Raw genomic sequence first — 55,761 nt, forward strand, 5'->3', positions numbered from 1 at the left:
CGTTGGCGTCATAGCCGGTGTGACGTGAAAGCACCGCCTCGGTAGAGTCGCAGATGTCGGCGCAGTCGAGGTCTGTGCGGATGCATTTGATGAGCTCGGCGACCATTTCTTCGCTAGGGCAAGCATCGGCGCAGCTGGTGCATGCTTGCTTGCATTCGCCGCACGCTTGGATGCAGCGACGAGTTTCTGCTGGTCGATACCGCCGAGGTCGGCTGGGTAGCTCTCGAGCGTCTGCTGGATGGTGGACATTGGGGTCTTCTCAGGGATCGGCAGTCCCCTTGCCAGAGCGACGGCACGCCGATCGCAACCCGAGCCAAAAGGAAAATGCGGAAGACCCGAGCTGGGGCTCGGGTCTTCCGCATTCCACTGGCCTTTTGGCCGCCGGGCCTATTTGCTGGCTGTGGCGACGACGGCGCTCGTTCTTCTTTGGGGCACGCGGGTGGTGGTGTGTCCTCTGAAGCTGCGCAGTCGGAGGCTGTTGCTGACAACGAAGACGCTGGATAGCGCCATCGCTCCGCCCGCTAGGAGCGGGTTCAGCAGGCCCAGCATGGCCACTGGGATCGCTGCGACGTTGTAGGCGAACGCCCAGAAGAGGTTTCCCTTGATGGTGCCGAGGGTGCGACGGGCGAGCCGGATGGCGTCGCCGACGGCGAGGAGGTCACCGCTCATCACGGTGATGTCGCTGGCGGCGATGGCCGCGTTCGTCCCGGCGCCCATGGCGATACCGAGGTCGGCGGCGGCGAGGGCGGCCGCATCGTTGACCCCATCGCCGACCATTGCCACCGCATGACCGTCACTTTGGAGCTGACGGATCGCGTCGAGTTTGCCCTGCGGTGTGACGCCAGCGCGGACGTCGCGGATGCCGACGCGTTCGGCGATCGCCTTCGCGGCACCCTCGTTATCGCCGGTCAAAAGCACCGGAGTCAATCCGAGGCGCCGGAACTCCGTGATCGCGGCCGCGCTGGACTCCTTGATGGTGTCGCTGACCACAAGGGCACCACGTACCGCACCGTCCCAACCGATCACGACAGCGGTCATCGCTTGGCTCTCCGCAAGCCGGATGTCCTCAGCGATATCTGCAGGCAGCTCGAGCGCCCACGCATCGGTCAGCCAGGATGCGCGTCCGACGACGACGTGACGGCCGTCGATGACGGCCTGGATGCCGAGGCCCTGCTCGGAATGGAACGACTCCGCCGGGGCAAGCGGGATCCCGCGGTCGCGCGCACCGTCGACGACGGCCCGGCCCACGGGGTGTTCGGACCCGTGTTCGGCGGCGGCGGCAATGGCGAGGAGAGTGCTCTCGTCTTCGCCGACGGCGGTGTGCACGGCGGTGAGGCTCATCCGGCCAGTGGTGACCGTGCCGGTCTTATCCAGCACGATCGTGTCGGTGCGGCGGGTTTGTTCCAGGACCTGCGGGCCACGGATCAGCAGGCCTAGCTGCGCTCCACGACCGGTTCCCACCAGCAACGCAGTCGGGGTGGCCAGGCCGAGCGCGCACGGGCAGGCGATGATCAGGGTGGCGACGGCCGCGGTGAACGCCGGCTCGATACCGGCACCGAGCGCCAGCCAGAGTACGAAGGCCGCCAACGCCAGACCGATCACAACGGGCACGAAGATGGCCGATACCCGGTCGGCCAGGCGTTGTGCTTCGGCCTTGCCGGTCTGGGCCTCTTCGACGAGCCGCCCCAGCCGGGCCAGTTCTGTGTCGGCGCCGACCGCGGTGACCTCGATCACCAGGCGTCCGCCGACGTTTACCGTGGCCCCGGCGACGTGGTCGGTGGGGCCGACCTCGACGGGAACGGATTCGCCGGTGAGCATGCTCATATCGATCGCGGACGAACCCTCAACCACCTGACCGTCGGTTGCGACCTTCTCCCCTGGCCGGACGACGAATCGATCGCCGAGGGCAAGAGAGGTCACCGGCACCCGCGTCTCGACACCGTCTGTGAGGAGGACGGCGCCTTTTGCGCCGAGCTCCAGCAGGGCCCGCAGCGCTGCACCGGACTCGCGCTTGGCCCGGGCTTCGAAGTAGCGGCCGGCGAGGATGAACACGGTCACCGCGGATGCGACCTCCAGGTAGATCTCATCCGCGCCGGCGCCTGGAGTGGTGATCAGCTGGAAGCTCATGTGCATGCCCGGTATGCCGGCCATGCCGAAGAACAACGCGTAGAGGGACCAGCCGAACGCGGCGATGACGCCGACGCTGATCAGGGTGTCCATCGTGGCTGCACCGTGCCGGGCGTTGACCCACGCGGCACGGTGGAACGGCCACGCGCCCCAGACCGCCACGGGTGCGGCAAGGGTTAGCGCGAGCCACTGCCAGTTGGTGAACTGGAGAGCCGGGACCATCGACAGCACGACCACCGGTAGAGCCAGGGCCGCCGACACGAACAGGCGTCGGCGCAACTCCAGAGTCTCCCGGTCGACAGGTGACCCGGCTGGCTCCTCGACGGTCTGGGGTGGGGCGGGCACGGTGGCGGTGTAGCCGGCGGACTTTACCGCAGCGATCAGCGTGGATGTGTCGACGCCGTGCGCGCTGACTTTGGCCTTCTCGGTGGCGTAGTTGACGGTCGCCTCAACGCCCTCGATCCGGTTGAGCTTGCGCTCGATCCGGGTGGCGCAGGAGGCGCAGGTCATCCCGCCGATCTCGAGTTCAATCGCGTCGGCGCTCATGCCGTGACCAGCGAGTATCCCGCCTCGTCGATCGCGGCGCGGACCGCGTCAGCGTCGAGAGGCGTCGCCGAGGAAACTGTGACCTTCGAGGTTCCGCCGGCGTTCAGCTCCACGCTGACCGCTTCGACACCGTCAAGGGCTTCCAGCTCTTCGGTGACGCTGGCCACGCAGTGCGAGCAGGTCATCCCGGCCACCAGGTAGTCGACCGTTGGCGCGGTCGAGGCCACGGAGGCGGTGTCGGTGTGACCGTGAGCGTCCGTGCTGCAGGTGCACGCGCTGTCCTTGTCGGTGAGGCCGAGGTCGCTGTTACCGGTGGTTGGACTGCACATGAGGGTTTCTCCTTGGATCGTGTGGTTAGGAACGGACGAGTCGGGCGATCGCGGCGGATGCTTCGCGGATCTTCTCTTCGGCGACGGTGCCGCCTTCGGCGGTGGCTTCGGCGACGCAATGGCTGAGGTGGTCATCCAGCAGGGCGAGCGCCACCGTCTCCAGCGCCTTCGTCGCGGCCGACACTTGGGTGAGCACGTCGATGCAGTAGGTGTCTTCTTCGACCATCCGCTGAATGCCGCGCACCTGCCCCTCGGCACGGCGCAGCCGTTTGAGGATGTCTTCTTTGTTGTCGATGTAGCCGATCATGATGCTCCCTACGCAAATACCCCACCAGGGTATGCATTGTAACTCTCCGAGATGCCGATTTGTCAATCAGTCGCAGAGCTTGACACACATACCCCCCGTAGGTATAGCTTATACCCCCGCCGGGTACACGGCAATCGTTGAGCGCAAAGGAACCTCATGTCTACTCCCCCGCCAGCCCCCCACCCGAGGCGGTGGCTCGGTCTCGTGCTGATCGCCGCCGCCCAGTTCGTGGTCATCATGGACACCTCGATCATCGGCGTCGCATTGCCCGATCTGCAACGAGCGTTGGGCTTCACACCGGAGTCGCTGTCGTGGGTGTTCAACGCGTACGTGATCGCGTTCGGCGGCCTGCTCCTTCTCGGTGGCCGCCTCGCCGACGCGTTCGGAGCACGGAAGATCTTCGTCACCGGTTGGCTGGTGCTGATCGCCGGCTCGATCCTCGCCGGCGCGGCCGGGAACGCTGGCGTGGAAATCGCCGGTCGAGCCATCCAAGGCGCGGGAGCTGCGCTGATCGCACCGGCCGCGCTGACCCTGCTGATGATGCTTTTCGGCGGCACCGCCGAACTGCCGAAAGCGTTCGCCGTCTACGGAGCTGCGGCGCCGATCGGCGGCACCGCAGGGGTCTTCCTCGGCGGTGTGCTGACGGAGTACGCCAGCTGGCCCTGGGTGTTCTACATCACCGTCCCGATCGCCCTCCTCGTGCTCGCCTTCACCGCCCGGGCGCTGCCTCAGACGGCGCGAGGCGCGGCCGGTTCGATCGACGTAGCCGGCGCCATCACCGCGACCGGCGGCCTGGCCGCGGTGGTCTATGCGATCGTCAGGGCGCCCGAACTCGGTTGGCTGACTACTCCTACCCTGGTGGTGCTCGGCGCCGGCGTCGTCTTGCTTGCCGCGTTCTTCCTCATCCAGGCTCGCTCGCGTCACCCGTTGCTCCGCCTGGGCCTGCTGCGCGCACCGCAGCTCGGCTCGGCCAACATCGCACAGCTGCTGCTCGGTGCCGCCTGGGTGTCGATGTGGTTCTTCCTGAACCTTTACCTGCAACAGGTCCTTGGTGCTGGAGCCTTCGCCGCTGGAGCGGCGCTGCTGCCCATGACGGGCCTGATCGTGTTGGGGATGGTTGCTCTCGCACCGCGGTTGCAGGCACGGTTCGGCGCCAAGTCGATGATCGTCACCGGGCTTCTGCTGCTGGCCGTCGGACTTGGCTGGCTGGCACTGGTCCGCCCCGACGGTAGCTATCTGCTGGATGTGTTGCCGGCTTCGCTCGTCGCGGCGCTCGGCATGTCGCTCGCCTTTGTCCCGTCCCTGGGAACAGCGGTCGGCGCCGCTCCGCCCGCTGAAACCGGGGTCGCCTCGGGGCTCGTGAGCACCAGTTACCAGATCGGCTCCGCTCTCGGCCTGGCCGTCCTGACCGCCGTCGCGGCCAGCATCACCGGCACCGGCACCAGCCGGATCGCCCTGACCGACGGCTACTCGGCGGCCTTCCTCGGCGCAGCTCTGGTCGCGGCCGCCGGCGCCATCATCGTCGTGGCGACGATGCGGCAGCCGCACACCCTTGCCCCCGAGCCGCAGACGGCAACCGTCGGACAGCCCCACTAATCAAGGAGGGGCGCCCTCGGGCGCCCCTCCCACAGGCCACCACCTCTTGACATATACCCCCTAGGGGTATAACTTTCCGGTATGGGCACGCCAGAACAGGACCACAGCATGCACACCCCCACCTCGCGGCCGCCTGCCGGTCAGCACGACGGCATGGACCACGGCGCGATGGGACACGACCACCACGGCCATGAACAGATGGATCACGCTGCGATGGAGCACAGCAGCATGGACCACAGCGGGCACGGCGGGCATGGCGACCACGTCGGCCAGTTCCGTCGGCTGTTTTGGATCATGCTCGTGGTGGCGATCCCGGTCGTCGTGTTCTCCCCGATGTTCGCAATGATCCTCGGCTACCCGCTTCCCGACGCGGCCTGGGTTGCGTGGATCTCACCGGTCCTCGGCACGGTGATGTACGTGTGGGGCGGCAAGCCGTTCCTCACCGGAGCGGTCAGTGAACTGCGTGCGTTGAAGCCGGGAATGATGCTCCTGATCGCCCTGGCGATCACCGTCGCGTTCCTTGCCTCCTGGGGTGCCAGCCTCGGGCTGCTGGATCACGAACTGGATTTCTGGTGGGAACTGGCCCTGCTGATCGTGATCATGCTGCTCGGGCACTGGATCGAGATGCGGTCCCTCGCCCAGACCACCTCCGCGCTGGACTCGCTGGCGGCCCTGTTGCCGGATGAGGCCGAACGGGTCGAAGGCGAGAGCACCGTGTCGGTGCCGCCGGCCGAACTGCAGCGTGGTGACCTGGTCGTGGTCCGGCCGGGCGGACGGGTACCGGCGGACGGCCGGATCGTCTCTGGTACGGCAAGCATGGACGAGTCGATGATCACCGGAGAGTCCCGCACCGTCCGCCGTGACGTCGGAGACCCCGTCGTTGCCGGCACTGTCGCAACCGACTCCGGACTGCGGATCGAAATCACCGCCGTCGGTGACGACACCGCCCTGGCCGGAATCCAACGCCTCGTCAGCGACGCCCAGAACTCGTCCTCGCGGGCGCAACGGATCGCCGACACCGCCGCTGGCTGGCTGTTCTGGTTCGCTCTGGGCTCCGCGGTGATCACGGCGCTTATCTGGACGATGATCGGACTGCCCGATGAGGCGGTCGTGCGAACCATCACGGTACTGGTGATCGCCTGCCCGCACGCCCTCGGCCTGGCAATCCCCCTCGTGGTCTCGATCGCTACCGAACGGGCCGCCCGCGGCGGAGTCCTGATCAAGGACCGGCTGGCGTTGGAGAGCATGCGCACCGTTGACACGGTCCTGTTCGACAAGACCGGCACCCTCACCAAGGGCGAACCGACCGTCATCGCAATTCAGACTGTCGGCAGCATCCAGCAGGACGAGCTCCTCGCTCTCGCGGCGGCAGCCGAGACCGATTCCGAGCACCCGCTGGCGCACGCGATCGTGAGCGCAGCAGGCAGCCGCACCCTTACCGTGCCGGCGGCGTCCGATTTCGAATCCTCCCCCGCGGTGGGAGTCTCCGCGACGGTCGGCGGACATCGTGTGCAGGTCGGCGGCCCGAACCTGCTCGAGCAGGAGAACGCGGACGAGCTGGACGGTGTTGAAGAATGGCGTGCCGACGGTGCGATCATCTTGCACGTCCTCGTCGACGGACAGGTGACCGGGGCGTTGAAACTGGCCGACGAGGTCAGGGAAGAGTCCCGGCAGGCCGTCCAGGCGCTCCAGGCGCAGAAGGTTCAGGTGGTGATGATCACCGGTGACGCCGAAGCGGTGGCGAAATCCGTTGCCACAGAGCTCGGCATCGACCGCTACTTCGCCGGTGTCCGCCCGGAGGACAAGTCCGCCAAGGTCAAGGAGCTGCAGGCTGAAGGCCGCAAGGTGGCGATGGTCGGCGACGGCGTCAATGATGCCCCCGCCCTCGCCCAGGCTGACGTCGGCATCGCGATCGGTGCCGGTACGGATGTGGCGATCGCCTCCGCTGGTGTGATCCTTGCCAGCGACGACCCCCGATCGGTGCTCTCGGTGATCGAGCTGTCCCGGGCCAGTTACCGCAAGATGAAGCAGAACCTCTGGTGGGCCGCCGGATACAACCTCATCTCCGTTCCCCTCGCCGCCGGCGTGCTCGCCCCGATCGGGTTCGTGCTGCCCATGTCGGTCGGCGCCCTGCTGATGTCCCTGTCGACCATCGTTGTCGCACTGAACGCGCAACTCCTTCGCCGGCTCGACCTGCGCCCCGAGACAAGTGTGCGCGCCGCAACCAACCAACCCGCACCCGCGGAATCGTCCCGGGAGCCAGCGACCAGACGTTGAACACAGCACCCAGCGGGGCGGGGCATGCGCCACACCCCCTGGGCGTGTCCAGAAACACGCGTTACCCTAGGCGCGTCCGTACGAATCGGTTGGAGGTGTCGTGGTCAGCAACAGTCTTCGCTTGCCACGACGAAACAGCTGGCACCGGGTCGCGTTCCTGGCCCTCGGTGTCGCGGCGATCGTGGTCGGGTTGCTGGCGATGCACGTCATCACGGCCACGAGTACCGACCACAGCGGCCATCACACCGCCGCGGCGACCCACGAACACACCGACACGGTGCTAACGACGGAGCCTTCTCCGGCCGGCGCCGCAACGACGGACTGTAGTGGCGCCTGCGAGTCCGGACACAACATGGCCAGCATGGCCTGTCTGCTGGCGCTGCTGATCACCACCCTCATCCTCATCGTCCGGGTCATAATCAGCCGGTGGGGTAGCGACCTCTATCGGCTCGTCGCGGCGCTTGCTGTGGCGCTGCCGCCGCTGTGGCTCCCCCATCGCCGCCGTCGCTTCTCACTCTCTCCATTAGCCGAACCTGATTGCTCCTGCGCCCGGTCATACCCGGGCACGGTCGACCCGTCCTTATGTCGGGCCGGGAACAATCCTTTTTCGAGCAAGAGAGAAGCAATTCGCTATGAAGTTGAAGATGATGGTGCTCGCCTCGGGCGCTCTCGCGACCGCATTGATCCTCGCCGGCTGCTCCGGCACCGCTGGCAGCGGTCACTCCGGCATGGACATGGGCGGCTCGTCCAGTTCCGCTACGGCAACCGGCGCGCACAACAAGGCCGACATTTCGTTTGCCCAGAACATGGTGATGCACCACCAGCAGGCCATCGAGATGGCCGATATGGTGCTGTCCAAGACCGGCGTGAACGCGAAGGTCACCGAGCTTGCGCAGAAGATCAAAGCAGCGCAGCAGCCGGAAATCGACACCATGAACGGCTGGCTGAACACCTGGAACGCCTCCGCCGGGATGTCTCACGACATGGGCGGGATGATGTCGGACTCCGACATGAAGGCGCTCAAAGACGCCTCCGGCGCCGACGCAGGAAAACTCTTCCTCACCCAGATGATTGAGCACCACCAAGGTGCCATCGACATGGCCAACGAGGAAGTAAAGACGGGAAAGAACACGGACGCCATGGCCCTGGCGAAGAAGATCGTCACCGATCAGACCGCCGAGATCGCCACCATGCAGAGCCTGCTCGCCAGCCTCTAGTCCATCCCACCCCCGCGGGTGTCGTCGCGACCCCACAGTCCCCCTGCAGCGGCGGCACCCGCCCCATCTTGCTCCACTAACGGACGACGAGGCTGCAAAGGGACCGTCCGCTCTCTCAGCTCGGCAACCAGTACTGGGTCGTCGAACTCGTTCTCGCTGATGGATTCGATGGGTGCGCTGACGATCTGGCTGGCCGGCCCGATGATGACTTCGGCCATCCCGGTGTCTCCCGTGGCGCTCCTGCCAGGGACGTTGATGGTGTCTGCGATGTCGTTGTAGGCCAACGCTTTGGAGTACTCCATGATGGCCTCTGCGACGCTGTCGCTGGTATCGAACCACGTGCCGGCATAGGTGATTCTGCGCATGACCTTAATATCCCGCGGCTCACGCGACGAGTCAGCCGGTAGCTCTTACCAGCTCTGCCGCGGAAGCTCCGACGTGACGGCGAGCTCCGCGGTGAAACCCCTTCATCGGCCACGGCCGGTACGGGTGTTCCGAGCCCGTGAGCGGCCAGATAGTGCTCGGCGTCCAGGGCGGCGGAGCAGCCGGTGCCGGCGGCCGTGATGGCTTGCCGGTAGCGGCGGTCCACGAGGTCGCCGCAGGCGAACACGCCGGGCAGATTGGTCTCGGTGGTGGGGTGCTTGACCTTCACGTAGCCGTCCGGGTCGAGATCAACTTGTCCCGCGACGAGAGCGCTGCGCGGGTCGTGGCCGATGGCGATGAACAGCCCGGTCGCGTCGAGGACGTCGTCCTGGCCGGTGATGGTGTCGCGGAGGCTGAGGCGGCTGAGCTTGTCGTCGCCGTGGGCTTCGACGATCTGGGTGTTCCACCGCATCGTGATCTTCGGGTTCGCGAGTGCGCGGTTTTGCATGATCTTGGAGGCGCGGAGCTGGTCGCGGCGGTGGATGAGGGTGACCGAGTCCGCGAACCGGGTGAGGAACATGGCTTCTTCCACGGCGGAGTCTCCGCCGCCGGCGACGGCGATGTTCTGGTTGCGGAAGAACGCCCCGTCACACACGGCGCACCACGAGACTCCGTAGCCGGAGAGGCGTTCTTCGCCGTCGACGCCGAGTTTGCGGTAGGCGGAGCCCATTGCGAGGACGACGGCGTGTGCCTGGTAGATGGTGCCGCTGCCGGTGGTGATGGTCTTGATGTCACCGGTGAGGTCGAGGGCGGTGGCGTCGTCGTAGACGAGGCGGGCGCCGAACTTCTCGGCCTGCTGGCGCAGCTTGTCCATCAGGTCAGGGCCCTGGATGCCGTCGACGAAACCGGGGAAGTTCTCGACCTCGGTGGTGTTGACCAGGGCGCCGCCGATCTCGACGGAGCTGGTCAGCACGATCGGTGCGAGACCCGCGCGGGCGAGGTAGTTGGCGGCGGTGTATCCGGCGGGGCCGGAGCCGATGACGACGACGTTCTCGATGCTCATGCGGGGGCGGCTTCCAGACTGGTCAGGAGCGCGCGGACGTGCTCGGTGATGGTGTCGCGGATCTGCCGTACCTGGTCGATGGGCAGGTCGGCGGGGTCGGTGAGTTCCCAGTCCTGGTAGCGCTTGCCCGGGTAGATCGGGCAGGCGTCGCCGCACCCCATCGTCACCACGACGTCGGCGGCTTGGACCACGTCGTCGGTGAGGGGCTTCGGGAACTCGCGGCTGAGGTCCAACCCGATCTCGCTCATGGCCTCAACCACGGCGGGGTTGAGCTGGTCCGCGGGGGCGGAGCCGGCGGAGCGGACGTGGACGCGGCCGCCGGAGAGATGCTCGGTGAGCACGGCGGCCATCTGGGACCGGCCGGCATTCTGCTCGCACACGAACAGCACCTCCGGCACGCCGACCCCGAGCGCGCCCTTGGCCTGGGCGAGCGCCGTGAGGCGTTCGGTGGCGAAGTGGATGGTGCGTGTGGCCAGGTGCGCTTTCACCGTGGCGGTACGCAGGAGTGCCGTGTAGGACTCGAGCACGTAGCGCTCCACCGTCTCGCGGTTGAAGATGCCGGTGAACTTCTCCGTGAGCTCATCCGCCAGACGCCGCAGATACTCCTCCGGGTAGCTGAGCCCGGGGAGGCCGCGCCGATCGTCCACGTCGAGGGTCATCGTTCAGACCTTGGCGGGAAGGATCTCAGCGAGCAGGTTCTGCACCCGCTGCTTGATCTCGTCGCGGATCGGGCGAACCTCGTCGACGGGACGGCCTGCCGGGTCGGTGAGCTCCCAGTCCTCGTAGCGCTTGCCGGGGAAGATCGGGCAGGTGTCGCCGCAGCCCATCGTGATCACCACATCCGATTCCTTCACGGCGTCGGTGGTGAGGATCTTGGGGACTTCGTTGGCGATGTCGATGCCCTCTTCGGCCATCACCTGGATGGCGATGGGGTTGATCTGGTCCTTGGGCTCGGAGCCGGCGGAGAGCACATCGACCGCTCCACCCGACAGCTCCTTCATGAAGCCGGCGGCCATCTGGGAGCGGCCGGCGTTGTGGATGCAGACGAACAGGACGGTGGGTTTCTCGGACATGGTGTTCCTCGCTTTCGTGGGTCTACGAAAAGCATAGACGCGCATCTATGGTTAAGTGAACGGGTGGGCGGAAAGTTCAGCCGGCGTTCACGTCAGAGCGTGTCGAGCAATTCGCGAACACGCGCTTCGATGTCGTCGCGGATCTCTCGCACGCGGGCGAGCGGGAGCCCGGCGGGGTCGTCCAGCTCCCAGTCGAGGTAGCGGCGGCCGGGATAGATGGGACAGGCATCACCGCAGCCCATCGTGATCACCACATCCGCAGCACGCACCACCTCATCGGTCAGCGGCTTCGGATACTCGCCAGCCAGCGATACCCCAATTTCGTCCAGCGCGGTGACAACCGTGGGCCGCACTGCGTCCGCCGGCTCTGACCCGGCGGTGCGCACTCGCACCCGGTCGCCGGCCAGGTGCTTGAGGATCGCCGCGGCGATTTGCGATCGGCCGGCGTTCTGCACGCAGACGAACAGCACTTCGGGCGTCTGGGCGGAGACGCCTTGCTCGCGCGCGAGCGCGTCAAGCCGGTCGGCCGCGAACCGGGACGTCAGCGAGGTTAGCTGCCTGGTGATGTGCGCATCGTCAGCGAGCAGCTGGTGGCTCTCCCGCACGTAGCGGTCGACTGTCTCGGGCGCGAAGACGCCGGCGAAGCGGGCGGTGAGGTCGCTGCTGATCCGGTCCAGCACATCGTCAGCCTGCGCGGGCGCGGGCTCTCCGATGAGTTCGGAGACGCGGTCGATTTGGTCGGGCTCGATTGAGTACCAGACCTGTCGACCCTCCGGCGACCGCCGCACCAGACCGTCCTCGTGCAGCACTTTCAAGTGATGCGACACCGCTGGCTGGCGCAGCCCCAGAGCGTCTGCCAGCCGGGTGACCGAGGCGCGGCCGTCGGCGCTGTCCAGGATGAGGGACAAGATGCGGGCGCGCGTGGGATCACTGATTCGCTTCAGGCTCCGCAGCGTCTCGCCGCCCGATGGCACAGCACCCATAGACGCGAGTCTATGCGGCGCCGTGTCCGGTTCGGCTAAGAGCAGCACGATCCGCCGGCAGCCGCCGGACCGCTCGAGCAGACGCCGGTAGCTGGCAGCACCAGTTCGACGTTGGTTGCAGCGGCGACGTCGCCCGCGATCCAGGCGGTGATCGAGCGCACCTGCTCATAGCCGGTGGCGAGCAAGAACGTCGGGGCACGCCCGTAGGACTTCATCCCGGCCAGGAAGAAGTTCGGCTCGGGCTGCTGCAGTTCGGCGAATCCGTGCGGGGCGACGGTTCCGCAGCTGTGCAGGTTCGGGTCGATCAGCGGCGCGAGACGCTTGGGCGCTTCCACGATCTCGTCGAGCTCCAGCCGGACCTCGCGCAGGATGTCGAGGTTCGGGCGGAAACCTGTCGCATTCACGACGACGTCGGTCTCGTGCTCGACCAGTTCCCCTGCGCGGTGGCCGATCAGGCGGACGCCGTCGCCGGCGGCCGCGAGTCGGACGATCTCGAAGCGGTCGAGTTGCTCGATGATGCCAGCGGCGACCAGCCGCTCGACGCGGGAGCCGATCGCGGCGCGGGCGGCCAGCTCGTCGTCCTCGGACGTCGTGACGCGCACGGCGCTGGCGTTGCGGATCAGCCACGTGATTCGCGTGCCCGGCTCTTCGCGGGCAAGTGCAGCGAGGTTCAAAAGCGTGTTCGCGGCGGAGTGCCCGGCGCCGACGACGGTGGTGTGCTTGCCGGCGAACCGGGCGCGCTCACGCCCCAGCACGTCCGGCAGCGCGTGCGTCACGTGGTCGGCGACCTCGGACAGGCCGAGCGGTTCGAGGCCGGTGGAGGCCAGGCTGTTTGGGCTCAGGTAGGTGCCGGAGGCATCGATCACCGCGCGGGCGGTAACTTCCTCGACCACACCGGATGCATCGCTCAGGCGGAGGAGGAACGGGGTGTCGGCACGGTTGGCCGTGCGGGTGCGGTCCATGCCCTCTCGGCTCACCGCCGCGACCGTCACACCGGTACGAATACGCGAGGCAATCGCAGGCAGCTGGGACAGCGGGCGCAGGTAGCTCTCGATCAGGTCAGCGCCGGTCGGTAGCACCTTCGGGTCGGGGGCGGTCCATCTGGTTGCGTCGAGCAGTCGGCGGGAGGCCGGGTCGATGGCGTGCCGCCACGGTGAGAAGAACCGGATGTGCGCCCATTGGTCGACGCTGCTGGCGACGTTCTCGCCGGCTTCGTAGATGACGAAGTCGATGCCGCGCTCCACGAGATTCGCGGCGGCGGCCAGGCCGATCGGGCCGGCGCCGATGATCGCCACCGGCAGGTTGTCGAGACGGCTGCTGCGCACCACGGGGGCGGTCAGGTCGATGAGAGTCATGCTTCCTCCGGTACATCGAAGTTTGTCGATACGCAGAGCCTGATACATCTATCGAAGTTTGTCAATATTCAGTTAGAGTGGCTTTCATGACGAACGTCGAACTGCTGCCCGTGACCGTGGCGGGCTCCTGCTGCACTCCCCTCACGAAGGAGACACTGAGCCTGACCGATGCAGAGTCGATGGCCGTCGCGTTCAAGGCATTGTCCGATCCGACCCGGCTGCGGCTCATCTCGATCGTCGCGGCGTCCGAGGGCGAGGAAGCCTGCGTGTGCGACCTCACCGACCCGATCGGCCTCAGCCAGCCCACCGTCTCGCATCACCTCAAGATCCTGATGGACGCCGGCTACCTCACCCGGTCCAAGCGGGGAACATGGGCGTACTACAAGCTGGTTCCCGGAGCGCTCGACCGCGTGTCGCAGCTGCTGACCACCGCGTGAGCGCCCTCCGTCGCGTCGCCGGCGAGTTCGTCGGCAGCGCCATGCTCACCGCACTGGTCGTCGGCTCCGGTATCGCTGCCCAGCAGCTCTCCCCCACGGACACTGGTCTGCAGTTGCTGGAGAACGCGATCGCCACAGCGTTTGGCCTCACGGTGCTGATCCTCGTTTTCGCTACGGTCAGCGGCGCACACTTCAACCCGATCGTCTCCGCAGTGGATGCCGCGCTGGGCTACCGGCGCTGGGATGACGTCGCCCGGTACGTCCCCGCACAAGTCGTCGGCTGCATCGCCGGGGCGATCCTCGCCAACCTGATGTTCGCGAAGACCGCCGTCCAATGGAGCACCACCGACCGCCTCACCCCGGCCCACTTCCTGGCCGAGATTGTCGCCACAGCGGGCCTCGTGCTGGTGATCTTCGCTCTGGCCCGGACGGGACGCGCGCAGCTGGCCGCGCCCGCGGTCGGCGCCTACATCGGTGCTGCCTACTTCTTCACCAGCTCGGCTAGCTTTGCAAATCCAGCGATCACGGTGGGACGCATGTTCACCGACACCTTCGCCGGCATCGCCCCGAGCTCATCGCTCGGCTATATCGGCGCCCAGGTCCTCGGCGGGGTTGTCGGGCTCGTCGCGGTCCGGGCGTTCTTCCCGGCCGTCCGGGTCGCCAGTGCGGAAGGTCGGCTCACCGTCTCCCAGGACGCGTGATGACAAGTTCCGGCCCTCAGACCGGTGCTGCAAGCAGGGTGCGATCGGGTTGGAGCCTCGCGGCGCTCTCGATCGGACAAGTCGTCAGCTGGGGCATCCTCTACTACGCCCCCATCGTGGCCGCACCTGTCATCGCGCACGACACCGGATGGACCCTGCAGGCGGTGACCGGCGCGATTTCCGCGGGGCTCGTCATCTCTGCAGTATCCGGAATCGTCGTCGGTCGACTGATCGATAGGTGGAATCCGCGACTGGTCATGTCGCTTGGCGCCGTCGTAGGAACCGGCGGCCTGGTCGCCGCAGCGTTCGCACCGGGTCTGCTGTGGTTCTTTACCGCGTGGCTGGTCGTCGGCGTTGCCCAGTCGGCAGTGCTTTACCAAGCTGCGTTCGCTGTCATCACTCGGCGTTACAGCGACAAGCGGCAACGCGCACTCACCGTCCTCACCCTTGCCGGCGGGCTGGCCTCGACCGTGTTCGCCCCGATCACCGCGGCACTGCTGGCAGTCTGGAGCTGGCAGGCGACGTTGCTGATCCTCGCGGGCGTGCTGCTGGTCGTCACACTGCCGTTGCACTGGTTCACCGTCGAACGCTCCTGGCCGCTGCAGCCCATCAAAGAGAAGGCAGCGGAGCACACCGTTTCCACTGTGATCCGCACCCGCCGATTCTGGTTTCTGGTAGTCGCGATGGGTCTGCTCACCGCCAGCCTCTACACCGTCACGCTCTCCCTGATCCCGCTCCTCACCGAAAAAGGAATCAGCTATGGGGCGGCCGCCATCACGCTCGGACTCGTCGGGGCCGGGCAAGTCATCGGCCGACTCCTGTTCTTCGTCACGCCACACGGTCACAACCCGTGGGTTCCGATCGCAGTCATCGCCGCCAGCGCGGCGCTCCTCCTGGCCGCACTCGCGCTCGTTCCCGGTCCGCTGTGGTTGCTGATTGTCGTGGCGATCGCCACCGGTGCAGTGCGTGGCGCTCACACCCTCGTTCAGGCATCCGCGGTGGCAGACCGGTGGGGCACCCGCAACTACGGCTCGATCAACGGCGTATTCGCCGCCCCCATCACCGTCCTGACGGCCCTCTCACCTGCACTGGGGCCCACCATCGCGGCCGGACTCGGCTCGTATTCAATGATGGTGTTGGCAATGGCCGGCGTCGCACTCATCCCGCTCCTCATCGCCCGCGCAACCTAGGACCTGGACACCATGACCGTGATCACGATTCGGCCCCTTGCTCCCGCTGATTGGCCAGCTGTCGAGACCATCTACCGCGAAGGCATCGCCACCGGCAACGCCACGTTCGAGGCCCAGCCTCCGAGCTGGGAGGACTTCGACGCCAGCAAGCTCGCCGTCGCTCGCCTCGTTGCCGTCGACAACAGCCACACCGTTCTCGGGTGGGCTGCCGTTTCTCCAACATCCGCCCGCACGGTTTACCGCGGAGTCGTTGAGCACTCTGTCTATGTCGCTGGTGCGGCGCAGGGAAAAGGTGTTGGCCGCGCACTCCTGGCCTCGCTCATCGACGCATGCGACGCGGCGGATATCTGGACAATCCAGTCGAGCATCTTTCCGGAGAACGCTGCAAGTCTCGCTCTCCATGATCGGGCTGGGTTTCGGCGCATCGGCACCCGAGAACGCATCGCCCTAATGGCCTATGGACCGTGTGTCGACCAGTGGAGAGACACCGTGCTGATCGAGCGCCGCCGACCTTAGTGGCGTTTGCCAGTCCTCAGGTCGATGTCCGCGACGACGTAGCCGTGGATGGTATCCGGGTCCTCGCCAAGCTCTACCTCGGGTGGCTTCATTTGTCATGTAACCCTTCTGCTGACCATCGCATGTCGGGGAACAAGCCTTCAGGAGGGGCCTCGTAGGGCAGCGGCTCACCGCGCTTGTTCTGATCGTCCGACGCCGCGAATGGGCCGTTCGGGCTGAGCAGTGCAGGCATGTGATGGTCGGCGTGATCACGCCACCACACGCTCATCCCGGTAGCCGGGTCAAGTCGTAGATGCTCCCAGGCGCGCCAGAGCGCGTCGAGTCGGCTGAGCGCTTCGGGGTACTCCCACCAGCGGGCGGCCCACTTCATGCCGCCTTGAGCGCCCACAGGACGGCGGTAGACCTTGATCAGGTACTCCCGCACGAACTCATCCACCGAGCCGTAGAACAGGTCCGGCTCAGGCGTCTCGCCGGCGTCGTCGTCGGCCGTGCCCTGCTCGTCGAACTCGTCGTCGCGCATGTCGTCCTCGTAGCTCACTGCCCGATCCTCTCGTGACGCGGCCGCGTCGAGCCAGGCGCGTGCGCCAGCTGAGCCGTCAGACGGGTTCAACCTGGCGTCGGGAGCAACTGCGAGTCCCGTTGGCGGGGTCGTGGGCGGCGATCGACGCGCGAACCGCGTCGGCCTGGTCGCCGCGCATCCACGGGACCGTCTCAACCAGCGTCGCCGGAGCACCCGAGGCGAACACCACGGCGCGGCTGCGCGGAAGCGCGGCCAGGTCGGCAACATCCATCGTCCGCTCACGACGAATCGAGTTCGACGTCGAGCGTCCGCCGCGGCCGACGCTCACGGAGGCGGTGCGCTTGTCGTGGTCACCGATCAGCTGCGACATTTCGGACAGGAACTCGGTCTCGGCCACGCCGCCGCCGTAGACCTTGACGTTCGAGGCGGACCAGAGCTTGCGCATTCCGTTGCGGCCCCAGACCTCGACGCCCTGCGACCAGGACTGCAGGATGGTCATCAGGACGATGCCGCGGGAGCCGTAGTGCGAGTACAGGTCGGGCAGGGCTTCCCATCGGCAGACGTTGGCCGCTTCGTCGAGCACCCCGAGCATCGGTGTCGCGAGGCGGCCGCCCGCTTGCGTGGTGGCCAGCTGCTCCGCGGCCTCGATCGTCGCCGCGGTGAGCGCCGTGACGAGAGGGCCCGCGGTGCCCTTGCCCTCCTTGGAGAGGCTGTAGAGCGTGTCCGAGCTGCGCACGAAACACGTGCGGGTCGAAGTGCGGCCGCGCGGTCGCCGGCGAAGTTGCCGCCAGTGGGTGTGACCCACGCGGCGATCTTCCGACTCTTCAGGCAGGAGGCCATCTGCTGCGCGGTGCCGAACACGCCGGAGCGCTGATCGGGCGCGGCGAACACGTAGCCGGCGACCGCATCGGCCACCTGGTCGTAGCCGTGGTCGCGGAGGATATCGATCGCCTTCTCGTCACTGGGCCGGGTGGTCCAGGTGAACACCTGAGTGATCGGCAGATTGTCGAGCGCGGCCGCCAGTAGAAGCCCGGCAAGGAGATCCTGCCCGGCAGGGTCGAAGTACGCATCCGCGCGGGCATCGCCCGCGCGCGGAGCCGGAAGCGAAGTGATTGGCGAGCTTCGCCGCCTGCTCCTCGTCGGTGACGTAGGAGAGCGGATTCCACCACCATGACGGCGCTTCCAAGGCGATCCCCTGCGGATCGAACGCCCACACCGTGCCCTTCTGCGCCCGCACTTCGCGGGTCGCGTCGAGCACGTCACGCTTGTTCGAGGTGACGATGACAGCGCCCGGGGCGCTGAGAATCGCCGGGATCGCCCGGGAGGTCGTCTTACCGGTCCGCGGGCCCCACACGTCGACGTGCATGTCCTCCGGGGAGCCGTAGAGCCAACGCCGGCCGGCGACGGTGATGCCGATCGGCACACCGAGCCATCCATCGACGCCGAGCCGCTGCGCCGTGCTCTTTGCGCCTTTGGCCGAGAGGGCGGCCAGGTCGCGGCCGCGGCCCATGTGACCGGCCGCGTGGTCGACGCGCGGACCGGCGCCGACGTCGCTTGGCTAGCGCGACCATGATCAGGATCGCGAGGGCGACGACGATCGCCGCGGCGACGATGAGGATCCAGGTGGCCGAGGACGGCCACACGTAGGTGCCCTTCAACGTGCCGAAGAACACCGCGAACGGGTTACGAGGCAGGCCAGGGTTCAAACCGTCGAGCTTGGAGCCGAGCGTGACGGCGACCCAGAGGCCGCCGACGAGCACGACGACGACGGCCGACGAACACCCAGACCAGGGCACCGTCACCTGCGGCGGAGGGCTCCTTGATGCGGTTCGTGGGGCTCATGCCGGAACCTCGGCGCGGCCGACCGTGCCGGTGCGGGAGACGGCATGCCACAGCTTGTTCGTGTCGTTGATGTGCAGCTCGGCGTCCGTGAGCTCCACGGTGAGCGGTATCCCCGGTCGACCGCCGACCTTGATCAGGAACTTGCCGCGGCCGGGAGGATCGGCCTCCTGGCCGGTGATCGGGTCCCACGCGGGCGGGTCCTGCCAGCCCTGGAGCATTTCTTGCTCGGCGCGGGACACGCTGATGGCGCTGTTCAACAGCGGCATCTCCTTGGACGGGAGGCCGCCGCAGATGACCATGCCAGAGCGCTCGACGAAGCCGGCCGCCTTCATCCGGTCCTCTTCGGTGGGGAGCGACATGAGGTCGCTCATCGTGTGGGAGATCATCGCCATGCCGACGCCGCGCTGCCTGTTCAGCCGAGTGAGCGCGTCCACCCGGTCGACCATCCCGCGGCCTGCGCGGAGCGCCCGCCACAGCTCGTCGAGGATCACGAAGTAGTGGCGGCGAGGCTCCAAGCCAGCATCCGCAAGAGCGTTCGACACGTTGACCGTGCCGAACCCAGCCGACCAGCACGCCAACAGCACGGCGGCCTGTAGGTCCGTCTCCGAGTCGTCGATGGTCGAGACGTCGTAGACGACGGGCCGGTCGCGACGCATCGGCGTGGACGTCTGCTTGGAGAACAGCTCGCCCAACCGGCCGCCGGTGGTGAGGCCGATGAGGGATGCTTCCAGATTCTCGGTGATCGCGTCGTACCGGGCGCGGTCGCCGCGATCCAACGCGACGGCGCGCAGCTCCGGCGGCGCCTGACGGATCAAATCCAGGAGATCCTTCAGTACCGGCACGCCCTCATGCTGCTCGTCGAGCAGCTTCAAGGCCCGGTCGACGATCGTCTCCTCCCGATCGGTCGGAGGCGACTTGCGCATGATCGTCAGCAGCGCTGACACCATCGTGAGGCGGCGGCCGTGCGCATCCTGCAGCACTTCCGCGGCCAGTTCGTCGTCGCGCTTAGCCCGCTCGGCGCGGGTCGTGACTGAGCCGACAAGGGCGGCGATCCGCTCGCGGATCAGCTGCGCACGGTCGGGATCCTCCGGCACCTCGAGCGAGCGCAGATGCGCGAGCTCGGCTTCTTCCGCCGCGGCTGCCTCCCGTTCGGCCTGGGCGGCGTCGCGGAGCAGCTGTGCCGCCTCCTTCGCCTCGCCCGGATCGAGGATGTTCAAGAAGCCTCGGCCGCGGCCGAGGCGGATTACCTGGCCGCCGAGGGCTTCGATCAGATCTACGTAGTCCGGCTTCAAGTCGCCCAGTACAAGCGGCTGGACGCCGTATCCGGCGAGGCCGGTCGCCATCCGGCGAACGATGGTCGACTTCCCCAAGCCCGGCTTGCCGAGCACGAAAGCGGACGGGTTGGAGATGAGGTTCGCGCGCTGAAACCACGAAATCGGGTCGCAGCAGACCGTGCCTCGATTGACCAGGTGCCGGCCAAGCGGCACACCGATCATCGGCGCACCGGTACCGACACCGAACGGCCAGAGCCCGCACACCTGAACGGTGGTGCCGCGCCACTCGGGAGCGGCGGAGAGCACCATCATCTCGCCGCGACCGCGTCCCGGGTAGCCGCGTGCCGGCACGCGCCGCGGCGTCGCCGGAGACGGCACCGCAGCTCGCGCAGCGGCCTGCTCAATGCGGTTGCTCGAGCGGGAGAGCTTCTTGAACCAGCTGGCCATCAGAGTGCCCCTCTCAGCTCGGCCGGCAGTTTCAAGTGCTTGGGAACAACGATCCCCAGCGGGAGGGCCGCTGCAAACGCGGAGTCCTGACCGCCTGTCACAACCCGCAGACGAAGGCGAGCCGTTGCCGACAGGTTCTCAATCGCCGCCTTCGCGTCAGCGGCCCGGGTTGGGTCGGTCACCGTGGCGGTGACGACCATGCCGAAGTTGACCAAGCCAGCGCCGTTCGCTTCCTCTTCGGCTGTGGCCATCGCGGCGCGGGTTCCCACCACGTCGCGGGCGGTGGGCCGGTCGCTGGAGGTCATGTTGAAGCTGGCCGCGCGAAGGTCTGACTGGACGATCGCCGCGGCGCTGCGCGACGTCGATCGGCCGGTACAGCCAGGTCACCCGCTTGCGCGCGATATCCCGGTGCGGGGCCAGGAATCGGGTGAGGATGTTGGCCTGGACGATGCCGCGCGGAGCCTCCGTCATCTGCCAGGTCACCGACAGGGCAGAGTCGTGCCGGTAGCTGTCCCAGTTGGCCTGAGCTCCGGAAGGGCCGACGTCGGACCAGCGCAGTTCGAACGGTTCGCCCGACTGGTGCGCATCGTCGATTAGCTCGGCAATCTCCGGGTCGTAGGCGATCCGGATGACCTCGCACAATTGCTGCGCGCCCAGAGGGCGGGCCGCGCCAGCACCGGTCGCTGAGAGCGCCTGAGTCAGACCGGGCAGGCGTGCCGCGAGCTCACGGCCCATCTCGTCGGCGTCGCGACGTCGACCATTCGTGCGGGTGGCCGCAGCGAACGTGATCGACACGTACGCCCGGACCGTGGCAGATCCGGACGGGTAGCTGGCGACGACCTCGCGGAGCATCGCCTGAGCGAACGCGGGTGCCTCCGGGTCGATGTTCAGATTGACCTCACCACGCAGTCGCCGCCCGGTGTCGGGGGCGGTCTCGATGGTGACAGCTGCGGCGACGATGCCGGCCTCGTCGCCCAGGTTCGCCAGCCAGTGCCCCCAGTCGGCAACCCAGCTGTCGATCTGTTCCTGATCGACCAGTGCGGCACCATCCGGTTCCGTGCCGATCACGACGGTGTAGTCACCGGCCGAGGGCACATAGATCATCGCGAACGGTCGCCCGTAGGAGTCGGTGTATTCGCTGAGTCGGGACTGCGCCGCCATGCCCGGCAGCTGGGCGGTGCCCCAGTCGGTCCGCCCGAGAGGGCCCGAACGGTACAGGTTGGAGCCGGACGAGCGGGCGCGCGTCCAGTTCAGGCGATTCGTAGTGCGTGTGAGCGCGCTCTGACCGTGCTTGTCCTTCACCGCGACGGTGAGCAGGAAGCCGGCCATGATTGCGAACACGATCACACCGTTGATGAGGCCGCCGAACATCACGGTGATGACCGTCGCGACCAGGCCCGCCAGGAGAACGATCGTTCCCGACCATCCCCAGCCCCAGGAGGCCGGGTGTCGTCGGTCGACGCCAGTTGCCGTACGTTCGTACCTGAGCTTGCGTGTTCGCCATGCTGACTCCTAGTTACTTCCCGATGCGCCGTCACCGGCTGCATCTGCCGCAGCGGCGCGCACTGCGCCGGCTGCCTTCGCTCCTGCTTCAAGGCCCTTCTGGGCTGCCATCACGCCGACACCGGCGGGGCCAGCTGCCGCAGCTCCACCCGCTGCGGCTCCGCCGCCAGCTCCCGCCGCTTTCCCGGCAGTCGCCGCCGTCCCGGTGTTTCCACCCGTCGGCGCGGGCGCAGGCTTGGTAGCCGGACTGTTGGTCGCGCCGGTCGCTTTTGGATCGCCGGTGGCTTTCGGATTGCTGGGAGAACCGCCGCCTGAACCGCCGCCCGTGTTGGCTTTGCGGATCGCGCCGGTCGCCAGTTCCGCGGCGCCTGCGCCAGCGCCGGCGGCAAGGGCCAAGCCCGCTCCGCCGCCGCCACCAACCTGGGACACCATTGGCGCTACGAAACGCATTAGTGCTGGCAGCGCCACGAGCGCCATCGCCATGAGCGCGAGGCCGGTGAGGATTTTGATCAGACCGCTCCCGTCATCCTTGAACAGGTCGGCGCCGGTCAGCTTGAATGCGGCCGCGTAGACGATCGCAGCGGCCGGCTTGTAGAGAATGAACGCGATCAGCCAGCCGGTGCACTTCTTGAACCAGGCTCGCCCGGTCTCCGTGTTCGTAAACGCTGCGGAGATCGGGAAGATACCGGCGAGCAGCACGAGCATGCCACCGCGAATCACCATCAGGATCACCTGAATGTAGGTGAAGAACGTCGCAATGATGCCGACGATGAGCAAGGCGATCAGGCCGATGGCGCTCGTTGAGCTGATGCCGACCATTGCGGTGATGTTCTGGCCGAAGTCCTTGCCGGTCGCGCCGTCCAGAATCCATTTCGAGAAGCCGTCGGCCGCCGCGACGGCGAGGCCGATACCGGTCAGACCGGCAGCTGACACAACGACCAGAGTGAAGAGCGACTGCAGCAGGTCCTTGCCTGCCTGTGCTCGCTGCGTCCAGGCCATTCGGGCGCCGGCGATGATCACCGACAGCACGGCCAGGCCGCCGGTGTACCACCAGAGCGAGTCTTGGATGTAGCCGACTGCATCCGATGCGTTCGAAGATCCCATGCCGGGCAGGAGCGCCGCGACGATGGCAGAGGCTCCGGAGATGAGGATCACCGCGGCGATGATCACGCCGAGGCGACCGAGATGCCGCTCACCGTCGCCCCGACGACGGTTGACGGCCAGGAGCGCCCCTCCAGCGATCAGCGAGAGTATGCAGATAGCGAGGGAGATCCACACGGACCACTGCAGGATCGTAAGAAAGCCCGATGCGCCCTGAGCGCCCTCGGCCGAGTAGTTAGTGGCGGTCGAGCCGCCACCGGTGAGGTTCGGCGTAGGAATCAGTACCCACACCGAACCGAGGGCAGAAAACGCCTTGCCAACGCCCTCCACGACGTTGTTCACCAACTGCTGCAGGCTGTCGTTCGTTGCTTTCGAGATGATGCCGCTAGACGCATCCGGTCGGGTCGATGATCGAGCAAGCCATTAGGCGCCCGACCAGGGGATGTAGCCACCGAGGCTCTGCAGCTGCGCGGGTGGCAGAGTGAAGCCGCCGTCATCGGTGGTCTTGACCTTCCAATCCCCGTCGTCCCATTGCAGAGCGAAGGGGAAACTGACCAGTTCGCCAGTTGAAAGGTTGACGGCGATATCGACGGTCGCCTGGTCACCCGAATATGAGTCGAGCTTGAAGCCGGCGATCTGGTAGCGGACGGTCGTGCCACTCGTGCTCGCGGATTGCTTGAGAAGAGCGTCACGGCCCGGGCCGGGCATCGTCAGCTTGTCGGCCACCTCGTGTACGAGGCTGCGGTCGGAAACGACCGCGAGCATGTTCGCGGCGGCGTAGAGGGCGCCGGTTGGCGTGTGCGCGTAGCAGCTGCGGAAGCCTGAGGACTCTACGTTGCCCGGGCCCGACCCCTTCGGGTCGGTGGGGGCCGCAACAGTGCCCACCAGCTGCCACTTGCTGTTCGGTGCTTGAGTGAGGGTCCCCGACTTCTCGAAGCCGGGGAGCCCGCAGGTGCTCCGATCGGCCGCGCTCACGCTCGTCTGCGTGGGGGTGCTGGTGGGAGCGCCTGATGAGTTCGCACTCGGCTTGGCCTGCCCGCCGATCACTGAACTTACGACGAGGACGACCGCGCACAGCAAGACGACCCCGACGATGACCGCGGCGAGGATGAATCGCCGCGTGGTGAACGGGTTCGACTCGGATGGCTGGTTGTCGGACATGCGTGTGTTCCCTTCGGTCAGCTGACGAGGAAGCCGACGAGGCTAGCCGCGCCGGCGATGACGATCACGCCGGCCATCGCCATTCCGAGTGAGCCGAGGTGGGCTCCGCCCTCGCCGCGGCGGCTCTCGATCGCGAGCTTCGCGCCGATGATCATGAGGCCGATGATCACGACGCCGAGGGCGAGCCACTTCACCCACCCCATGACGGCGATGAACTTCTCCGATCCAGGAGGGGCAGAGCCATTCCCGGGGTCGGGAACGTCCAGCGGGACGAAGGAGTTCACGGTGTCGAGAACGGTGTGGAGCGTGTGCATTGTGCTTCCTTTCGGTCAGGCCCGGTTAGGCGCTGGTCGCGTTGGACAGTGCGCTCACCGTGGAGATGAGCGTCCGAACGTCTTTGGGTGCGTGCTCGAGGTCGGGCGTCTCTCCGAGCCGCCATGCCTCTACCCACGGGATGTGCCAGGTGTGCGGTACTCCCCCGGAGACCAGGTGTGCGAGCTCCCTCAGGGGCTTGGGCAGTTTGCCGGGCGCGTCAGCGATGATCACGAGGCCGAGGAGGTTCACCGAGGGCAGCACACCGGATGCCCACTCGATCGCGGCGCGCTGCGCGGCCGCGAGGCCCGATGCATTCGACCGGGCTACAAGGACGACGTTCGTCGTCGCACCGTCGTAGCCGATCGGCCAGGCATGGCCGGCGGTGCGTGATCCCGCGACCAGGTTGGCCAGGGTGGACTCCCCCGCGCCGCCATGGACGCCGAGCCACCACAGCGGTGCGGGACGGTTGACGTCTCGCCGCGGAAGCCGGTCAGCGTGATCAGGCGCGGGAACGCCCGGCTGAGGAGCGGCCGGGCGTGGGAGTTCGCGGCGAGCTCGGGGCGGCGGTGCCTCTTGAGGTACGGCCGGTCCGGCAAGCCACGGATGTTGAGAGTCCGTCACCGAAGATCCCCCTTCTCGGAGTCGACTATCTTGTCTACCGCCAAGTATCACCCGAACGGGGGACGACTATCGACATACTGTCAACATGGTTACTTCGACCCCCGGAAGGAAGCTTACCCCGAATGAATGCAAATAGACCCAGACAATGGCAAACAGTTCCATTTCACTTAAACAATGGCATCATTGCACAGCATGGAATGGTTTTCGGTTGACATGGGGGCGCTCGACGATCTCTTTGAGGGTCTCCCGACGACTCTCAGCGTGAGCGAAGCCGCGAAAGTGTTCAACGTGAGCGAGCACATCATCCGTGCAGCAATCGGCTCAGCCGACCCCGAAGAAAAGCTCCCAGCCCTGAACTTGGGCCGCGGATACACAATCCTCACCGCGGACTTCAAGAAGTGGGCACTACGGCGCTACACCGGCCACAGCGACGACTAGGAAGGCGGCCACATGGCTCAGCAGGAATCCTCCCACCCCACCATTCGGGCGATCGTGAACCCGGACGCGACCGGGCTACTGGTGATCGAGGGGACTCACCACGAGGTCGCCGGCAACAACGACACCCACGTCCGCGAACAGATCCTCACCCAAGTCACCGGCCGAGCCCGCATGTACGGCCGGCCGGTGATGCTCATCACACAGGACGCGATGGGCCAAGGGCAGCTGATTGTGTCTCCGGACGGCAGTGTGGAGGCGGTCGGAGAATTCATCCCTGCTGAGCCAGCAGCGGCCGCAGAAGACACCGTGCAGCGGGTGGAGGTGCCGCCGGCCTACGACGTCGAGCGCATTCCTCCGCCCCCTGCCGCGGTCGCGGCGCCGCAAGCTGCAGCGGAGCAGGCCACCGTGCCGCCGCAGGCGACGATCAGCGAGCGGCGCGCGGCCCGCGCCTCCTTCCTCGAGAAGGAGGCACCCGAGCAGCCCGCCACGCAAGGATGGCGAGGCGTTCTCGCCCGCGTCGGCGTCCAGGTCGCACCCTCCGAGTCGGAACTGGCCGAACGCCGCGACGTCCACGCCGTGAGCCAGCACTGGCCCGGCCCGCGGACGATCGCGATCGTGAACGGCAAGGGCGGGGCCAACAAGACCCCGACGACGGCACTCCTGTCCGCGGTGTTCGCCCGCTACGGCGGCTCAGGCGTGCTCGCCTGGGACAACAACGAGACTCGCGGCACGCTGGGATGGCGCACCGAGCAAGGCCCGCACGAGGCCACCGTGCACAACCTCCTCCCGCAGACCGAGCGGCTGCTCTCCCCCCAGCACAGTCATCGGACCTGGCACATTTCGTGCACCACCAGACCGGCGACAAGTACGACGTACTGCGCTCCAACCCGCAGGCGCTCTCCGCTGACCAGCGGATCAGCCGCGTCGAATTCGACGCGCTCCACCAAGTCGCCAGCAAATACTTCCGGCTGATCTTCATCGACTCCGGCAACGACGAATCCGCCGAGCGGTGGCAGCAGATGATCGACCGCAGCGACCAGCTCGTCATCGCCACCACGGCGCTGGGAGAGCACGCGGAAGCCGGCGCGCTCCTGCTCGACGGTCTGGCACAGCGGGATGAACGCTCCGCAGCCCTGGCCGACAACGCCGTTGTCATCGTCTCCCAGTCGGAGAAGAGCGCCGACAAGGGCGACGCCCAGCAGATCGCGAACGGCTTCGCGGCGATCGCGCGCCGAGTGGTCACCATCCCGTTCGATGAGGCCCTGCACAGCGGCAAGATCCGCTACGACGCCCTCAACCCGATCACGCGCCGCGCATGGCTCGCCGCGGCGGCCGCAGTAGCGGAGGGCCTGTGAGGCGCGCCGCCGGCGTTGCCGGCGTCGCCCTCGCGGCTCTCGTCCTGACCGGGTGTGCACCGCAACTGTCACCGGTCTCAACGCCGGTCGCGACCTTTCCCGATGGCACGACCAAGACCCCGCGCTCGACGCCCACCGATGAGCTCGATGACGGGCCGAACGCCCCGACTCCCGCTGCAGCCGACTCCAGCAGCCAGGCGGCAGCCGTGAAGCTTGCAGAGAAGTTCATGACGGCCTTCGCGCGGCCACAGCTGGACGCGACGACATGGATTAACGCCCTGTACCCGATGCTGACCCAACAGGGCGCAGCCGCGTACGAAGGCACCGACCCATCAAACGTCCCGGTCCACCGCGTCACGGGCAGCGGGACGGTCATCGACGGAGCCACCGACTACGCGCTGGTCGTGACCGTCCCAACCGATATCGGTACCTACGCCGTCTCGCTCACCCGGAAGGCACCGACCGACCCCTGGCTCGTCGACCGAATCACGCCACCGGGGAGGTAGACACGTGCAGCAAGGCGGCAAGGGGGTGCTCGCGTTACTGCTCGTCCCCGTCCTATTCGTCGGACTCCTGTTCGGCTTCATCCTGCTCCTCGGCGGCAGCAACGCCGCCGCAGCCGCGTGCGGGCCCGCCGGTGCCGGCGTCAAGGTCGACGAGAACACGGTTCCGTCCGCCGCAGTCGCCGGCTACGGCCACGATCAGCTCGTGAACGCCGCCTACATCATGAACGCCGCCGAAGCCCTCGGGCTCAGCGCCCAAGCCCAGCAGATCGGCGTCATGACCGCGATGGGCGAATCCGGCCTCCGGGTGCTCAACTACGGCGACCAGGCCGGACCCGACTCGCGCGGTCTGTTCCAGCAGCGCGACAGCTGGGGCAGCCTCGCGGACCGGATGGACCCCTTCAAATCCGCGACGCTCTTCTTCGAGCGCTTGAAGAACGTCCCCAACTGGGAGACGCTCGAGCCCACCATCGCCGCCCACAAGGTGCAGGTCAACGCCGACCCGTACTACTACGCCAAATACTGGGACACCGCCGGACAGGTCACCGCCGCACTCAGCGGCGTCACCGCCTCCCCATCCACCGGATGCGGCAGCGGCGCCCTCGGAATGCCGCTGGACATGCCGTTCAACATGACCGACAAGTTCGGCCCGCGCAGCTCGCCCACCGAAGGGGCAAGCAGCTACCACCCGGCCGATGACCTGCAGAACTGGCCGAACCCGTGCGGCAAACCCATCTACGCCATCCAGCCCGGCACTGTCGTTCTCTCCGACCGCCTCTACCTTTCGATCAAGAGCCCGGACGGCTACACAATCTCCTACCTGCACAGCCACCAGTCCGACCGACTCGTGAAGGTCGGAGACACCGTGCAAACCGGCCAGAAGATCTCCCTCGTTGGCGATGAAGCACCCGCCACAGGCTGCCACCTCGACCTCCGCATCAACGTCGTAGGCAATATCAACCCGCAAGTTGCCACGCTCTCCCTCGACCCGGCCGTGCCCGGCTGGGTCGACCCCGAGAAGTTCTACGAGCTCTTCGGCATGACCCTCTGCAACGACACCTGCCACAGGAACTACTGATGCCGACCTTCATCCCCGCCCAACCCCGCCTGAACGCGATCGTGCGCGCCGACGCATCCGGTGAACTCACGATCAGCGGAACCTCCCGCGCCCTGATCGCAGCCGACACCGCCCGCATACGGGCCGGCATCATCGCCCGATGCGCCGCGATCGGCCGGCAGGTGGGCCGCCCCGTGAGGCTGACCGTCGCCGACGTCGACGGCACCTACCAACTCGGCATCCACCCCGACGCCTTCGTGCAGATCCTCAACCCCGACGGAACCGTTGACGACGCTCCCGAGAGCGCACAGCGCATCATCGGAGACGCCCCCTGCCGGCACTGCAGCAAGCCGCAGTCCCTCCGCAACAACTACTGCACCCTCTGCGGCGTCAAGTCTCCACACGACGTCGAAGCAGGCCCTGCATCGCTGCGGGAGCGCAACTACCAATGACCCGACATGTCAACTTCGGATCGCGCCGTACCGGCGCGCCTCACTGTTTCAGTTACAGAAACTGGATTGAATCGGCACATGAACAAGCGCACTGCTACCGGCGGTCGTCCAAGCAAGGGACAGCGCAAGGCTCTTATGTCCCGAGTTGCAGTCCCCGTCGGCGAAAAGATCGAAGAGCAGGCCGCCGCGGCCGGCTATCAGTACGTCGGAGATTACATCGCGTCGATCCTTGCCCGCGAAGCGGGCATGCCGGAGCTGGCGCCTGTTCAAGCCGATCGAACGCGACTGGAGCTGCCTATCCCAGCCGCTTAAATCAAATGGCCCGCCACCTAGGTGACGGGCCGAAGCTTGATGCCGCTCATCTGACTAGTTTGGCGACCGGGACGATGAGGGGCTGTTTGAAAGATCCGGGACAAGCCCGGGGCTTTGTTTTACCTAGAACCGGGAAGAACTAGGAGTGACGACATGGTAACCCCTCATGCCTCGACGGCGACACATTGTGGTGTCACTTCGGCGTGTCGGCACCTGTCGCTCGCGCCCCTTTCCGCGCTCTCGTCCACGGTCGCCCCCAGACTCCCTCTGTCATCCCGCAGAGGTTCACGGCCGCGCAACCAGCGCGCCTATCTCCTCAGGAGCCGCCCCATAGCAACCGAGTTAAACAAAGGTGGCCCGCCATCGAGATGGCGGGCCAAAGCCGATGCCTTTGCGTCTGAGAACTTTGGCCAGGGACCAGACGCAAGGTGATGTTCAGAAGACCCGGAAGGACCGGGGGATTTGTTACGCCCAGATCCAGGACCTGGAGGTGAGACCATGATAGGCACAAATAGTCCCAAATACGACGATTTGGCCGGCTTCAACGTGCGCCAGTCTGCTGGCGATGTTGATGCAGCTTGGGAGCTGACCCGCCGAATCAGCCCGCGCGATCGCGTGCGCGTGATGAAGCGAGACGCCTACGGCCGTCTCGACGAGAACAGCTATCCCAGCTTCTACCGCGTCGGACCGAGCGCACCCGCAACGCCGTGGTGCATCCGCCTGGCCGACGATGCGGGCCTGTTCCGGCTGCTCTGCTTCGACTTCGACGGCAAGGACAAGCACGGCGTCGACGCCGAGCTCATGGAGCGCGCCGTCGACGAGGCCGACGCCCTCGCCGTCATCCTCGACGAACTCTCGATCGCCTATGTGCTGTGTCAGTCCTCCGGGACCGGCGGCCGTCACATCTGGATCGCCGTGCCGGGCGGAGCCCCGGCCGACGTTGTGGCGTCACTCGCCCGCGCTGCCCGCGCGAACTATCGCACCCTTGACCACGGCATGCTCCTGAACGTGCGGGAGGGCGCGGCGCGGCCGCCGCTGTCGCCTCACCGCGACGGCTCCTCGTCGACCATCATTCGCGGCAGTCTCGACGTGCTCACGGCCAGCAGGATCGTTCCTGACGAACTGATCGGCCTCGCAGCGGTGCTCGATGAGCGGAGACCCGCTCTGAGAGCCGCTGAGAGCGCCCCATCCGGCCCCGTCGACCGCTCGCACCGCGCGCACCGACAGCTCACCGCAGCCGGCGCCGCTCACATGGGCACGATCGACGGCGGCAGCAACCCGTCCTGGACCGGGTTCATGTGCCTCCTGGCGGCCGCAAACGCTGGCTGGTCGTTGGCCGACGTCGAGCACGCGGCGAAGACCGCCCCCGGGATGGAGCACTACCGCACCAAGAACACCGGCCGCGGCACCCGCCGCCGCCGCTCGCCCGCTGAGGCGCGTGAACGACTCGAACGGCAGTGGGCCAAGGCGCAGCAGTACGCGGCCGTACAACGGCCGCTCCCGGTCGCACGCGAAGCCGCGCGACCTCACAGAGCTCGACGCCATCGTGCGCGACGTTGACGACCTCCTGACGCGATTCCGCGTCGCCCCCGGGCGCTGGGGACGGACGGAAGCCGCGCTCTCCGAGCGCTCGATCCTGACCGCCCTGGCTTACCTCACCCTGCAGACCGGGAAACGGGTCGTAGCGGCCTCGATCCGTGATCTGGGCCTGATGGTCGGGCTCGGCCGCACCACGGCCGCAGACGCCCTCCAGCGGCTCGCACGCGATGGATACGTGCAGAAGGTCACCACCACCGACGGCGGCAACGCCGCCGAATGGCGCTTGACCCTCACACTTTCCACAACCTCCGGCACAGTCCGGTCACATCCTCTAAATAACCCCCGCCCCCCGGCCGATCTCTTCAACGCTCGCGCCGTCCAAGTAGCCCAACTCGAGGACGAACTAACAGACAGTCGACACGACCTCTTCACCCGCGCCGGCCTCGGTCATCTCGCCGGAAAGCTCTACGCCGCCCTCCGTCAACACCCAGCACTCACCATTGAGACCGCATCGCGCATCCTCGGTACTGGCATCCGCCACACCACGAGGATCCTCAGCCGTCTCCGTCGGCATCGGCTCATCGTCAAACACCGTGAAGGATGGGCGAGAGCCAAGCGAGATCTCCGTGACCAGGCAGCAAGGATCCTCGGTCGTCGCCGGAACCCTTCTCGATCGAGCCGAACGATATCGAGCCGAACGCGAAGTGTGGACCTGGTGGCAAGCCGAGCTCACCACTATGAACGCCTCCCCCAGGACGCGCCCACGACGTCGTGATGCATCGAGCCGTCCACTATTCGAGGCCGACCGCCCCGGGCGAGACGAATCTGGCCCCGCTACCCACGATCCGCCGACCGTCGAGCCGACCATCAAGGCGCCCGAGCAGCTGGTCGCGGCCGGCGCGCTCAGCCCCGAAAGCCGCTGGCAATACCTCGGAGACGCCGCCTAGCGCCGATCGCGAATTGCCCGCGCCGGCGTCGCTATGGTGGACGCGTGGATACAAAGGCTTTCGGTGCTCTCGGGGCGTGTGTTGCCGTTCTCGCTGTCGTCCTCTGCAGCTTGGCGGTCGCAATGAAATTGCCGACGCTTGTCGAGGTCGGCATGATCGCAGGAGCCTTACTGCTGTTGGTGTCTGCCGGTGGCCTGATCGGTGCCGGTATCGCCGCGCAGAAGAAGTCTGTGCGCTAGATCCATTCGCCCGGCATGCCCGGCCGGCGGGAGCGTGACGAGCTCAATCCGAGCCGATGCGCGGCACTGTTCTTGCTGCGCTTTTTTCGTCTGTCTGGCCGTTCATCGTAGTTCGCTCCGCACCTTCGTGCCGGGCTTTCGCGGCATATCCTCGCTGCGTTCCGGTATTCCACGACCCGGTACTGCGGCGCTCCCGCTCTCTATCGATTTCTCTCGCCAGACAGGCAAAAAAATCAGTTGATCGGGAGAGAGAACCGTGAACACCACTACCGTAAGCCAGGGAACCGTCGAGCACATCGACCCCAAAGCGATCATCATCGAAGCCAACGTGCGCCCCAGCGCCCCGCTGACCAAGGAGTTCGTGGCCAGCATCCGCGAGAACGGCGTCCTGACGCCCGTTCTCGCCAGGCGCGACGCCCAGGGCAACATCCTGGTCCGGGCAGGCCAGCGACGCACCCTCGCTGCGCGTGAGGCTGGACTGAGCAGCATCCCCGCCTACATCGTCGAGGCGGACGAGGCCACCGTGGAGCGCATCGTGCAGCAGATGGTCGAGAACGATCAGCGCGAAGCCCTCACCGATGGCGACCGGGCTGCAGCGTTCCAGCAGCTCGCCTTCGAAGGGCTCAGCGTCACGGCGATCGCCAAGCGCACCGGGACCAAGCAGGCCGTGGTGAAGAACGGGTTGGCCGTCGCAGAGAACGCCGTCGCCGCATCCGCGATCCAGGAACACCAGCTGACCCTCGACCAGGCCGCAACCCTGATCGAGTTTGAGGACGACGAGGCCACTCGCGCCGAGCTGATCAAGATCGCAATCGACGACCCTGGCCAGTTCGCCCACGCGGCCCAGCGTGCTCGCGACGACCGCGCCCGGGCACAGGTCAAGGGGCAGGCCGAGGACGAGCTGCGCGGCCGCGGCTACGAAATCCTCGACCACGACCGCGGCTACTACGACACCGACTTCATCAGCATCCGCGAGCTGACCACCGCCGAAGGCGAGCGGGTTACCCCGGAGCACATCGAGAATGCCGAAGGCCGTGCTGTGTTCGTCCGCGTCTACTTCGACGGTGAGCCGAACGTCAGCTACTTCCTCAGCGACCCGAAGGCCGCAGGCTTCAATAAGGCCAGCAGCCAGGGCTCCACCAGCGGCCCAATGACCGATGAGCAGAAGGCCGAGCGGCGTACGCTGATCGCCAACAACAAGGCGTGGGCGTCGGCCGAGACAGTGCGCCGCGAATGGCTCACGGAGCTCCTGACCCGCAAGACGCTGCCGAAGGACGCCGCGAAGGTGATCGCCCAGGGCCTCACCACTCACCGCCGCGACGTGGGGGCCGCTGCCGCATCCGGAAACGAGCTGGCCCACCAGCTGCTCGGCATCGAGCGCGGAGGCTACTACGACGACAAGCTCGCCGCCCACGTCGAGCAGTCCCCCACCAAGGCGCAGCATGTCAGCCTCGCTGTGGTGCTCGGCGGCATCGAATCCGCGACCAGCAAGAACACGTGGCGATACCCCGAAGCGACCAAAGCCGCGTACCTTTCCCAGCTCGCCGCCTGGGGATACGCTCTCTCGGAAGTCGAGCAGATCGTCATCGACCACGCAGGGACGAATTACGCGCCCCTCGCTGACAGCGAGGACGACACTGACCTCGACGGCTAGTGAGTGAAAGAGCGGCGGGTGTCCCCCACACCCGCCGCTCACACGCCCCGGGTCGCTCCCCCAGCTGCGGCCCGGGCCGCTCCCTCCCGGCCCGGCACGGAGGCCGGCCCTTGCACCTGAAGTGATATCACTCTGATATCGGACTGAAAGTGATGGGGCAGCGCCCGAGGGGCGCAAAATTGCGCGGCGACGCAGCCGCCGCCCTGACTGGTTGCAGCGGAGCCGCTACGCGGCACTCCTCTATTTGAACGTCATTTGTGACCTTTCCGGCCGGTCATCGTAGTTCGCTCCGCGCCTGTGCCCCGGGCTTTCGCGGCATATCCTCACTCGCTGCGCTCGCCTCCGGTATTCCACGACCCGGGGCTCCGGCACTCCCGCTCTCTATCGATTTCTCTCGCCGGAAGGCACAAAAAACAGTTGTCCACGCAGGGAGAGAATCGTGACCAAGACCCGTCGACCCGGCAAGACCAGTGAAGAGAAGAAGGCTCAGGCAGAAGCCCTACATAACTCGATCTGCGACCAGGTGGAGCAGCTGCGCGACTCCGACCAGTGGCGGGCGTTCCTCGACTTCGCGAAAGCGTTCCACGCCTACTCGCTGAACAACCTCCTGCTGATCCTCTCCCAGATGCCCGAGGCATCTCAGGTCGCAGGCTTCCGGAAATGGCAGTCGCTCGGCCGCCAGGTGCGCAAGGGCGAGAAGGCTATCCGGATCTTCGGCTACAGCACGAAGAAGATCACCGCGGAGGACGAGAACGGCGACGAGGTAGAAAAGCGGGTCGCCCGCTTCCCCATCCTCTCCGTGTTCGATATCGGACAGACCGACCTGGTGGACGGCGCCCAGGACGCGGGAACCCTCACGGCACAGCTCACCGGAGCGGATGATTTCGGCATCGTCGACGCGCTTTCCACCTACCTCGTCGAGGAAGGTTGGACCGTCCAGCTCCGACCGATCCAGGGCCCCAAGAACGGCTACACCGACCCTGAGGAAATGGTCGTCGTTGTCGACGCCGACCTCAGCCCCGAGCACATGGCCAAGACCCTGATTCACGAGACCGCGCACGTCGTCCTGGGCCACACCGAGGACCTGGCCGAGTACGTCGAGCACCGCGGACTGATGGAGACCGAGGCCGAGAGCGTCGCCTACGTCGTCGCCGGCCTGATCGGATTCGACACCAGCGCCTACAGCGTCGGTTACATCGCCGGATGGTCGGACGCGGACACCGACCTGATCAAGTCCACCGCTGCCCGCGTCCTCCGCGCCGCTCACCAAATCGCCGGAATCCTCGACCCCGCCGACGAGGGCGACGACACCGAAGACGCCGCCTGAGACCTGGGAGGGCCGCTCTCGAGCGGCCCTCCCCCACTAACCCAGAAGGAAACCCCCATGATCATCACCTACGAGCGGCCCGGCGCTCTCGACCAACAGCAGCTCGACCCCGCCGCGCCCGACGCGGACCTCAGCCCCACCGGCCAGCAATGCGGAAACACCACCTACGACGTCGGCGGCCTCGAATGGCACTGCGCGCCCCGCACCCGGGAGACGACGAGCACCGCGCCGCATTCGAGCGCAACGGCGAAGGCCCCGAGGGTGCAGTCGGATTCGCGTGGACCTACCAATACGCCGACGACGAGCCGAGCGACGGAATCGACCACTCCGCGCCGACACGCTCCCTCACCGTCACACTGCGCTACCCCGAGCGAGCGGCGCGGGGCATCGATACCGAAAGTGTCGCAGCCAGCATGATCCGCGCCGCCCTGGATCACTTCTGGGAAGGCGACCACGACGACGTGACAGCCACCACAACCTCCAGCTGAACGGTGGGCCGCCGGTCGTGAGGGGGCCGGCGCCCCTCCCCCGCACCCGCACCCGCACCCGCACCCGCAGTCGCAGTCGGCACGGAGGCTAACCTGACAGGATCCTCTTCGCCGGTCTTATCGAGCGAGCTGCCGGCTGAACTTCGTCGCTGCCTGAAGGTGCTACGCCAATGGCCGGCCGGCAGGCAGGTTCTTGCCTGAATCCTCGAAACGCTCACCCGCGTTGTACTCCGACTCACGGCGATTCACTTCAGACTCCAGCGCTCGCACGAGGAATGCTGACCATGTGCGATCGCCTGCCTGGAATGCGGTCGCGCGGAAGGCGGCTTTAGCTCGTCGACTCAACTCATCAGGAACATAGAACGAGATCCGGGCCGTATCGTTCGAGCTCGCCTGAGCAGCCGCCTCTGAGGATGTTGACGTGCGGCGTTCAGCGTTATGACGGGTGGCACGAGAACGGGATTTCGAGCTACTCACTCCCGAATCCGAGCTCCCCTCCTGCCCTGTGGTCGTTTGCTTCGGCACCTCGACCGCGGGCTCGTCCACCGCAGGCTGTTCGCGATTCTTCCGCTGGAGCAGGCTGAGATCCAACTGACGTCGAGGAGTAAGGCCCTCAATTCGGCGCGGGCTGTCAACGTCGCTCATGCGGACTGCGCCTCCTCCTGTTCGGCCGCGGTGATCCGCGAAACGATCTCTTGGCTCAAGTTGAAGTAGTCGTCAGCGACTGAGCCTGCTGTGCGCGGTGCGAGCTGCGACGCTGTCGCTTCGCCGCGAAGCACCTGGTACCACTTCGGTGCCCGCTTGACACTCTCATCGAGTTCATAGACCAGAAGCCCGCGCTCGCGCGTTGCCTGGGCGACGGCCTCAGAATGACGAATCGTGCTGCTGAAAAGAACGTCAGGATCGCTGTTGAAGAGGTTGCTCACATGGGTGCGGGCCTCAGCCTGAATCGCTGTGGCGCCCTTACCCGTGGCAACAAGCACAACCCCAAGGAGATCAATGCGGGGGTTCAACGTCAGAACGCCCTCAAGGCGAGCGGCGACACCAGCCATACCCTTCCGGCTAGACGCATCCGACTTGATCGGCACCAACGCGTACCGCGCGGCCGCAACGGCCGCGGACTGGAGCGTCTCATCCCCTGGCGGACAGTCCAACAAGATAATGTCGTAGTTCGGGGCGATAGGCGCCAAAAGGCGAGCCAGTGAGAGCTTTGCACCATCGGGGTCTTTGCTCGCTTTTACCCCGAGAACCGCGACTGCCTCGTCGAGGCGAGGTCCCCCAACAAGCACATCAAGGTTCTGCCTTACGGCGGTCACGGGACCAACCTGCTCGCCAAGCATGAGCGCTCGCGCGAACGACTCCCCTTCATCGTCGGTTTCCTGGCCGGTGTATCCCAGGTCTTCGGCCAAGTTCCCCTGAGGGTCAAGATCGACAAGAAGCACACGGAAGCCGCTGGAAGCTAGATAGCCGGCGACGTTCGCAGAGATCGACGTTTTCAATACGCCACCTTTGCTGTTGATTACCGCGATGGTGCGGCTAAGCGCAGCGCGCTCATTGGCGCTTAGAGGTCCTGCAGGCATCTTCACTCTCCCGTTCACATCACAAGTTTCGGGCAAAATGGCTCCATTAGTGGCAATGACACGCCTAGAGCCAATAGAGCGATTAGCGCCAATAGCACCAATGGCACTAGTAGAGCGGATGGCGCTAATGGTGCAATTGCCACTATTAGAAGCATTGGCGCTAATAGCGGCAATAGAGCCATTTATGCACTGTATGCGATCCGTGCCTTGGCGGGGCGGCCCCCATGCCGAAGACGTCAGCCGGGCCCTGCGGTGTCGGCCGCGTCGCGGATCCGTTTTGCATATAGTGACCGTTCGGGGGACTTATGCACGTGGGAGTGGTCGATAGCGGGGCGCTGCGGCACGGAGGCCGCCCGCCAATGGAGCCGCTGCGCGGCACTGAAAGTGCTCTGCATTCTTTGACCTTTCCGGCCGATCACCGTAGCTCGCTCCGCGCCTGCCGTTCCGGGCTTTCGCGGCATATCCTCACTCGCTGCGCTCACTCCGGTATTCCACGACCCGGCACTCTCGGTGCTCCCGCTCACTATCGATTTCTCTCGCCGCAAGGCAAAGAAAAACGGTTGGTTGAGAGAGAGAAGAAGACGATGAGCACACTCATTACGGACACCGATGACGTCACCCGGTTCTGTGGGGCTTTTTCCGACGTGACCCTCGCACACGACGTCGCCACGACGCTGGGATGCCGAGAGGCCGAAGCGCTGGCCGGGATCCTCCGGGCGTTGGGAGAGCCTGCAGCAGCCGATATGTGGCTGGACGCACACGCACACGGTGACGAACCGGGGGACCAGCACTACCAGGCTGCACCCGAGCCCTACACCGTCCCGATCGACCCGATGGAGGACTTTCAATGCGACTCCTGCCAGTGACGGCAGACTGGACGCAGGGGCGCACGCGTTGCGTGCGCCCCCTTCGATGCCCCTGAGCGGGGCATCCCCATGACCACGTTTACGCCGGCAGAAATCATCCTTGGCGGTATCCAGGACACGCGCGAGAGCTTCGCGGACCTGTACGTCGAGCTGCACGAGCTCCGCCAGGAAGCGGCCTACTACTACCACCGCGCCTTCGTCGACGACGGGCCGAAACCCCAGCAGGAGGGTGCGATGGACTTCCATCCCGCACCACCGGAGTTCGGTGGCAAGGATCTCGAACGGCCGGCACGGCGAGTCCGAATGGACCGCCTCACCCAGAAGGGCCTTGCGCTGTATGTGTACGGCGTTCGCGCCGCGCTGCAGGAGCGAGACGAGCTCCTGCGCCAGATTGAAGACGCGGAGCACGACCTGGAGCGCATGTTGATCGCGATGGACGGAACAATCGCCCACATTGTCGACCGCCACCTGCACTACATGGCCGTCCTCGAGTACCGCACCAAGAACGAATATCAGCCGGCGCCGCTCGCCCCCTGGGACGTACCGATCCGGCGGCCGGGCACCGGCGACTACCTTCCGCCGCTTCAGGGCGAATAGGGAGTCAACGTCGACACTCCGACGCCAGATGTCACAAGAACCAAGCCCCGGCCGCTCTCTCTCCCGGCTGGGGCTTTCTTGCGTCTACGCGGGTCGTTTGGGCGAATCGAGCACAGCGTTTCCCAGCAACTCGAGCAGACTACGCCAGCGCTGCTGCGCAGCGGCGGGGGAGTCGAACTGGCCGAGGTGGATCACGAACTCCGATAGCCCCTGCAGCTTGCAGCGCACGCTGACCATGATCGGCGCCGGTGGCGTCGTGATGGTTGGAACAAGCGAGGTGATGTGCTCAGGGTTGACCCACATCGTTGGGTTCTCCCAATCAGGGAAGGGCACCAGCGGCATGGGCGAATCCTATTGGTTGCCGCTACCGGCGCGGTGGGATGGGCGGACGGCCCCACCCATCCTCGATCGCGCCCCGCCACACCCACGCGGTGCGCACGATGCCGTTGACTGACGTCCAACGGACCTGCACGGCCCGATCAGTCCAGGCAATAGCTTCACACTCCGGCCGGATCACCGTCTCCGGAAAACGCACCCACGCCCGCACCGGTCGCGGCTCCGCCGGCCGGTAGACGGGATGGTGCTCGACATCGAGCTCATCATCGGTGAGGCTGACCGGTTGAGCGCGGATCAGGATCTCATCAATGCCGCGGCCGAGCCCCATCTCGGGGTATCGCCGGTTCGTTCCCATGAGCCCATTAGAACAGAAATTCGAAAGTATGTTCGAATAGAGTTCGTGAAGACGATTCGGGTGGGGGAGAGCGACTGGCTCGTTCTCGACGACGCGATACAACCGCGCTTCCTGATCCATCACGGGCCGGCGGTGAACAAGATCACCGGCGAGACGCTGATGATGTATCGCGTCGATCACTGGGTGCTGCAGCGGGATCGCCGCTGGCCCCTCGGCTACTACGAAACCCTCGCGGAGGCGCAACTCGCCGCCGAAAGCGCCCTCGGTACCCCAACGTTCCTCGCCCCGGTCACCGACCCACAGGGGCAGATCGTCACCCCCGACGAGCAACGCGAACGGTGGCTAGCCGGCCTCGACCCCCGCACCGGTCAGCAGCGCCCGACGCGACCGCCGCAGTGACCTCGGGCCCGTTGCCCCGTCTGGGTGAGTTGATGCAAGCGCAGGCGGGCTCCGCCTCCGCAACGCCGTGCCTCAGGAGAGCGCGCCGCGGGAACCAGGTGAGATGAGCTAGGTCTATGTTGGGCGCCCAAGCAAGCGTTGCGTGCGCCACCCTTGCCGCGCGGCCACCGCGGCAAGCGGAAGCCTGAAGGTGCTGGTGATCGCGGCAATGACGGCGATCGTTGGAGAGAGCGTGGCGGCGCCGCCGGTATGGATCCGGGTCGCGAGGATCGCGAGCATGGTTGAGTCGACCGCGACAATCACGAGTCCGACGATAGTCGCGGCGAGCACCGCCTGCGATGGTCGCGACTCGGGCAGCCAGCGGATGAGGGTGCCTGTTGTCATGAGGATCACAACGATGAGAGCGACAGCTGCTGCGACGACGGGCAGGGCGGGGATTGCCGCGAGAACGCTAGCCGGCTGGATGTCCCTGACGGGTGCGGCGAGTAGGAGAAACCACCAAATGCCGACGAGAGGTCCGGTGAGAAGCAGCAACCATAGGATCTTGCGTGCTTGGCGTATTGCCAATTCTCCGGCGAAGGCGGCAGCGACTTCACGGGGTGTGCCGAGCTGAATGATCGCTTTTTTCGCGGCAGCCTGCGCGGATACTTCGTGAGAAGCCGTCGCGCTGATTGCGTCATCCAACCCGCCGTGGATCTCTTCGATCACGGCCGCGCGCGCGCGGGACGAGCCGTGCAATTGCTGCCCGAGAGCCACCAGGTAGCTTTCCACCATTTGGCTTGCCGACTCGACTCCTGGGGGTGCCGGCTCTACGGCGTGACGGCGGGCCATGGTTTCTCCTGGAGAAGGGCGGAAACCGCGGTCGAGAACTGGGTCCAGAGGGCGCGTTCGTTACCGAGCGCTTGTCGGCCAGCGGTGGTCAGTTCGTACTCGCGTCGGCGACGACCACTGATAACGTGCCACCGGCTGTCGATATAGCCAGCACGTTCGAGCCGGTGAAGAGCTGGATAAATCGTGCCGGTTGGCAGGTCGAATGTGCCACCGCTGCCGGACCGGACCGCCTCGATGATCGCGTATCCGTGTCGGGGCTCGTCTTCTAGGACGGATAAGAGCAGAGCGTCGAGGTGGCCTTTCAGTGCCTCCGGCCTCATCGGCAACATAGGCCCTCCATTCCGACGGATCGTCGTGACGTTGGCCTGGCGACTCCGGTTCTCCAGGCCTATAGTAGCAACACTACGTATTGCGTTACTACCTATTGGTGGGCGATTACCATGACCGACACAGCTGTCCTCCCGTCGCTTGATGAAATCGAGGATCCCAGAAGTGACCTCATCGGGAGCAAGGCGGCGAATCTAGTCCGCGCTGTCGCACACGGATTCCGTGTCCCTGCCGGGCTCGTGGTCACTGCGACCGCGCTCAACACACTCGGAGATGATCTCGACGCCGCCCTCGACACGGCGGTAGACCGAATCGGTGCCGCCCCTTCGCTGTCCGGTCGTCTGCTGTGGCGGAGGATCTGGCGGATGCGTCCTATGCGGGCCTCTACGAAACCGTGCTGAACGTCGAGCGTGGGAACCTCGCCGACGCTGTCCGGCACGTCATCGCGTCGGGACTGGACGCTCGCGTGGCCGCATATCATGCGGCCAACGCAAATCGGGGGAGAACGGCGGCAGCCACTGACGTGGCAGTCCTGGTGCAACAGATGATCCAACCGAGTGCGGCTGGAGTGGCGTTCACCGCCAATCCGTTGACCGGGCACCGGGACGAGACGATCGTGACCGCCGTTCGCGGGCTCGCAGAGCAACTCGTAGCGGGCGAAGCGATCGGTGAAGAATGGGTTATCCGCAACTCCAAGGCCGCGCTCACTCGTGATGGTGAAGGCGTGCTCACCCAAGTTCAAGCATTGGCGGTTGCTGCCCTAGCCCGTCGCGTCGAGATGGAGTTCGGATCGCCCCAAGATATTGAGTGGGCGATCGACAACGACGGCACCCTGTTCCTGATTCAGGCGCGCCCGATGACCGCTATCGTCGACGCTGTTGAGTGGACGCCACCTGGGCCCGGGTTGTGGGCACGCAACTTCCGGCTCGGCGAATGGCTGCCTGAGGCGATGACCCCGCTGTTCGCGGACTGGATCATCCCGAACCTCGAGTCGGGGTACCTCGATGGGATGTGGAAGTCCGCTCGGGTGCGCGTCCCGTTTCGCTACGCCACAGTGAACGGCTGGTACTACAACGCAACACCCATCCCGTCACCGAAGACCCTCTGGCGGGTACTCATCGACAGCGGCGGCCGGGCACCGTGGTTCCTCTACAACGTTCTCGCCCGCGTCTCCCGCAATCCCGTCGCAGCCGACCGCGCCACCATCCACCGACTTGAAGCCGAATGGCGCGACGACACCCTCCCCACCTACCGCCGCCTAGTAAGCGTCGCGGACGCCGAGCTCGACACGGCCGACACAGGGCGCATCGAGGAGTTGGTGAACGATGTCTCCACGATCGCCGGCTCCTACTTCTGGTCCCTCGCCGTGGTCGGCGGTTCAGCCTGGAAAATGGAGGGCGCCCTCGCCAAGTTCTGGGCTGAACACCTGGCCCCGGCGCTCATATCGACCGCTCTCGGCGACGCCGGACACCAGGTGCTGCTTCGAGGGCTTTCAGACGCGGCAGCGACATTGCCAGGCCATGCCGTCTACTCGCTCGACTGGTACTTCCCAACAGCCGGGGAAAACGCCGCCGAGGATACGTACGCATCGCCAACCCGTGCTGTGGATCACACCAGGACAGGCACCCTCGTCTCCGAACGCGTGGCAGCGGAGGCCGCCTGCCGGACGGCGCTGGCAGGCAACCGAAAGCTGCTCAGCAAGTTCGACGGGCTTCTCGCCGTCAACCAACGATTCGCCTCTCTTCGTGAGGAACAGGCCCGGTACCTGACCCTCGGCTGGCCCGTGCTTCGTCGATGCGCCCAACACCTCGACGCACAACTGCGACAGGCGGGAGTGATCGACGACGCCGAAGATGTCTACTTCCTCACGCTCAGCGAGATCCGTGCTGCGGCAGCCGGCCTGACCACGCAGGCGAAGGAGCGGAGGGGCCTCTGGGGCAGGCAACGTCGATTGCCGGCGCCGCTCACCATCGGCACGCCGCCTCGCCTTATCGGTGATCCGATCGCACGCGCCGTCGCGACGGCCAGAGCTGGCCACGAGGTGCCGGAAGGGGCGATCCTGGGCCACCCAGCAAGCATCGGCCGCGCAACGGGAAGGGTGCGCGTGATCAACGGTCCCGCCGATTTCGACAGTTTTCGGGAAGGCGAGGTTCTCGTTGCCAGAGCCACCGCGCCCGCCTGGACGCCACTGTTCTCACTCGCAGCAGCAGTCGTCACCGATGGTGGCACGCTCGCCGCGCACGCCTCACTCATCGCCCGCGAATACGGCATCCCTGCCGTCGTGGGCACGGGGAATGCGTCCGTGCAGCTGACCACAGGGCAGTTGGTGACCGTCGACGGTTCCGCTGGAACTGTCACGCCCCATAACTGAACCGACCGGACGCGCACCGGACCGCAAGAGTCCTACTCGAGCGGCTGAGTGAGCTCCGGCCCGTTGCCTCGCACCGGGCCCACCTGGTCGAATCGCAGCGTCTCCGCCTCCGCGATTCCGGCGCGTACGGCTTCGTCGACGAGCGTCTGGTCGCCGGCCACGGTCGGATCGATCCAGTGCTCCCACATCCGCTGCGGCAGAATCACCGGATTCCGGTCGTGAATGTCCGCCAACGTCTGCACCGCGTCGGACGTGATGATGGTGGCGGTGAGCTGCCACCGTGAGTCGTCGTCGCGATCCTTCGTCGGGTCGGCCCACCAGGAGTAGAGGCCGGCGAACCCCATCACCTGATCGTCCGGGTAGCGGATGAAGTACGGGATTTTGTGACCTTTCGGCCCCTGCCACTCGTAATACCCGTTCGCGAGCACGATCGCCCGATGTGACTTCACCGGACCGCGCCACAACGGCTTCTCGGCCATGTCCTCAGCTCGAGCGTTGAACGTCGACGCTTTCAGCTTCAACGTTTTCGACCAGCTGGGCACCAGCGACCAATACGCCGCCTCAAACCGGGCCTGCGGCTCCGCCTCGCCGTTGCCGGATTCGAACAGCAGGGGGATGTTCTCGGTCGGCGCGATGTTCCAGCTGGGCTCCCAACCCGGTCGCCAGTCCTCCGGCATCTTGCCTGTCGACTCGACGAATTCGGTGATCGCCGCATTCACTTTGTCGTCCATCGCGAAACGTCCGCACATAGCGCAGAGCGTACCCGGCACACCCGACGGGGAGCCCGGCGCGGTTGGTTGCGTTTCTGCGTGCCTTCGCGGTAAAGTGAGGAGCGCTCTAGTAGTGCGCAAAAAACGGTTGAACCGGAAGGTTCGGCCGTTTTGTTGTTCTAACCGGCGAACTCCGTACCACCCGTGCGGATCGCCGCATGTGACTGGTTGATTGCCGTCCGGCGGTCAACCTTCGTCGACCGGTTGGGTCGACACCTCGCAACAGGAGGTGGCTGATGCCCCCACTGCTGACCGAGGCTCTTCAGTACGCCAGCGCGTTCCCGTTCTTCGGGCTCGTCGCCGGCGTCGTGATCCTGGTCGCTGCTTTCAGTGACAGGGTCAACCGTCGTGTCGTGCGCCTCATTAGGGCGTTCCGCGGCGGGAAGAAGTAGCCAAAAATCGCAGGTGCCCCCAACCGGCAGGAGAGCTCTGCCCAAAATCTGCTCGCAAACGATCGTTTTCGCACACCCATGCAAGCAGGCCCGCGCTCTCGTTCACAGCTCAGAAACCCCGAAGTGGAAGAGTAGAGCCGACCGTGTGAACATTCGCAGCCGCTGCTAGCCTCGGCGCACTACTTACCCCGCGCTGGTGAGGGCCTGTGCTTTAGGGTCGGAGCGTGAGCTGGGACGCCCCGCGGTCTGAACGAGCGAGAAGGCACGAACGTCTCGGCACACGGCACTTACTGCCCGCTGTCCGGCTCCCGCTTTGCGCTTCCGCTCTTCGGCAGGACATGCACTAGCTCACCGTCGGTTGAATTAGAGGAGATCCGTGCTCGCCCTGAGCATCCCCAGCCCACCCCCGCAATTGGCACAGTTCCAGATAGGTCCACTGACTGTGCACGCCTATGCGCTGTGCATTCTCGGCGGCATCATCGCCGCGGCCCTGATCACCGCGCGCCGGCTCGGTCGCCGCGGCGTCGACCGAGGAATCGTGCTCGATGTCGTCCTCTGGGCCGTGCCGCTCGGCATCGTATGCGCCCGCTTCTACCACGTGTTCACCCACGTCGGCGATTACTTCTACCCGGGCGCGAACCTCTGGAATGTCTTCGCCATCTGGGACGGCGGCAACGCCCTCTACGGGTCCCTCCTCGGCGGCGCTCTCGGGGTCTACATCGCCTGCCGACGTGCCGGCCTCCGGTTCTGGGCATTCGCCGACGCTCTCGCCCCAGCGCTGCTCGTGGCCCAGTCACTCGGGCGGTTCGGAAACTACTTCAACCACGAACTCTTCGGCCTGCCGACCACCCTCCCGTGGGGACTGCAGATCGAAGCCACCAATCCCAAGTTCCCCGCCGGGATGCCGCCCGGCACATTGTTCCACCCGCTCTTCCTCTACGAGATCATCTGGAACCTCGTCGGTGTCGCCCTGATCCTGCTCCTCGAGCGGCGATTCCGCCTGCAGTGGGGTCGCGTGCTCGCGCTCTACCTCATCTGGTACGGACTCGGCCGCAGCTGGCTCGAAGCGATCCGCATCGACCCGACCAGCGACGGGTGGCTGGGAATCCCCGCGAACGTGTGGGCCTCCTTCGCCGCCGTCGCCGTCGGAATCACCCTGTTCATCGTCCAGACCCGTCGACACCCGGGCGCGGAACCCTCCCCTATCTGCGGCCGGCACTCACCGACCTGCAACCCCAGGCGGCCGAACAGGCGACCGCCGAAGCTCAGCGGGGCTGACCGGCAGCCGCCGCCACGGAATCGGTGCAACTGCTGACTTCGGTGCCCCGGCAAGAAGCTCGGGGCCGAGGCGGGATAGCGTGGGCGGGTGCGAAGACTGAGGCGTTCGTGGACATTGCAGGCCTGAGGCTGCTGGTGGCGGTCGCCCGGACGGGTAGCATCTCCTCCGCAGCCCGCGAAGCCGGCGTCACGCAACAGGCGGCCTCGATGCGGCTCGCGGCGCTGGAACTGGATCTGGGCGCGGCTCTACTCGTGCGCAGCAGTCGGGGCGCGCATCCGACCGAGACGGGCGCCCTCATCGTGGAGTGGGCCGCCGACCTCCTGGACGCCACGGAACGGTTCGGCGCCTCCGTCGCCTCCCTGCGCCAGACGACGGACGACACGCTGCGTATCGCCGCCAGCATGACGATCGCGGAGCATCTCGCGCCGCGCTGGCTCACGGCGCTGAGTGCCGGCGGGCGGGGACCGCGCATCGAGTTGACGGCCGCGAACAGCGAAGCGGTCCTCCTGGCCGTCCGCAACGCCGCGGCGTCGATCGGGTTCATCGAGACGCCGGATGTACCCACCGATCTGGGCACTGTGGAGTTCGCGTCAGATGAACTGGTCGTCGTCGTCGGACGCACCCATGCGTGGGCGCGACGGGCGCGCGGCATCTCGGCGGAGGAGCTCGCCCGCACTCCGCTGGTCTCCCGCGAACGCGGCTCGGGGACCCGTCTCGCATTGGAGCGCGCGCTGACGGATGCCGGTCATCCGCCGGTTCGACCGGCGCTGGAGCTCTCCTCCACCAGTGCGATCCGCGCCACCGCTGCGGCGGGCGACCACCCAGCCGTGCTGAGCATCCTGGCCGTGCGGGAGCAGGTCGCCACCGGGACCCTCGTCAAAGTCCCGATCCGGCAGTTGCGCATCACCCGGCCGCTGACCGCGGTGTGGCGGCGCAGCGGGTCGGGCGTGCCCGCGAGCGCACGTCCGCTGCTGGAGGTCGTGCACGCGATCTCGTGACGGCGGTCAGAGCTGCCCGGTAACGGCGAGCACTCCCAGGCTGGTGACGGTGACGAGCGTCGACAGCACGGCGCCCAGCACCAGCGGCCGCCAACCGGCGCGACGGATCGCCGCCACATCGGTGGACAGGCCGATCCCGCCGAGCGCCACCGCTACCAGGAACACGCTCGCCGTCACGAGCCCTTCGTGCAGGTCGGCGGGAACCGCGATGAGCGTATTGGCTGTGGCGACGACGAGGAATCCGACGAGGAACCAGGGGATGAGACTGATCAACCGCCGCGCGGTCAGCGGAGCGCCGGCCTTCGTCCGCCGGTGCTCGACCACGGCGAGCGTGATGCTGATCGGGACGATCATAAGCGTGCGCACGAGCTTGATGACGACGGCGTATCCGAGCGCGGAGGTCGCGAACAGGCTCGCGGCGGCGACCACCGAGCTGGTGTCGTTCACCGCGGTGCCCGCGAACAGACCGAATGCGTGGGTGCTCATCCCCAGCGCATGCCCGATGAGAGGGAACACCAGCACGGCGACCGCATTGAACAGGAAGATCGTCGAGACCGCGTAGGCGATCTCGGAGCTCGCGGCGCCGATGATCGGAGAGATCGCCGCGATCGCCGACGCGCCGCAGATCCCGGTCCCGACACCGATCAGGGTGCGTTCCCGGCGCGGAATGCGCAGAGCCCGGCCGACGCCCCACGCGGCGAGGAGGCACACCGCCAGCGTGGAGAGCATTACGGGAAGGGACTGCACACCCACGACGAGCACGCTCGACAACGAGAGCTGGACGCCCAACAGGACGACCGCGAGTTGGAGCACGAACTTCCCGGAGAAGCCGATGCCTGGCACGAGCCGGGCGCCTGGCCGGCGAATCAGGCTCACCGCGATTCCGATGACGAGGGCCGGGAGGGCGCTGCCGACCGCTGGCACCACGCGCGAGACACCGGTGGCGGCCAGCGCAATCAGAACGGTCAGCCCAACACCGGGCGCGACCTCGGCTCCCCGGGCAGCGATCCTTCTCGGCAGAGTCCGGACGGGAGAGAGTTCCATGCTTCGACCGTGACGGATCTGCCCGAAACGGGCTAGATCGAGCCGGTTGTGGCGTCACAAGCAGCGCTTGTGACGCCACCTCATCACGCCGATTTGACCGGTACGGGCGTAGCCAGCGATGTGCCGGCCACCCAGGTGCGGTAGCCCCCGTCGAGGTTGACGACGTCGAAACCGTGCTGGTCGAGGATGCGCGCGGCGGTGTGACCGCGCTGGCCCACCTGGCAGTGCACCACGATCGGGCCGGCCGGCAGCTCGCCGAGCCGGTCGCGCAGCTCGTCGACTGGGATGTTCACAGCGCCGGGGATCGAGCCGGCCGCATGCTCACCGGCCGTGCGCACATCGACCAGGGTGGCGCCCGCGGCCAGCGCGGCGCCGAGCTCGTGCCACTGCAGGGAGCGGGTGGTCCCGTTGCGGAGGTTGTCGGCGACGTAGCCGAGCTGGTTGATCGGGTCCTTCGCCGACCCGAACTGAGGCGCATACGCCAGCTCGAGACGCATCAGACCGGAGGCGGTGATCCCGCCCGCCATGGCGACCGCGATCACGTCGATACGCTTATCGACACCCTCGCCGCCGACGATCTGCGCACCCAGGATCGCATCCGTCGCAGGGTCCACGAGCAGCTTCATCGACATGGACTGGGCACCCGGGTAGTAGGTGGCGTGCGAGGCAGGATGCGTGTGGATGACTCGGTGCGCCCGCCCAGCAGCGGTGAGCTGCCGTTCCCCCCAGCCGACCTTCGCCGCGACGGCGTCGAAGACTTTCACGATCGCGGTGCCGAGGGCGGGCGTGTTGTGCTCCTCGCGGCCGGCGATGACGTCGGCTACGGATCGGCCGTGACGGTTGGCGAGCCCGGCCATGGTCACGAGCGCCTCTGCGCCGCTGAGCGCATCCACCTTCTCGACGCCATCACCGACGGCGAAGATGTGCTCGACACTGGTGCGGTTGCGGGCATCGACCGCGATCCCGCCCGTCGACCCCAGCCACAGACCGGCCGAGCGCGCCAGGTCCACGCTCGGCACCACACCAGACGCGTCGATGATGAAGTCCGGCCGAACCGTCGCGCCGTCGCTGAGCAGCACCACCCCCGCCTCGACCGTGTCGATCGTGACGGAGGTGCGCACGTCGACGCCGTGGCTACGCAGCTGCGCCTCAACGGGCGCAACCATCTCCACGTCGAGCGGGCTCAGGATGTGTGGGCCGCGCTGGATGAGCGTGACGTGGATGCCGCGCCGCACCAGGTTCTCGACGGCCTCGAGGCCGATGAAGCCGGCCCCGACGACGAGAGCGGAAGGGTTGTCCGCGGCGGCGTCCACCAGCACGCCGATCGCGTCGACGTCCTCCACCGTGCGGAGGGTGTGCGTCGGGATGCCGGGATGCCCCGCGGCCTCCCGTGCAGAAGCTCCGACGGCGAGGATCAGCTCGTCATAGCTCTCGGTCATGGTCTCGCCCGCGGCGACGTCGAACACCGAGACGGTGCGCGCGACCGGATCGATCGCGAGAACCTCATGGCCGGTGCGCACATCGAGCCGGAACCGGGCCGCCAACGACTGCGGAGTCTGCAGCAGGAGTGACGACCGATCGGTGATCACGCCGCCGACGTAATAGGGCAACCCGCAGTTCGCATACGAGACGTACGGGCCGCGCTCGAACACCACGATCTCCGCAGTCTCGTCGAGCCTGCGCAGCCGGGTCGCGGCCGACATTCCTCCGGCGACTCCGCCAACGATCACGATCTTCATGCTGTGTACCTCCCGAGGGCGGTTTGGTGATACCCTCCCCGGTATCGTACTATACGGAGGGGGTATACCGAATCGCCCCTACCAGACCCAAGAAAGAGAGTTCCAACCCATGTGCTACCCCGCCACCTGCAAAGTCTGCGGCAAGACGACCTGGAGCGGCTGCGGCCAGCACGTCGCCGACGTTCGCCGGCGCGTGCCCGCGAATCAGTGGTGCAACGGCACCCACACCGACGCCGAGAAGGCTGCCGCCTCCGGTGGCGGGTTCTTCGGCCGGCTCTTCGGACGCAGCTGACCATGAGCACCGTCACCCTCACCGCCGACACGCTCAAGGGCCAGATCGAGCGGAACGACATCGTCCTGATCGACTTCTGGGCGGCCTGGTGCGGCCCCTGCCGCATGTTCGCCCCCGTCTTCGAGACCGCCTCCGAACAGCACCCGGACATCGTCTTCGGCAAAGTCGACACCGAGACCGAGCAGGAACTCGCCGCGGCCGCCGGGATCACCTCGATCCCCACCCTCATGGCCTTCCGCGACGGGGTCCTCGTCTTCTCCCAGCCCGGAGCCCTCGCCGCCCGCGACCTCGAGGATCTGATCGGCCAAATCCGCGCCATCGATCCAGCTGAACTCACCGCCGCCAAGGCACGCACCTGACCCGAAGAGATACCCTGGCGGGTACCCACGACGCCCCCTCGGCGCCATCGAGAAAGTAGAACATACCGTGGCCACCACCACCGCCTCTGACATCAAGCCCGTGCTCAATCGGCTCCGCCGCGCGCAGGGCCAGCTCAACGCCGTCATCGCCGCCGTCGAGAACGGCGGCAAATGCCGCGACGTCGTCATCCAGCTCGCCGCAGTCTCCAGTGCGCTCGACAAAGCCGGCTTCCAGATCATCTCCACCGCCATGCAGAAATGCATCACCGACCCCGACGACACCTCCGACCCCATGACGGTCGAAGAGCTGCAAAAACTCTTTCTGACTTTGGCATGAAGACAGTGAACGAGGCACCGACGGCTGGTGTGGTCATCCACCTAAACGAGGCCGATCCGATCAAGCACGGCGCTGTCCTGCGGAACATCCGCAACCTCATGGACGCGCTTGGACCGGGAACCGATCTTGAACTCGTCGTCCACGGGCCGGGAATCAGCATCGTCCTACCAGATAGCCCGCACCGCGAGACCCTCCGCGCCCTCCAACACGGCGGGCTCATCGTCGACGCCTGCCAGAACACCCTCCGAAGCATGGAAATCGGCCCTGAACAACTCGTGCCGGACTCCGTTATCGTTCCGTCGGGAATCGCTCATCTCGTGATCCGACAGCGCAAAGGCTGGGCGTACTTGCGGCCGTAATGCCGTCGCGTCCATTCGTCACTTGCGTTTCGCAGGCTATTCAGGTGGCACGACTCGCTTGGCGCTGCGGCGATGCCCGGGTAGTACCGCTGACCACCGAGGGAAGCCTACCGAAAACGATCGTTTGCGAGCAGGCGTCGCTGCGTCGATCGCCCAGCCCGGGATTACGCGGATGACGTGTTGCTCAAAACCCTTGCCGAAACCGCCATTTGTTCAAAACATGGCCCGAGGGTTTTTGAGCAGGTCTGGTAGAATGGGAAGGTCGAAAGGGGCAGCGATGAGCGTCAAGACTGCGAGCACTATCTCCGCCGCCGAGCGCGAGCTCCGCGAGCGTGTGGTGGCTGACGCTGCGCACAGCTCCGAGATGGAGGGTCTGTCGTCCACGGCCGAGTTCCGTGCGGATGCGGCAGCGTTCGTCGAGGGGAGTTCGACGCCGACGAGCTGGTGCGTCGCACCCGCGCCCGCTACGGCCTTGCCTGAGTTCGTCGACCCGTACCTCGAGCCCGCCTCGGGCATCCTCCGCAACAACGTCGGCATCACGGATCAACGCGCCCTCGACGACGCCGAGGCCGACCTGGTGGAGGCACGACGCGTCCAGATGATCCTCAGACCGGTGAAGGCCACCGGGGATCTCCGACAGCTGCAAGCGATCCACGGCCAACTGTTCCAGGACGTCTACGACTGGGCCGGCCAGCTGCGCACTGTCGATATCCGCAAAGGCACCGACGCGGACGCGGAATTCTTCATGCCGGTGTCCCGGCTCGAGTCCGGGGAGGGTTCGCCTTCGCGGAGCTCGCGGACGAGAAGCAGCTGCGCGGCCTAGACCGCGACCGGTTCGTGGAGCGCCTGGCGCATCACTACGACCAGGTGAACTATCTGCACCCATTCCGCGAGGGAAACGGGCGTACACAACGCATCTTCTGGACTCAGATCGCCGCCGGCGCTGGCTACGACCTCGACTGGAGCCAGGCAACCGGTGCCCAGAACGACCATGCGTCCCGGGATGCGATGGAGCGCCGGGACTTCGCTGGCCTGCGCACGATGTTCGATCGGGTCGTGCAGCCGGCAACGCCAGGCGGCCGGCTCACGCCGGAGCGCTTGGAGCAGCTGCGCGTGTTCGCCAGCATGGGCGGTCCCGCTCCGCGGTCGCGCGGGATCTCGTCGACGCCGGCGCGGCCGACGCGATCGCAGACGCAGGGATACGACAACGACCGGGGGAGGGGACGATGACCGTCGTCGGATACGCGCGCGTCTCGAAGCGCGAGCAAAACTCGCAGGCGCAGGAGGCCGAGCTGAAAGCCGCCGGCGCCGAACGAGTCTTCATCGATCACGGCGACTCGAGCCGGGTCAAGGACCGGCCGCAATGGGTCGCCTGCATGGACTACCTCCGCGCTGGTGACGTGCTGCTGGTGCGCCGGCTGGATCGCCTCGGCGGCACTGAACGGATCCTGATCGAGACGCTGCACGAGCTCGAGGACAAGGGCGTCGATATCAAGAGCCTCACCGAACCGGTGATCGACACTACAAGCCCGATGGGGCGCGCGCTGTTCGGCATCGTCGCCGTGTTCGCGCAGCTACGCGTCGACACCATCCGGGAGAACACCCGGCTCGGGTTGGAGTATGCACGCGCCCAAGGTCGTGTCGGCGGCCGCCCCACGGTGATGACACCGGAGCGCATCGAGGTCGCCCGCCAAATGCGTGCGCAGACACCACCGGCGACGTGGGACACGATCGCCAAGACCCTCCGAGTCGGTTCTGCCACCGTTAGACGGGCCCTCACCTCAAGCGCAGACGGGGGTCCAGGCGCCGTCAGTTAGCCGACCGGTGCCGAGGGTGCACTCTGCGCACCTGGTGGTGGGATGGAACAATGCAAAGGTGTCCGGTGCTCCCGATTCCCCCGCGCATGACCTGGCCGCCGGGAAGCCGCCGAGGTGGAGTCAACGTCGACGGATCCTGATCGTTCTCGGCCTCAACGTCGCGCTGATCGTCGGCCTGGTCATCGCGGGGGTTCTTGCTCATTCGGTGAGTGTTCTCGCTGCCGCAGGCGACACCGTGGCTGACTGCTTCGCGCTCGTGCTGGGACTGGTCGCCATAGCTCTCCGTGATCGGGATCCGGACCACCCGCACGCGCAACGGCCGATCGCCGTCGCCGCGCTCGTGAACGCGACGCTCTTGCTTGCCGTGACGGTGACCGTCACCATCGAGGCGATCTCCCGGCTGCGTGAAGGTTCCCCGCCGGTTGAGGGTCTGCCGATGGTGATCGCCAGCCTGGTCACAATGGTCGTCATGCTTTCTGGCGCCTTCGTCCTCGGCCGCTCAGCAGCGGGCGAGGATCTGCATATGCGGTCTGTGTTGATCGACGCCCTCGCAGACGCTGCAGCTGCGGCGGCGATCACGGTGGCCGGCATCATCATCCTGGTCACGAATGGCCTCTACTGGCTCGACCCGGTGCTTGCCCTGGGGGTCTCGGTTGTGATTGCTATCGCGGCGGTCCAGCTGATCATCAAAGCGGTTGCGGCTTTGCGTGGGAAGCCTGTCGACTTCGACGACGACTGAACTGCAGCAAAGGCGAAATGAGCCGTCCAATTTGCACCGAACTCGCCGTTGATCTTTAATCTGCGTATGGATGCAGATAAGGCGATATGTGGACGGCTCCCCGACAGTCAGTACGTTGAGCTCGCGGTGGAGGTGTTCGCCATGCTGGCAGATGCGACCCGGGTACGGATCGTGCTCGCGCTGAAGGATGCGGGCGAGCTGTCGGTGAACCACCTGGCGGACATCCTGGACAAGCAGCCGGCTGCGGTCTCGCAGCATCTCGCGAAGCTTCGGCTCGCTCGGATCGTCTCGACGCGTCAGGACGGGCAGCGGGTGTTCTACCGGCTCGAGAACGAGCACACGAGCCGGCTGGTCACAGATGCGATCTTCCAGGCGGAGCACTCACTCGGCGGGACACCGCGCCACCATCACACCGAGGCCAATCTCGGCGCGGAGGCGACTGCGTGACGGGAACGCATACCCACGAGCACGACGACGACGACCACGACCACGACCACGGGCACACTCACGACCACCCGCATGGACACGGGCATGGACACGGGCACGGGCACGACCATGATCACGGTCATCAGCATCCGACCGGCTTCAAGGGATTCTTGTACGGTCTGTTCGTCCCGCACTCGCACGACGCGGCCGACTCGATCGACGACGCTCTTGAGGCGAGTACCGAGGGTGTTCGTGCGCTGAAGATCAGCCTGTTCATTTTGCTGGGCACGACACTCTTGCAGGCGTTCATCGTCGGGTTCAGCGGGTCGGTCGCCTTGTTAGCGGACACCATTCACAACTTCTCCGACGCGCTGACCGCCGTGCCACTGTGGATCGCGTTCGTGCTGGGCCGCCGGATCGCGTCCCGCCGCTACACCTACGGCTACGGGCGAGCGGAAGATCTGGCCGGCCTGTTCATCATCGCCGTCGTCGCGCTCTCCGCGGTCGTCGCGGCGTGGCAGTCGATCGACCGGCTCTTCCATCCGCATCCGCTGGAGAACCTCGGCTGGGTGATCGTTGCCGGCGTCATCGGCTTCGCCGGGAACGAGGCGGTCGCCGTCTACCGCATTCGGGTCGGTCAGCGCATCGGCTCTGCCGCACTCGTCGCAGACGGCGTCCACGCCCGCATCGACGGGTTCACGTCCCTCGCCGTCGTGATCGGTGCACTCGGCGTCATGCTCGGTTTCCCGCTGGCCGACCCGATCGTGGGTCTGCTGATCTCGGCCGCGATCATCGTGCTGCTGTGGGGCACGGTCTGCAGCATCGGCCGACGGCTTCTGGATGGCATTGAACCTGAGCTCGTCGACCAACTTGAGCACGCCCTCGAAGAGACCCCCGGCGTCACCGCCGTTCCGCGTGTGCAGTTGCGCTGGGTCGGCCACCGTCTGCATGGCGGCGCGCAACTGGTCGTCGACACGCAGAGCCTGCACGACGCGCAGCAGATTCTGGAGGCGGCGCGTTCCCACGCGCGCAGCCACCTACGCAATCTCGATGAGCTCCAGCTCGAGCTCGTACCTGAGGCAGTGGCTGCGTCGTCGTGACGACGCTTCGGTTTCTCCACGATTCCGACGCTTTGGTCTACCTCACAACCTGCTCACGCCACTTCTCTACGTCGGGGCCGAGGTACCGGATTGTTCGTTTGCTGACTGCAACGAACGCTGGACCCTGCCCGCTCTCACGCATTCGACGAAGCTCCTCGAGCGTCAAACCGGTCTGGGCCGCGGCCTCGTCGGGTGTGTAGGAGCGCAGTTGTGTGGGCACGGTGATGCGGTGCCGGCGGAGGTGTGCGGCGCTCATTACTGGCAGCTTTCGCAGTAGAGCTCGTCCATCGGATCGACGGGCACCTGGTACACCTCGAGCGCCTGCTGGGATGCGAGTCGCGCGATCAGGTCGGGCCGGTACCCGTCCCAGCTGCTCCCGTCGGCAACCGTGACCGGTGCCGTGGCGTACGAGGCTCCCACCGCCTGCAGGGGGTAGTCGTTGGTCGTGACTGACACCAGCTCGTAGGCGATGCCGGCGCTGTCCATTGCTGCTCTGGTTTGGTCGCTTGTTGCGGATCCGGACTCCACGTACAAGGTGACGTTCGTGCTCATGGCGCGCTCCCTCTCTCATCTCAAACCCATTTGCCTTTCGGCGCTTTTGCCGAAACAGCGCCGGGGGTGAATGAGCAAGAGACCGTGGAATACCGGAGCGAGCGCAGCGAGTGAGGATATGCCGCGAAAGCTCTTGCTCAGAGAGGAACGGTGCGTACCATCACCTAGCCGAAAGGCAACGGAGTTGCCCAACGAACAGGCCCCACCGAGCGATGCTCGGCGGGGCCTGTTCTACAAGCTGAGGAGCCGTAGGCTCACCCTTCATGGCTCTCGGGCTGCGGTGCAGCTGCAGCACGGCGCTTACGCGTGCGCGGTGCGGACTGACCTGGCGCACGGGCGCCAATCTCGCGGAGGTTCTTCTCGGTCCAACCCGCCGCAAGTGCGGCACTCCAAGCCTTGTCGTGCGCGGCGGCGGCATCCTTGACCGCCTGCTCCGCGGCGTCGAAGGCGTTGGTGGCAGACACGAGTTCTTCAACGGATCGCACGCGTGCGTTCTGCTCCGCCTCGATGATGGCCCGCGCCTTACGGGCGGCTTCCTGTGGGTCCAGTTGTACGTCGCTCATAGCCCCAGATTAACAGGACCGCAACCGCTCCACTAGGCGTAATGGTGCACCCTCCAGGTGCTGCCTCACCGATGCTGGCGCACCGTTCGGGCGGAGCCCTAAGCGGAGCAAGCTATACAGTTACCCGGGGTAACTGGCTTGTGGTGCTGGACTGTCGC

General features: G+C 66.4%; 61 protein-coding genes and 4 pseudogenes. 37 read left to right on the forward strand and 28 right to left on the reverse strand.

The features are described from left to right. Position 1: 1 nt before the first annotated feature. The 4 genes and pseudogenes from ACQ86L_RS21315 to ACQ86L_RS21330 form a co-directional block, all read right to left on the reverse strand. Positions 2-249: pseudogene (locus ACQ86L_RS21315) on the reverse strand (four-helix bundle copper-binding protein); the annotation flags it as partial. Between the two features lie 138 nt (positions 250-387). Continuing rightward, positions 388-2,673, reverse strand: a complete 2,286-nt coding sequence (locus tag ACQ86L_RS21320) for a heavy metal translocating P-type ATPase (protein ID WP_392342517.1) — start codon at positions 2,671-2,673, stop codon at positions 388-390. Then, positions 2,670-3,002, reverse strand: coding sequence for a heavy-metal-associated domain-containing protein (locus ACQ86L_RS21325; RefSeq protein WP_392342519.1), 333 nt, complete (start codon positions 3,000-3,002; stop codon positions 2,670-2,672). Before ACQ86L_RS21325 ends, ACQ86L_RS21320 begins: the two co-directional genes overlap by 4 nt. Positions 3,003-3,027: 25 nt before the next feature. Then, the gene (locus tag ACQ86L_RS21330) at positions 3,028-3,309 is read right to left on the reverse strand and encodes a metal-sensitive transcriptional regulator (RefSeq protein WP_392341578.1); all 282 of its coding nucleotides are present in this window, start codon (positions 3,307-3,309) and stop codon (positions 3,028-3,030) included. Between the two features lie 156 nt (positions 3,310-3,465). Between ACQ86L_RS21330 and ACQ86L_RS21335 the strand changes: the two genes are divergently transcribed. The 4 genes and pseudogenes from ACQ86L_RS21335 to ACQ86L_RS21350 all read left to right on the forward strand — a co-directional run bounded on the left by ACQ86L_RS21335 (position 3,466) and on the right by ACQ86L_RS21350 (position 8,399). Beyond that, positions 3,466-4,905, forward strand: a complete 1,440-nt coding sequence (locus ACQ86L_RS21335) for an MFS transporter (RefSeq protein ID WP_392342521.1) — start codon at positions 3,466-3,468, stop codon at positions 4,903-4,905. 108 nt (positions 4,906-5,013) lie between these two features. Beyond that, the gene (locus tag ACQ86L_RS21340; protein WP_434319004.1) at positions 5,014-7,182 is read left to right on the forward strand and encodes a heavy metal translocating P-type ATPase; all 2,169 of its coding nucleotides are present in this window, start codon (positions 5,014-5,016) and stop codon (positions 7,180-7,182) included. Positions 7,183-7,381: 199 nt separating this feature from the next. Further along, positions 7,382-7,525 (forward strand): annotated as a pseudogene (locus ACQ86L_RS21345) (hypothetical protein); the annotation flags it as partial. A gap of 289 nt (positions 7,526-7,814) precedes the next feature. After that, the gene (locus ACQ86L_RS21350; protein WP_392342524.1) at positions 7,815-8,399 is read left to right on the forward strand and encodes a DUF305 domain-containing protein; all 585 of its coding nucleotides are present in this window, start codon (positions 7,815-7,817) and stop codon (positions 8,397-8,399) included. Between the two features lie 508 nt (positions 8,400-8,907). Here the strand turns inward: ACQ86L_RS21350 and trxB are convergent. The 5 genes and pseudogenes from trxB to ACQ86L_RS21375 all read right to left on the reverse strand — a co-directional run. After that, positions 8,908-9,825, reverse strand: a pseudogene (trxB, locus tag ACQ86L_RS21355) (thioredoxin-disulfide reductase); the annotation flags it as partial. Further along, positions 9,822-10,484: an arsenate reductase ArsC gene (locus ACQ86L_RS21360; protein ID WP_392341567.1), complete on the reverse strand. Its 663-nt coding sequence runs from the start codon at positions 10,482-10,484 to the stop codon at positions 9,822-9,824. The pseudogene trxB and the gene ACQ86L_RS21360, both read right to left, overlap by 4 nt. A 3-nt stretch (positions 10,485-10,487) precedes the next feature. Further along, a complete protein-coding gene (locus ACQ86L_RS21365; RefSeq protein ID WP_392342526.1) occupies positions 10,488-10,898 on the reverse strand; it encodes an arsenate reductase ArsC in 411 nt (136 codons plus the stop codon). Between the two features lie 92 nt (positions 10,899-10,990). Beyond that, positions 10,991-11,881, reverse strand: coding sequence for a metalloregulator ArsR/SmtB family transcription factor (locus tag ACQ86L_RS21370; RefSeq protein WP_392342528.1), 891 nt, complete (start codon positions 11,879-11,881; stop codon positions 10,991-10,993). Between the two features lie 35 nt (positions 11,882-11,916). Continuing rightward, positions 11,917-13,236, reverse strand: coding sequence for an NAD(P)-binding domain-containing protein (locus ACQ86L_RS21375; RefSeq protein ID WP_434319005.1), 1,320 nt, complete (start codon positions 13,234-13,236; stop codon positions 11,917-11,919). Positions 13,237-13,322: 86 nt separating this feature from the next. Between ACQ86L_RS21375 and ACQ86L_RS21380 the strand changes: the two genes are divergently transcribed. The 4 genes from ACQ86L_RS21380 (at position 13,323) to ACQ86L_RS21395 (ending at position 16,080) form a co-directional block, all read left to right on the forward strand. After that, positions 13,323-13,673: an ArsR/SmtB family transcription factor gene (locus ACQ86L_RS21380; protein WP_392342530.1), complete on the forward strand. Its 351-nt coding sequence runs from the start codon at positions 13,323-13,325 to the stop codon at positions 13,671-13,673. Further along, the gene (locus tag ACQ86L_RS21385) at positions 13,670-14,374 is read left to right on the forward strand and encodes an aquaporin (protein WP_392342532.1); all 705 of its coding nucleotides are present in this window, start codon (positions 13,670-13,672) and stop codon (positions 14,372-14,374) included. Before ACQ86L_RS21380 ends, ACQ86L_RS21385 begins: the two co-directional genes overlap by 4 nt. A 116-nt stretch (positions 14,375-14,490) precedes the next feature. Next, positions 14,491-15,564, forward strand: a complete 1,074-nt coding sequence (locus ACQ86L_RS21390; protein ID WP_434319006.1) for an MFS transporter — start codon at positions 14,491-14,493, stop codon at positions 15,562-15,564. A 12-nt stretch (positions 15,565-15,576) separates the two neighbouring features. Beyond that, positions 15,577-16,080, forward strand: coding sequence for a GNAT family N-acetyltransferase (locus tag ACQ86L_RS21395; protein WP_392342535.1), 504 nt, complete (start codon positions 15,577-15,579; stop codon positions 16,078-16,080). Between the two features lie 88 nt (positions 16,081-16,168). On the opposite strand, the gene ACQ86L_RS21400 is transcribed toward ACQ86L_RS21395, so the two are convergent. From ACQ86L_RS21400 to ACQ86L_RS21440, 9 genes and pseudogenes are all read right to left on the reverse strand, one after another. Then, entirely contained in the window at positions 16,169-16,618 is a 450-nt protein-coding gene (locus tag ACQ86L_RS21400; RefSeq protein ID WP_392342536.1) for a DUF4913 domain-containing protein, read from the reverse strand. A 58-nt stretch (positions 16,619-16,676) separates the two neighbouring features. After that, positions 16,677-17,405: a type IV secretory system conjugative DNA transfer family protein gene (locus ACQ86L_RS21405; RefSeq protein WP_434319007.1), complete on the reverse strand. Its 729-nt coding sequence runs from the start codon at positions 17,403-17,405 to the stop codon at positions 16,677-16,679. 153 nt (positions 17,406-17,558) lie between these two features. Then, positions 17,559-18,110: a type IV secretory system conjugative DNA transfer family protein gene (locus ACQ86L_RS21410; protein WP_392342539.1), complete on the reverse strand. Its 552-nt coding sequence runs from the start codon at positions 18,108-18,110 to the stop codon at positions 17,559-17,561. Positions 18,111-18,438: 328 nt separating this feature from the next. After that, the gene (locus ACQ86L_RS21415) at positions 18,439-20,163 is read right to left on the reverse strand and encodes an ATP/GTP-binding protein (protein ID WP_392342541.1); all 1,725 of its coding nucleotides are present in this window, start codon (positions 20,161-20,163) and stop codon (positions 18,439-18,441) included. Continuing rightward, positions 20,163-21,667, reverse strand: a pseudogene (locus ACQ86L_RS21420) (SCO6880 family protein). Before ACQ86L_RS21420 ends, ACQ86L_RS21415 begins: the two are co-directional and overlap by 1 nt. 8 nt (positions 21,668-21,675) lie before the next feature. After that, on the reverse strand, positions 21,676-23,109 hold the full coding sequence (locus ACQ86L_RS21425; protein ID WP_434319008.1) for a hypothetical protein: 1,434 nt from the start codon (positions 23,107-23,109) through the stop codon (positions 21,676-21,678). An 81-nt stretch (positions 23,110-23,190) separates the two neighbouring features. Then, on the reverse strand, positions 23,191-23,928 hold the full coding sequence (locus ACQ86L_RS21430) for a hypothetical protein (RefSeq protein WP_392342544.1): 738 nt from the start codon (positions 23,926-23,928) through the stop codon (positions 23,191-23,193). Positions 23,929-23,945: 17 nt separating this feature from the next. After that, positions 23,946-24,242, reverse strand: coding sequence for a hypothetical protein (locus tag ACQ86L_RS21435; RefSeq protein ID WP_121264432.1), 297 nt, complete (start codon positions 24,240-24,242; stop codon positions 23,946-23,948). A gap of 25 nt (positions 24,243-24,267) precedes the next feature. Continuing rightward, positions 24,268-24,864, reverse strand: a complete 597-nt coding sequence (locus tag ACQ86L_RS21440) for a DUF6668 family protein (protein WP_434319009.1) — start codon at positions 24,862-24,864, stop codon at positions 24,268-24,270. A gap of 183 nt (positions 24,865-25,047) precedes the next feature. On the opposite strand from ACQ86L_RS21440, the gene ACQ86L_RS21445 reads away from it, so the two are divergent. The 12 genes from ACQ86L_RS21445 to ACQ86L_RS21500 all read left to right on the forward strand — a co-directional run bounded on the left by ACQ86L_RS21445 (position 25,048) and on the right by ACQ86L_RS21500 (position 35,175). Then, positions 25,048-25,302 (forward strand): helix-turn-helix domain-containing protein, encoded by a 255-nt coding sequence (locus tag ACQ86L_RS21445; RefSeq protein WP_434319010.1) that lies wholly within the window; start codon positions 25,048-25,050, stop codon positions 25,300-25,302. 12 nt (positions 25,303-25,314) lie between these two features. Then, positions 25,315-26,274: a ParA family protein gene (locus ACQ86L_RS21450; RefSeq protein ID WP_392342547.1), complete on the forward strand. Its 960-nt coding sequence runs from the start codon at positions 25,315-25,317 to the stop codon at positions 26,272-26,274. Positions 26,275-26,321: 47 nt separating this feature from the next. Then, on the forward strand, positions 26,322-26,657 hold the full coding sequence (locus tag ACQ86L_RS21455; protein WP_434319011.1) for a hypothetical protein: 336 nt from the start codon (positions 26,322-26,324) through the stop codon (positions 26,655-26,657). Next, positions 26,654-27,163, forward strand: a complete 510-nt coding sequence (locus ACQ86L_RS21460) for a hypothetical protein (RefSeq protein WP_392342548.1) — start codon at positions 26,654-26,656, stop codon at positions 27,161-27,163. The genes ACQ86L_RS21455 and ACQ86L_RS21460 overlap by 4 nt, the downstream gene beginning before the upstream one ends. A gap of 25 nt (positions 27,164-27,188) precedes the next feature. Further along, complete coding sequence (locus ACQ86L_RS21465; RefSeq protein WP_434319012.1) at positions 27,189-28,238, forward strand: M23 family metallopeptidase; 1,050 nt, start codon at positions 27,189-27,191, stop codon at positions 28,236-28,238. Then, positions 28,238-28,669, forward strand: coding sequence for a hypothetical protein (locus tag ACQ86L_RS21470; RefSeq protein WP_392342551.1), 432 nt, complete (start codon positions 28,238-28,240; stop codon positions 28,667-28,669). Before ACQ86L_RS21465 ends, ACQ86L_RS21470 begins: the two co-directional genes overlap by 1 nt. Positions 28,670-28,747: 78 nt before the next feature. Then, positions 28,748-28,981 (forward strand): hypothetical protein, encoded by a 234-nt coding sequence (locus ACQ86L_RS21475; protein WP_143465936.1) that lies wholly within the window; start codon positions 28,748-28,750, stop codon positions 28,979-28,981. Between the two features lie 531 nt (positions 28,982-29,512). Beyond that, entirely contained in the window at positions 29,513-30,541 is a 1,029-nt protein-coding gene (locus ACQ86L_RS21480) for a hypothetical protein (RefSeq protein WP_434319013.1), read from the forward strand. Beyond that, complete coding sequence (locus ACQ86L_RS21485; protein WP_392342554.1) at positions 30,528-31,295, forward strand: hypothetical protein; 768 nt, start codon at positions 30,528-30,530, stop codon at positions 31,293-31,295. Before ACQ86L_RS21480 ends, ACQ86L_RS21485 begins: the two co-directional genes overlap by 14 nt. A gap of 667 nt (positions 31,296-31,962) precedes the next feature. Beyond that, positions 31,963-33,360, forward strand: coding sequence for a ParB/RepB/Spo0J family partition protein (locus ACQ86L_RS21490; RefSeq protein WP_392342556.1), 1,398 nt, complete (start codon positions 31,963-31,965; stop codon positions 33,358-33,360). A 439-nt stretch (positions 33,361-33,799) separates the two neighbouring features. Further along, a complete protein-coding gene (locus tag ACQ86L_RS21495; RefSeq protein WP_392342557.1) occupies positions 33,800-34,687 on the forward strand; it encodes an ArdC-like ssDNA-binding domain-containing protein in 888 nt (295 codons plus the stop codon). Between the two features lie 185 nt (positions 34,688-34,872). Further along, positions 34,873-35,175, forward strand: a complete 303-nt coding sequence (locus ACQ86L_RS21500; protein WP_392342460.1) for a hypothetical protein — start codon at positions 34,873-34,875, stop codon at positions 35,173-35,175. Positions 35,176-35,337: 162 nt separating this feature from the next. Here the strand turns inward: ACQ86L_RS21500 and ACQ86L_RS21505 are convergent, their stop codons facing one another. Both ACQ86L_RS21505 and ACQ86L_RS21510 read right to left on the reverse strand, forming a co-directional pair. Further along, positions 35,338-35,820 carry a ParB family protein gene (locus tag ACQ86L_RS21505; protein WP_392342462.1) on the reverse strand — a complete coding sequence of 161 codons (483 nt, stop codon included), beginning with the start codon at positions 35,818-35,820 and terminating at the stop codon, positions 35,338-35,340. Further along, on the reverse strand, positions 35,817-36,773 hold the full coding sequence (locus ACQ86L_RS21510; protein WP_434318997.1) for a ParA family protein: 957 nt from the start codon (positions 36,771-36,773) through the stop codon (positions 35,817-35,819). Before ACQ86L_RS21510 ends, ACQ86L_RS21505 begins: the two co-directional genes overlap by 4 nt. 542 nt (positions 36,774-37,315) lie before the next feature. Here ACQ86L_RS21510 and ACQ86L_RS21515 point away from each other — a divergent pair. Next, positions 37,316-37,621 carry a hypothetical protein gene (locus tag ACQ86L_RS21515; RefSeq protein WP_392342466.1) on the forward strand — a complete coding sequence of 102 codons (306 nt, stop codon included), beginning with the start codon at positions 37,316-37,318 and terminating at the stop codon, positions 37,619-37,621. A gap of 69 nt (positions 37,622-37,690) precedes the next feature. Beyond that, the gene (locus ACQ86L_RS21520) at positions 37,691-38,218 is read left to right on the forward strand and encodes a hypothetical protein (RefSeq protein ID WP_392342467.1); all 528 of its coding nucleotides are present in this window, start codon (positions 37,691-37,693) and stop codon (positions 38,216-38,218) included. 84 nt (positions 38,219-38,302) lie between these two features. On the opposite strand, the gene ACQ86L_RS21525 is transcribed toward ACQ86L_RS21520, so the two are convergent. Beyond that, on the reverse strand, positions 38,303-38,560 hold the full coding sequence (locus tag ACQ86L_RS21525; protein ID WP_392342468.1) for a hypothetical protein: 258 nt from the start codon (positions 38,558-38,560) through the stop codon (positions 38,303-38,305). A gap of 235 nt (positions 38,561-38,795) precedes the next feature. Here ACQ86L_RS21525 and ACQ86L_RS21530 point away from each other — a divergent pair, with 235 nt between their 5' ends. After that, positions 38,796-39,308: a hypothetical protein gene (locus ACQ86L_RS21530; protein WP_392342469.1), complete on the forward strand. Its 513-nt coding sequence runs from the start codon at positions 38,796-38,798 to the stop codon at positions 39,306-39,308. 114 nt (positions 39,309-39,422) lie between these two features. Here ACQ86L_RS21530 and ACQ86L_RS21535 read toward each other — a convergent pair whose 3' ends face one another. Beyond that, a complete protein-coding gene (locus ACQ86L_RS21535; protein WP_392342471.1) occupies positions 39,423-40,082 on the reverse strand; it encodes a permease prefix domain 1-containing protein in 660 nt (219 codons plus the stop codon). A 35-nt stretch (positions 40,083-40,117) separates the two neighbouring features. Next, positions 40,118-40,468 (reverse strand): PadR family transcriptional regulator, encoded by a 351-nt coding sequence (locus ACQ86L_RS21540; protein ID WP_434318998.1) that lies wholly within the window; start codon positions 40,466-40,468, stop codon positions 40,118-40,120. A 344-nt stretch (positions 40,469-40,812) separates the two neighbouring features. Between ACQ86L_RS21540 and ACQ86L_RS21545 the strand changes: the two genes are divergently transcribed. Continuing rightward, entirely contained in the window at positions 40,813-42,837 is a 2,025-nt protein-coding gene (locus ACQ86L_RS21545; protein WP_392342474.1) for a PEP/pyruvate-binding domain-containing protein, read from the forward strand. Between the two features lie 32 nt (positions 42,838-42,869). On the opposite strand, the gene ACQ86L_RS21550 is transcribed toward ACQ86L_RS21545, so the two are convergent. Beyond that, the gene (locus ACQ86L_RS21550; RefSeq protein WP_392342476.1) at positions 42,870-43,586 is read right to left on the reverse strand and encodes an SOS response-associated peptidase; all 717 of its coding nucleotides are present in this window, start codon (positions 43,584-43,586) and stop codon (positions 42,870-42,872) included. Positions 43,587-43,843: 257 nt separating this feature from the next. On the opposite strand from ACQ86L_RS21550, the gene ACQ86L_RS21555 reads away from it, so the two are divergent. From ACQ86L_RS21555 to ACQ86L_RS21565, 3 genes are all read left to right on the forward strand, one after another. After that, positions 43,844-43,999, forward strand: a complete 156-nt coding sequence (locus ACQ86L_RS21555) for a hypothetical protein (protein WP_392342478.1) — start codon at positions 43,844-43,846, stop codon at positions 43,997-43,999. A gap of 385 nt (positions 44,000-44,384) precedes the next feature. Beyond that, positions 44,385-45,314: a prolipoprotein diacylglyceryl transferase gene (gene lgt / locus ACQ86L_RS21560; RefSeq protein ID WP_392342559.1), complete on the forward strand. Its 930-nt coding sequence runs from the start codon at positions 44,385-44,387 to the stop codon at positions 45,312-45,314. Between the two features lie 71 nt (positions 45,315-45,385). Continuing rightward, entirely contained in the window at positions 45,386-46,276 is an 891-nt protein-coding gene (locus tag ACQ86L_RS21565) for a LysR family transcriptional regulator (protein ID WP_392341523.1), read from the forward strand. Between the two features lie 6 nt (positions 46,277-46,282). Here the strand turns inward: ACQ86L_RS21565 and ACQ86L_RS21570 are convergent, their stop codons facing one another. Together ACQ86L_RS21570 and ACQ86L_RS21575 are read right to left on the reverse strand one after the other, a co-directional pair. Next, positions 46,283-47,320, reverse strand: a complete 1,038-nt coding sequence (locus ACQ86L_RS21570) for a YeiH family protein (RefSeq protein WP_392342480.1) — start codon at positions 47,318-47,320, stop codon at positions 46,283-46,285. Positions 47,321-47,403: 83 nt separating this feature from the next. After that, entirely contained in the window at positions 47,404-49,059 is a 1,656-nt protein-coding gene (locus ACQ86L_RS21575) for an FAD-dependent oxidoreductase (protein WP_392342482.1), read from the reverse strand. A 109-nt stretch (positions 49,060-49,168) separates the two neighbouring features. Between ACQ86L_RS21575 and ACQ86L_RS21580 the strand changes: the two genes are divergently transcribed. The 10 genes from ACQ86L_RS21580 to ACQ86L_RS21625 all read left to right on the forward strand — a co-directional run bounded on the left by ACQ86L_RS21580 (position 49,169) and on the right by ACQ86L_RS21625 (position 54,488). After that, complete coding sequence (locus tag ACQ86L_RS21580; protein ID WP_392341520.1) at positions 49,169-49,351, forward strand: hypothetical protein; 183 nt, start codon at positions 49,169-49,171, stop codon at positions 49,349-49,351. 2 nt (positions 49,352-49,353) lie between these two features. Next, positions 49,354-49,710 carry a thioredoxin gene (trxA, locus tag ACQ86L_RS21585; RefSeq protein ID WP_392341518.1) on the forward strand — a complete coding sequence of 119 codons (357 nt, stop codon included), beginning with the start codon at positions 49,354-49,356 and terminating at the stop codon, positions 49,708-49,710. Positions 49,711-49,777: 67 nt separating this feature from the next. Beyond that, positions 49,778-50,047: a metal-sensitive transcriptional regulator gene (locus ACQ86L_RS21590; protein WP_392341516.1), complete on the forward strand. Its 270-nt coding sequence runs from the start codon at positions 49,778-49,780 to the stop codon at positions 50,045-50,047. After that, complete coding sequence (locus ACQ86L_RS21595; protein WP_392341514.1) at positions 50,044-50,406, forward strand: hypothetical protein; 363 nt, start codon at positions 50,044-50,046, stop codon at positions 50,404-50,406. The genes ACQ86L_RS21590 and ACQ86L_RS21595 overlap by 4 nt, the downstream gene beginning before the upstream one ends. Before the next feature lie 277 nt (positions 50,407-50,683). Beyond that, on the forward strand, positions 50,684-51,229 hold the full coding sequence (locus ACQ86L_RS21600) for a hypothetical protein (protein WP_392342484.1): 546 nt from the start codon (positions 50,684-50,686) through the stop codon (positions 51,227-51,229). A gap of 14 nt (positions 51,230-51,243) precedes the next feature. Then, complete coding sequence (locus tag ACQ86L_RS21605; RefSeq protein WP_392342486.1) at positions 51,244-51,636, forward strand: Fic family protein; 393 nt, start codon at positions 51,244-51,246, stop codon at positions 51,634-51,636. Then, on the forward strand, positions 51,633-52,223 hold the full coding sequence (locus tag ACQ86L_RS21610; RefSeq protein WP_392342488.1) for a recombinase family protein: 591 nt from the start codon (positions 51,633-51,635) through the stop codon (positions 52,221-52,223). The genes ACQ86L_RS21605 and ACQ86L_RS21610 overlap by 4 nt, the downstream gene beginning before the upstream one ends. A 58-nt stretch (positions 52,224-52,281) precedes the next feature. Then, positions 52,282-52,962 carry a cation diffusion facilitator family transporter gene (locus ACQ86L_RS21615; RefSeq protein WP_434318999.1) on the forward strand — a complete coding sequence of 227 codons (681 nt, stop codon included), beginning with the start codon at positions 52,282-52,284 and terminating at the stop codon, positions 52,960-52,962. 66 nt (positions 52,963-53,028) lie between these two features. Beyond that, a complete protein-coding gene (locus tag ACQ86L_RS21620) occupies positions 53,029-53,409 on the forward strand; it encodes an ArsR/SmtB family transcription factor (protein WP_392342491.1) in 381 nt (126 codons plus the stop codon). Next, positions 53,406-54,488: a cation diffusion facilitator family transporter gene (locus ACQ86L_RS21625; RefSeq protein ID WP_392342492.1), complete on the forward strand. Its 1,083-nt coding sequence runs from the start codon at positions 53,406-53,408 to the stop codon at positions 54,486-54,488. Before ACQ86L_RS21620 ends, ACQ86L_RS21625 begins: the two co-directional genes overlap by 4 nt. A gap of 255 nt (positions 54,489-54,743) precedes the next feature. On the opposite strand, the gene ACQ86L_RS21630 is transcribed toward ACQ86L_RS21625, so the two are convergent. Together ACQ86L_RS21630 and ACQ86L_RS21635 are read right to left on the reverse strand one after the other, a co-directional pair. Continuing rightward, positions 54,744-55,040 (reverse strand): glutaredoxin family protein, encoded by a 297-nt coding sequence (locus ACQ86L_RS21630; protein ID WP_434319000.1) that lies wholly within the window; start codon positions 55,038-55,040, stop codon positions 54,744-54,746. A 254-nt stretch (positions 55,041-55,294) separates the two neighbouring features. Continuing rightward, entirely contained in the window at positions 55,295-55,603 is a 309-nt protein-coding gene (locus ACQ86L_RS21635) for a hypothetical protein (protein WP_392342496.1), read from the reverse strand. Between the last annotated feature and the right edge of the window lie 158 nt (positions 55,604-55,761).

Source organism: Leifsonia sp. P73 (assembly GCF_051059105.1).
Lineage (GTDB): Bacteria > Actinomycetota > Actinomycetes > Actinomycetales > Microbacteriaceae > Leifsonia.

Bases quoted from the DNA above. Each gene is read 5' to 3' on its own strand.
- ACQ86L_RS21320 (WP_392342517.1), bottom strand. From the start codon at position 2,673: ATGAGCGCCGACGCGATTGAACTCGAGATCGGCGGGATGACCTGCGCC.
- ACQ86L_RS21325 (WP_392342519.1), bottom strand. From the start codon at position 3,002: ATGTGCAGTCCAACCACCGGTAACAGCGACCTCGGCCTCACCGACAAG.
- ACQ86L_RS21330 (WP_392341578.1), bottom strand. From the start codon at position 3,309: ATGATCGGCTACATCGACAACAAAGAAGACATCCTCAAACGGCTGCGC.
- ACQ86L_RS21335 (WP_392342521.1), top strand. From the start codon at position 3,466: ATGTCTACTCCCCCGCCAGCCCCCCACCCGAGGCGGTGGCTCGGTCTC.
- ACQ86L_RS21340 (WP_434319004.1), top strand. From the start codon at position 5,014: ATGCACACCCCCACCTCGCGGCCGCCTGCCGGTCAGCACGACGGCATG.
- ACQ86L_RS21350 (WP_392342524.1), top strand. From the start codon at position 7,815: ATGAAGTTGAAGATGATGGTGCTCGCCTCGGGCGCTCTCGCGACCGCA.
- ACQ86L_RS21360 (WP_392341567.1), bottom strand. From the start codon at position 10,484: ATGACCCTCGACGTGGACGATCGGCGCGGCCTCCCCGGGCTCAGCTAC.
- ACQ86L_RS21365 (WP_392342526.1), bottom strand. From the start codon at position 10,898: ATGTCCGAGAAACCCACCGTCCTGTTCGTCTGCATCCACAACGCCGGC.
- ACQ86L_RS21370 (WP_392342528.1), bottom strand. From the start codon at position 11,881: ATGGGTGCTGTGCCATCGGGCGGCGAGACGCTGCGGAGCCTGAAGCGA.
- ACQ86L_RS21375 (WP_434319005.1), bottom strand. From the start codon at position 13,236: ATGACTCTCATCGACCTGACCGCCCCCGTGGTGCGCAGCAGCCGTCTC.
- ACQ86L_RS21380 (WP_392342530.1), top strand. From the start codon at position 13,323: ATGACGAACGTCGAACTGCTGCCCGTGACCGTGGCGGGCTCCTGCTGC.
- ACQ86L_RS21395 (WP_392342535.1), top strand. From the start codon at position 15,577: ATGACCGTGATCACGATTCGGCCCCTTGCTCCCGCTGATTGGCCAGCT.
- ACQ86L_RS21410 (WP_392342539.1), bottom strand. From the start codon at position 18,110: ATGGGCCGCGGCCGCGACCTGGCCGCCCTCTCGGCCAAAGGCGCAAAG.
- ACQ86L_RS21415 (WP_392342541.1), bottom strand. From the start codon at position 20,163: ATGGCCAGCTGGTTCAAGAAGCTCTCCCGCTCGAGCAACCGCATTGAG.
- ACQ86L_RS21430 (WP_392342544.1), bottom strand. From the start codon at position 23,928: ATGTCCGACAACCAGCCATCCGAGTCGAACCCGTTCACCACGCGGCGA.
- ACQ86L_RS21435 (WP_121264432.1), bottom strand. From the start codon at position 24,242: ATGCACACGCTCCACACCGTTCTCGACACCGTGAACTCCTTCGTCCCG.
- ACQ86L_RS21450 (WP_392342547.1), top strand. From the start codon at position 25,315: ATGGCTCAGCAGGAATCCTCCCACCCCACCATTCGGGCGATCGTGAAC.
- ACQ86L_RS21455 (WP_434319011.1), top strand. From the start codon at position 26,322: ATGATCGACCGCAGCGACCAGCTCGTCATCGCCACCACGGCGCTGGGA.
- ACQ86L_RS21470 (WP_392342551.1), top strand. From the start codon at position 28,238: ATGCCGACCTTCATCCCCGCCCAACCCCGCCTGAACGCGATCGTGCGC.
- ACQ86L_RS21475 (WP_143465936.1), top strand. From the start codon at position 28,748: ATGAACAAGCGCACTGCTACCGGCGGTCGTCCAAGCAAGGGACAGCGC.
- ACQ86L_RS21500 (WP_392342460.1), top strand. From the start codon at position 34,873: ATGGCACTGCGCGCCCCGCACCCGGGAGACGACGAGCACCGCGCCGCA.
- ACQ86L_RS21505 (WP_392342462.1), bottom strand. From the start codon at position 35,820: ATGAGCGACGTTGACAGCCCGCGCCGAATTGAGGGCCTTACTCCTCGA.
- ACQ86L_RS21520 (WP_392342467.1), top strand. From the start codon at position 37,691: ATGACCACGTTTACGCCGGCAGAAATCATCCTTGGCGGTATCCAGGAC.
- ACQ86L_RS21525 (WP_392342468.1), bottom strand. From the start codon at position 38,560: ATGCCGCTGGTGCCCTTCCCTGATTGGGAGAACCCAACGATGTGGGTC.
- ACQ86L_RS21530 (WP_392342469.1), top strand. From the start codon at position 38,796: ATGGTGCTCGACATCGAGCTCATCATCGGTGAGGCTGACCGGTTGAGC.
- ACQ86L_RS21535 (WP_392342471.1), bottom strand. From the start codon at position 40,082: ATGGTGGAAAGCTACCTGGTGGCTCTCGGGCAGCAATTGCACGGCTCG.
- ACQ86L_RS21540 (WP_434318998.1), bottom strand. From the start codon at position 40,468: ATGTTGCCGATGAGGCCGGAGGCACTGAAAGGCCACCTCGACGCTCTG.
- ACQ86L_RS21550 (WP_392342476.1), bottom strand. From the start codon at position 43,586: ATGTGCGGACGTTTCGCGATGGACGACAAAGTGAATGCGGCGATCACC.
- ACQ86L_RS21555 (WP_392342478.1), top strand. From the start codon at position 43,844: ATGCCCCCACTGCTGACCGAGGCTCTTCAGTACGCCAGCGCGTTCCCG.
- ACQ86L_RS21570 (WP_392342480.1), bottom strand. From the start codon at position 47,320: ATGGAACTCTCTCCCGTCCGGACTCTGCCGAGAAGGATCGCTGCCCGG.
- ACQ86L_RS21575 (WP_392342482.1), bottom strand. From the start codon at position 49,059: ATGAAGATCGTGATCGTTGGCGGAGTCGCCGGAGGAATGTCGGCCGCG.
- ACQ86L_RS21580 (WP_392341520.1), top strand. From the start codon at position 49,169: ATGTGCTACCCCGCCACCTGCAAAGTCTGCGGCAAGACGACCTGGAGC.
- trxA (WP_392341518.1), top strand. From the start codon at position 49,354: ATGAGCACCGTCACCCTCACCGCCGACACGCTCAAGGGCCAGATCGAG.
- ACQ86L_RS21595 (WP_392341514.1), top strand. From the start codon at position 50,044: ATGAAGACAGTGAACGAGGCACCGACGGCTGGTGTGGTCATCCACCTA.
- ACQ86L_RS21600 (WP_392342484.1), top strand. From the start codon at position 50,684: ATGAGCGTCAAGACTGCGAGCACTATCTCCGCCGCCGAGCGCGAGCTC.
- ACQ86L_RS21610 (WP_392342488.1), top strand. From the start codon at position 51,633: ATGACCGTCGTCGGATACGCGCGCGTCTCGAAGCGCGAGCAAAACTCG.
- ACQ86L_RS21620 (WP_392342491.1), top strand. From the start codon at position 53,029: ATGGATGCAGATAAGGCGATATGTGGACGGCTCCCCGACAGTCAGTAC.
- ACQ86L_RS21630 (WP_434319000.1), bottom strand. From the start codon at position 55,040: ATGAGCACGAACGTCACCTTGTACGTGGAGTCCGGATCCGCAACAAGC.
- ACQ86L_RS21635 (WP_392342496.1), bottom strand. From the start codon at position 55,603: ATGAGCGACGTACAACTGGACCCACAGGAAGCCGCCCGTAAGGCGCGG.